Origin of the sequence: Novosphingobium resinovorum, from assembly GCF_027922145.1 — a bacterium.
GTDB classification, from domain to species: Bacteria; Pseudomonadota; Alphaproteobacteria; order Sphingomonadales; family Sphingomonadaceae; genus Novosphingobium; species Novosphingobium resinovorum.
Window position 1 is genome coordinate 1 of record NZ_BSFC01000002.1, and the last position, 55,317, is coordinate 55,317.

At 66.2% G+C, this 55,317-nt stretch carries 56 protein-coding genes (1 of these 56 only partly in view); 21 read left to right on the plus strand and 35 right to left on the minus strand.

The window, feature by feature from the left end; translation table 11 throughout:
• Window positions 1-1,059: fumarylacetoacetate hydrolase family protein (locus tag PKE80_RS00130; RefSeq protein WP_271180765.1), on the minus strand; the 1,059-nt coding region annotated here is incomplete at its 3' end.
• 156 nt (window positions 1,060-1,215) lie between these two features.
• Window positions 1,216-2,862 (minus strand): family 43 glycosylhydrolase, encoded by a 1,647-nt coding sequence (locus tag PKE80_RS00135; protein WP_271180766.1) that lies wholly within the window; start codon window positions 2,860-2,862, stop codon window positions 1,216-1,218.
• 103 nt (window positions 2,863-2,965) lie between these two features.
• On the opposite strand from PKE80_RS00135, the gene PKE80_RS00140 reads away from it, so the two are divergent.
• Window positions 2,966-4,000, plus strand: coding sequence for a LacI family DNA-binding transcriptional regulator (locus PKE80_RS00140; protein WP_271180767.1), 1,035 nt, complete (start codon window positions 2,966-2,968; stop codon window positions 3,998-4,000).
• 138 nt (window positions 4,001-4,138) lie between these two features.
• On the opposite strand, the gene PKE80_RS00145 is transcribed toward PKE80_RS00140, so the two are convergent.
• Both PKE80_RS00145 and uxaC read right to left on the minus strand, forming a co-directional pair.
• Window positions 4,139-5,569: a mannitol dehydrogenase family protein gene (locus PKE80_RS00145; RefSeq protein WP_271180768.1), complete on the minus strand. Its 1,431-nt coding sequence runs from the start codon at window positions 5,567-5,569 to the stop codon at window positions 4,139-4,141.
• Entirely contained in the window at window positions 5,566-7,008 is a 1,443-nt protein-coding gene (uxaC, locus tag PKE80_RS00150; RefSeq protein WP_271180769.1) for a glucuronate isomerase, read from the minus strand. Before uxaC ends, PKE80_RS00145 begins: the two co-directional genes overlap by 4 nt.
• Before the next feature lie 80 nt (window positions 7,009-7,088).
• Here uxaC and PKE80_RS00155 point away from each other — a divergent pair, with 80 nt between their 5' ends.
• Window positions 7,089-8,591: a UxaA family hydrolase gene (locus tag PKE80_RS00155; protein ID WP_370424842.1), complete on the plus strand. Its 1,503-nt coding sequence runs from the start codon at window positions 7,089-7,091 to the stop codon at window positions 8,589-8,591.
• A 113-nt stretch (window positions 8,592-8,704) separates the two neighbouring features.
• Here PKE80_RS00155 and PKE80_RS00160 read toward each other — a convergent pair whose 3' ends face one another.
• The 6 genes from PKE80_RS00160 to panC form a co-directional block, all read right to left on the minus strand.
• Window positions 8,705-10,060 (minus strand): sensor histidine kinase, encoded by a 1,356-nt coding sequence (locus PKE80_RS00160; protein ID WP_271180771.1) that lies wholly within the window; start codon window positions 10,058-10,060, stop codon window positions 8,705-8,707.
• 55 nt (window positions 10,061-10,115) lie between these two features.
• Window positions 10,116-10,802, minus strand: coding sequence for a response regulator transcription factor (locus PKE80_RS00165; protein ID WP_271180772.1), 687 nt, complete (start codon window positions 10,800-10,802; stop codon window positions 10,116-10,118).
• Window positions 10,802-10,981: a hypothetical protein gene (locus PKE80_RS00170; RefSeq protein WP_271180773.1), complete on the minus strand. Its 180-nt coding sequence runs from the start codon at window positions 10,979-10,981 to the stop codon at window positions 10,802-10,804. The genes PKE80_RS00165 and PKE80_RS00170 overlap by 1 nt, the downstream gene beginning before the upstream one ends.
• 10 nt (window positions 10,982-10,991) lie before the next feature.
• A complete protein-coding gene (locus tag PKE80_RS00175) occupies window positions 10,992-11,129 on the minus strand; it encodes a hypothetical protein (RefSeq protein WP_271180774.1) in 138 nt (45 codons plus the stop codon).
• A gap of 112 nt (window positions 11,130-11,241) precedes the next feature.
• Entirely contained in the window at window positions 11,242-12,006 is a 765-nt protein-coding gene (locus PKE80_RS00180; protein WP_271180775.1) for a CsgG/HfaB family protein, read from the minus strand.
• A 311-nt stretch (window positions 12,007-12,317) separates the two neighbouring features.
• Window positions 12,318-13,175, minus strand: a complete 858-nt coding sequence (gene panC / locus PKE80_RS00185; protein ID WP_271180776.1) for a pantoate--beta-alanine ligase — start codon at window positions 13,173-13,175, stop codon at window positions 12,318-12,320.
• 131 nt (window positions 13,176-13,306) lie between these two features.
• Here panC and PKE80_RS00190 point away from each other — a divergent pair, with 131 nt between their 5' ends.
• Together PKE80_RS00190 and PKE80_RS00195 are read left to right on the plus strand one after the other, a co-directional pair.
• A complete protein-coding gene (locus PKE80_RS00190; protein ID WP_271180777.1) occupies window positions 13,307-14,119 on the plus strand; it encodes a division plane positioning ATPase MipZ in 813 nt (270 codons plus the stop codon).
• A gap of 11 nt (window positions 14,120-14,130) precedes the next feature.
• Complete coding sequence (locus tag PKE80_RS00195) at window positions 14,131-14,415, plus strand: J domain-containing protein (RefSeq protein ID WP_271180778.1); 285 nt, start codon at window positions 14,131-14,133, stop codon at window positions 14,413-14,415.
• Window positions 14,416-14,559: 144 nt separating this feature from the next.
• Here the strand turns inward: PKE80_RS00195 and PKE80_RS00200 are convergent, their stop codons facing one another.
• The 9 genes from PKE80_RS00200 to PKE80_RS00240 form a co-directional block, all read right to left on the minus strand.
• Window positions 14,560-15,309, minus strand: a complete 750-nt coding sequence (locus PKE80_RS00200; protein ID WP_271180779.1) for an SDR family NAD(P)-dependent oxidoreductase — start codon at window positions 15,307-15,309, stop codon at window positions 14,560-14,562.
• 11 nt (window positions 15,310-15,320) lie between these two features.
• Complete coding sequence (locus tag PKE80_RS00205) at window positions 15,321-16,202, minus strand: aldose 1-epimerase family protein (protein WP_271180780.1); 882 nt, start codon at window positions 16,200-16,202, stop codon at window positions 15,321-15,323.
• Window positions 16,203-16,332: 130 nt separating this feature from the next.
• Window positions 16,333-18,723 (minus strand): phenylalanine--tRNA ligase subunit beta, encoded by a 2,391-nt coding sequence (gene pheT, locus PKE80_RS00210; RefSeq protein ID WP_271180781.1) that lies wholly within the window; start codon window positions 18,721-18,723, stop codon window positions 16,333-16,335.
• 19 nt (window positions 18,724-18,742) lie between these two features.
• Window positions 18,743-19,831 (minus strand): phenylalanine--tRNA ligase subunit alpha, encoded by a 1,089-nt coding sequence (gene pheS, locus PKE80_RS00215; RefSeq protein WP_271180782.1) that lies wholly within the window; start codon window positions 19,829-19,831, stop codon window positions 18,743-18,745.
• A 56-nt stretch (window positions 19,832-19,887) separates the two neighbouring features.
• Complete coding sequence (locus tag PKE80_RS00220) at window positions 19,888-20,220, minus strand: GIY-YIG nuclease family protein (RefSeq protein WP_036529909.1); 333 nt, start codon at window positions 20,218-20,220, stop codon at window positions 19,888-19,890.
• A 222-nt stretch (window positions 20,221-20,442) separates the two neighbouring features.
• Window positions 20,443-20,808 (minus strand): 50S ribosomal protein L20, encoded by a 366-nt coding sequence (rplT, locus tag PKE80_RS00225; protein WP_008829612.1) that lies wholly within the window; start codon window positions 20,806-20,808, stop codon window positions 20,443-20,445.
• Window positions 20,809-20,821: 13 nt separating this feature from the next.
• Entirely contained in the window at window positions 20,822-21,025 is a 204-nt protein-coding gene (gene rpmI / locus PKE80_RS00230; RefSeq protein WP_008829613.1) for a 50S ribosomal protein L35, read from the minus strand.
• Window positions 21,026-21,174: 149 nt separating this feature from the next.
• The gene (locus PKE80_RS00235; protein ID WP_271180783.1) at window positions 21,175-21,567 is read right to left on the minus strand and encodes a gamma-glutamylcyclotransferase family protein; all 393 of its coding nucleotides are present in this window, start codon (window positions 21,565-21,567) and stop codon (window positions 21,175-21,177) included.
• Window positions 21,568-21,570: 3 nt separating this feature from the next.
• Window positions 21,571-22,371, minus strand: a complete 801-nt coding sequence (locus PKE80_RS00240; RefSeq protein ID WP_271180784.1) for an inositol monophosphatase family protein — start codon at window positions 22,369-22,371, stop codon at window positions 21,571-21,573.
• A 179-nt stretch (window positions 22,372-22,550) separates the two neighbouring features.
• Between PKE80_RS00240 and PKE80_RS00245 the strand changes: the two genes are divergently transcribed.
• Window positions 22,551-23,495: a helix-turn-helix domain-containing protein gene (locus PKE80_RS00245; RefSeq protein ID WP_271180785.1), complete on the plus strand. Its 945-nt coding sequence runs from the start codon at window positions 22,551-22,553 to the stop codon at window positions 23,493-23,495.
• Window positions 23,496-23,649: 154 nt separating this feature from the next.
• Here PKE80_RS00245 and PKE80_RS00250 read toward each other — a convergent pair whose 3' ends face one another.
• Together PKE80_RS00250 and glpX are read right to left on the minus strand one after the other, a co-directional pair.
• Entirely contained in the window at window positions 23,650-24,585 is a 936-nt protein-coding gene (locus PKE80_RS00250; RefSeq protein WP_008829617.1) for a ribose-phosphate pyrophosphokinase, read from the minus strand.
• A 507-nt stretch (window positions 24,586-25,092) separates the two neighbouring features.
• Window positions 25,093-26,073 (minus strand): class II fructose-bisphosphatase, encoded by a 981-nt coding sequence (glpX, locus tag PKE80_RS00255; protein WP_271180786.1) that lies wholly within the window; start codon window positions 26,071-26,073, stop codon window positions 25,093-25,095.
• 231 nt (window positions 26,074-26,304) lie between these two features.
• On the opposite strand from glpX, the gene PKE80_RS00260 reads away from it, so the two are divergent.
• Window positions 26,305-26,592, plus strand: a complete 288-nt coding sequence (locus tag PKE80_RS00260; protein ID WP_271180787.1) for a hypothetical protein — start codon at window positions 26,305-26,307, stop codon at window positions 26,590-26,592.
• A 91-nt stretch (window positions 26,593-26,683) separates the two neighbouring features.
• Here the strand turns inward: PKE80_RS00260 and PKE80_RS00265 are convergent, their stop codons facing one another.
• The gene (locus PKE80_RS00265) at window positions 26,684-27,991 is read right to left on the minus strand and encodes a homoserine dehydrogenase (protein ID WP_008829620.1); all 1,308 of its coding nucleotides are present in this window, start codon (window positions 27,989-27,991) and stop codon (window positions 26,684-26,686) included.
• A gap of 73 nt (window positions 27,992-28,064) precedes the next feature.
• The gene (locus PKE80_RS00270; protein WP_271180788.1) at window positions 28,065-28,910 is read right to left on the minus strand and encodes a hypothetical protein; all 846 of its coding nucleotides are present in this window, start codon (window positions 28,908-28,910) and stop codon (window positions 28,065-28,067) included.
• 367 nt (window positions 28,911-29,277) lie between these two features.
• Between PKE80_RS00270 and PKE80_RS00275 the strand changes: the two genes are divergently transcribed.
• From PKE80_RS00275 to PKE80_RS00290, 4 genes are all read left to right on the plus strand, one after another.
• Complete coding sequence (locus tag PKE80_RS00275; RefSeq protein WP_008829622.1) at window positions 29,278-29,940, plus strand: TonB family protein; 663 nt, start codon at window positions 29,278-29,280, stop codon at window positions 29,938-29,940.
• An 80-nt stretch (window positions 29,941-30,020) separates the two neighbouring features.
• A complete protein-coding gene (locus PKE80_RS00280; protein WP_271180789.1) occupies window positions 30,021-30,785 on the plus strand; it encodes a MotA/TolQ/ExbB proton channel family protein in 765 nt (254 codons plus the stop codon).
• A gap of 132 nt (window positions 30,786-30,917) precedes the next feature.
• Window positions 30,918-31,448: an ExbD/TolR family protein gene (locus tag PKE80_RS00285; protein ID WP_008829624.1), complete on the plus strand. Its 531-nt coding sequence runs from the start codon at window positions 30,918-30,920 to the stop codon at window positions 31,446-31,448.
• Between the two features lie 25 nt (window positions 31,449-31,473).
• Window positions 31,474-31,908 (plus strand): ExbD/TolR family protein, encoded by a 435-nt coding sequence (locus tag PKE80_RS00290; RefSeq protein ID WP_271180790.1) that lies wholly within the window; start codon window positions 31,474-31,476, stop codon window positions 31,906-31,908.
• A gap of 73 nt (window positions 31,909-31,981) precedes the next feature.
• Here PKE80_RS00290 and PKE80_RS00295 read toward each other — a convergent pair whose 3' ends face one another.
• Both PKE80_RS00295 and pgmG read right to left on the minus strand, forming a co-directional pair.
• Window positions 31,982-34,459 (minus strand): ligase-associated DNA damage response DEXH box helicase, encoded by a 2,478-nt coding sequence (locus tag PKE80_RS00295; protein WP_271180791.1) that lies wholly within the window; start codon window positions 34,457-34,459, stop codon window positions 31,982-31,984.
• A gap of 57 nt (window positions 34,460-34,516) precedes the next feature.
• On the minus strand, window positions 34,517-35,935 hold the full coding sequence (pgmG, locus tag PKE80_RS00300; RefSeq protein WP_271180792.1) for a phosphoglucomutase/phosphomannomutase PgmG: 1,419 nt from the start codon (window positions 35,933-35,935) through the stop codon (window positions 34,517-34,519).
• 152 nt (window positions 35,936-36,087) lie between these two features.
• Between pgmG and PKE80_RS00305 the strand changes: the two genes are divergently transcribed.
• From PKE80_RS00305 to PKE80_RS00325, 5 genes are all read left to right on the plus strand, one after another.
• Window positions 36,088-37,623 (plus strand): peptide chain release factor 3, encoded by a 1,536-nt coding sequence (locus tag PKE80_RS00305; RefSeq protein WP_271180793.1) that lies wholly within the window; start codon window positions 36,088-36,090, stop codon window positions 37,621-37,623.
• A gap of 109 nt (window positions 37,624-37,732) precedes the next feature.
• Complete coding sequence (locus PKE80_RS00310) at window positions 37,733-38,437, plus strand: endonuclease/exonuclease/phosphatase family protein (protein ID WP_271180794.1); 705 nt, start codon at window positions 37,733-37,735, stop codon at window positions 38,435-38,437.
• A gap of 161 nt (window positions 38,438-38,598) precedes the next feature.
• The gene (locus tag PKE80_RS00315; RefSeq protein ID WP_008832047.1) at window positions 38,599-38,937 is read left to right on the plus strand and encodes a P-II family nitrogen regulator; all 339 of its coding nucleotides are present in this window, start codon (window positions 38,599-38,601) and stop codon (window positions 38,935-38,937) included.
• A 14-nt stretch (window positions 38,938-38,951) separates the two neighbouring features.
• Window positions 38,952-40,250: an ammonium transporter gene (locus tag PKE80_RS00320; protein ID WP_271180795.1), complete on the plus strand. Its 1,299-nt coding sequence runs from the start codon at window positions 38,952-38,954 to the stop codon at window positions 40,248-40,250.
• Between the two features lie 178 nt (window positions 40,251-40,428).
• Window positions 40,429-40,767 (plus strand): P-II family nitrogen regulator, encoded by a 339-nt coding sequence (locus tag PKE80_RS00325; protein ID WP_271180796.1) that lies wholly within the window; start codon window positions 40,429-40,431, stop codon window positions 40,765-40,767.
• A gap of 48 nt (window positions 40,768-40,815) precedes the next feature.
• Here PKE80_RS00325 and PKE80_RS00330 read toward each other — a convergent pair whose 3' ends face one another.
• Window positions 40,816-41,241, minus strand: a complete 426-nt coding sequence (locus PKE80_RS00330; protein ID WP_271180797.1) for a protein tyrosine phosphatase family protein — start codon at window positions 41,239-41,241, stop codon at window positions 40,816-40,818.
• Between the two features lie 285 nt (window positions 41,242-41,526).
• Here PKE80_RS00330 and PKE80_RS00335 point away from each other — a divergent pair, with 285 nt between their 5' ends.
• The 6 genes from PKE80_RS00335 to queC all read left to right on the plus strand — a co-directional run bounded on the left by PKE80_RS00335 (window position 41,527) and on the right by queC (window position 46,731).
• Window positions 41,527-42,246 (plus strand): cold-shock protein, encoded by a 720-nt coding sequence (locus PKE80_RS00335; protein WP_271180798.1) that lies wholly within the window; start codon window positions 41,527-41,529, stop codon window positions 42,244-42,246.
• 188 nt (window positions 42,247-42,434) lie between these two features.
• Window positions 42,435-43,625: an aspartate aminotransferase family protein gene (locus PKE80_RS00340; RefSeq protein ID WP_271180799.1), complete on the plus strand. Its 1,191-nt coding sequence runs from the start codon at window positions 42,435-42,437 to the stop codon at window positions 43,623-43,625.
• On the plus strand, window positions 43,625-44,548 hold the full coding sequence (gene argF / locus PKE80_RS00345; protein ID WP_370424831.1) for an ornithine carbamoyltransferase: 924 nt from the start codon (window positions 43,625-43,627) through the stop codon (window positions 44,546-44,548). The genes PKE80_RS00340 and argF overlap by 1 nt, the downstream gene beginning before the upstream one ends.
• Window positions 44,545-45,450, plus strand: a complete 906-nt coding sequence (hslO, locus tag PKE80_RS00350; protein WP_271180801.1) for an Hsp33 family molecular chaperone HslO — start codon at window positions 44,545-44,547, stop codon at window positions 45,448-45,450. Before argF ends, hslO begins: the two co-directional genes overlap by 4 nt.
• Window positions 45,451-45,556: 106 nt before the next feature.
• Window positions 45,557-45,958, plus strand: coding sequence for a DUF3617 domain-containing protein (locus PKE80_RS00355; protein WP_036529925.1), 402 nt, complete (start codon window positions 45,557-45,559; stop codon window positions 45,956-45,958).
• Between the two features lie 65 nt (window positions 45,959-46,023).
• Complete coding sequence (gene queC / locus PKE80_RS00360; protein WP_271180802.1) at window positions 46,024-46,731, plus strand: 7-cyano-7-deazaguanine synthase QueC; 708 nt, start codon at window positions 46,024-46,026, stop codon at window positions 46,729-46,731.
• A gap of 148 nt (window positions 46,732-46,879) precedes the next feature.
• On the opposite strand, the gene PKE80_RS00365 is transcribed toward queC, so the two are convergent.
• From PKE80_RS00365 to PKE80_RS00405, 9 genes are all read right to left on the minus strand, one after another.
• Complete coding sequence (locus PKE80_RS00365) at window positions 46,880-47,893, minus strand: OmpA family protein (RefSeq protein ID WP_271180803.1); 1,014 nt, start codon at window positions 47,891-47,893, stop codon at window positions 46,880-46,882.
• Window positions 47,894-48,082: 189 nt separating this feature from the next.
• The gene (locus PKE80_RS00370; RefSeq protein ID WP_271180804.1) at window positions 48,083-48,541 is read right to left on the minus strand and encodes a DUF2793 domain-containing protein; all 459 of its coding nucleotides are present in this window, start codon (window positions 48,539-48,541) and stop codon (window positions 48,083-48,085) included.
• Window positions 48,542-48,577: 36 nt separating this feature from the next.
• Entirely contained in the window at window positions 48,578-50,770 is a 2,193-nt protein-coding gene (locus PKE80_RS00375; RefSeq protein WP_271180805.1) for a GTA baseplate fiber-binding domain-containing protein, read from the minus strand.
• 1 nt (window position 50,771) lies between these two features.
• Entirely contained in the window at window positions 50,772-51,185 is a 414-nt protein-coding gene (locus PKE80_RS00380; RefSeq protein WP_271180806.1) for a hypothetical protein, read from the minus strand.
• Window positions 51,182-52,003 carry a phage/gene transfer agent baseplate hub protein gene (locus PKE80_RS00385; RefSeq protein WP_271180807.1) on the minus strand — a complete coding sequence of 274 codons (822 nt, stop codon included), beginning with the start codon at window positions 52,001-52,003 and terminating at the stop codon, window positions 51,182-51,184. Before PKE80_RS00385 ends, PKE80_RS00380 begins: the two co-directional genes overlap by 4 nt.
• Window positions 52,000-54,342: a DUF2460 domain-containing protein gene (locus PKE80_RS00390; protein ID WP_271180808.1), complete on the minus strand. Its 2,343-nt coding sequence runs from the start codon at window positions 54,340-54,342 to the stop codon at window positions 52,000-52,002. The genes PKE80_RS00385 and PKE80_RS00390 overlap by 4 nt, the downstream gene beginning before the upstream one ends.
• An 11-nt stretch (window positions 54,343-54,353) precedes the next feature.
• Entirely contained in the window at window positions 54,354-54,914 is a 561-nt protein-coding gene (locus tag PKE80_RS00395) for a tail tape measure protein (RefSeq protein WP_271180809.1), read from the minus strand.
• Window positions 54,904-55,095, minus strand: a complete 192-nt coding sequence (locus PKE80_RS00400; RefSeq protein ID WP_271180810.1) for a phage tail assembly chaperone — start codon at window positions 55,093-55,095, stop codon at window positions 54,904-54,906. Before PKE80_RS00400 ends, PKE80_RS00395 begins: the two co-directional genes overlap by 11 nt.
• A protein-coding gene (locus PKE80_RS00405; protein ID WP_271180811.1) for a gene transfer agent family protein crosses the window boundary here: on the minus strand, window positions 55,092-55,317 show its 3' portion. 83 nt of this gene lie beyond the right edge of the window; 226 of the gene's 309 nt are visible here — the last part of the coding sequence; the start codon falls outside the window, past its right edge — the gene reads right to left on this strand; its stop codon occupies window positions 55,092-55,094. Before PKE80_RS00405 ends, PKE80_RS00400 begins: the two co-directional genes overlap by 4 nt.

Below are 55,317 nucleotides of genomic sequence, written 5' to 3' on the forward strand. Positions count from 1 at the left end.
CCAGGCAGGCGCATCGCGCGAGGTGGCGACGGTGTTGACCAGCGTGCCGAGGCGATCGCTGGAGATCGTCACGACATCGCCGACCTTGTGGGTGAACCCGCGTCCCGGTGCATCGCGGTCCTGCGTCGGCGCGAACAGCGTGCCCAGGAACAGCACGACGCCGTCCGGGTATTGATGCTCGGAAAAGCACTGGCGCAGCAGGTCGAGCGGCGGGCGACTGATCTCCGACATGCGGCTTTCGCCTTCGAGCAGGAAACCTTCCGGCCCCTCGATGCGCAGCAGCACTCGTGCATTCTCGACGTCGGCCACGGTGTAGCCCGCGTCGAACAGGCGCACGAACGGGCCGATCGCGCAGCTGGCGTTGTTGTCCTTCGCCTTGCCCAGCAGCAGCGCCGAGCGGCCTTCGAAATCGCGCAAGTTGACGTCGTTGCCGAGCGTCGCGCCCACGGCCTTGCCGCGTGCGTCGGAAAGGATGACCACTTCCGGCTCGGGGTTGTTCCAGCCCGAATCCGAACGCACGCCGATCGCCGCGCCCGAACCCACGGTGGAAAGCACCGGCGACTTGGTGAAGACTTCCGCATCCGGCCCGATCGCGACCTCGAGGTACTGCGACCACATGCCGTCCTCAATCAGCGCGGCCTTGAGCGCCGCCGCCTCGGGGCTGCCGGGCACGACTGAACGGATCGAGCCGCCGATGCGCTCCTCGAGCCCGCTGCGCACCGCCTGCGCCTTGTCGGCATCGCCGCGCGCGCGTTCCTCGATCACGCGCTCCAGTGCGGAGACTGCGAACGTCACGCCCGCCGCTTTCACGCACTGCAGGTCGATCGGGCTGAGCAGGGTGGCACGGGCCAGAACGTCCTCGGCGGCGCCAAGGGCCTTGCCCTGCGCGGGATCGAAGGCGCCTGCATCGACGAGGTCGGCCACGGTCGGCGCGATGCGGCTCATATCATAGGTTACGCCGCCCTGCAGCAGCACGGGGGTCGGGCCTTCGCCAAGGTCGAGACGGCCGAGGAAAAGGCCGTCCTTCCAGTCGGCAGGGAGCATATCGAGCGAGGTCATGCCGTTCGTCCTTTTCGTCTTTGGGGCCGTCGTCGTCCCGGGCTCGACCCGGGACCGGTGGCTGTCTTTAGGCGGGCGCTGCCGTGCCGGGCGCCCTGAAGCTATGGGGGCTGGTCACGGCCAGCGGTCCCGGATCAAGTCCGGGACGACGATCACTTACAAAGCCTTGAACTTGAAGTTGCTAAAGCGTGCCTCGCCCTGTCCGGCCGAGTAGAGACCCGGCCGCAGCATCAGGAAGCCGCCGCGCACATTGTGGTGATAGCCGGAGACTTCCATGCCCCGGTCGAAGCGCTTCCACGTTTTCCCGCCGTCGCCGCTGGTGTGGAAGGCGACGATGTGGCGATCGTTCCGCACCCGCATCAGCATCTTGCGGCCGTGGTAGTTGGCCGGGCGGCCGCGCTCGATGCCGTATTGGTGCGTCATGAACTTGGCCGCGTCGAAGCCCAGCCCGCAGTAGAGTTGCTGGTCGTAGAACAGCAGCAGGCCCGCAGTGACGCCGGGGTCGATGTCGATCTCGCACTGGAATTCGTAGGCCTGGTCGCCCGCGATCAGCAGCAGCGGCGAGGAATCGACCGGGGCCTTGCCGGCGGCGGTCAGGTGCAGCGTGTTGTTCGCCACCCGCGCGCGGTCGCGCTCGGTCGGCGAGGGCTTGAAGAAGTTCCAGCGCCGCCCGATCTCCAGCGACGAGAAGTCGTCCGACAGCGGCATCCCGTGCGGACCCGCCTTGCGGCCGCCCTTGGGTGTGCGGATCGGCTTCGACAGGTCGCCGCCCTCCATGCGGAACCAGCCGTCGGCGGTCCAGCTGACGGGATCGAGCAGGGTCTGGCGGCCGAGCGTCCAGAAGTCCTTCTCGTAGCCGTGATAGACCGACCACCAGTCCCCGGCAGGCCCCTCGAACAGCGTGGCGTGTCCGCGCGACCACCAGGCTTCCGACAAGTCGGTGGTGCGCACGATCGGGTTGTGTGGGCAGTTCTCCCAAGGGCCGTGGATCGACTTGGAGCGCGCGGCGATCACCATGTGCCCGGTCGGCGGACCGGCCGTGCCGCCCACGGCGGTGACGAGGTAGAAGTATTCACCGCGCCGCACGATCTTGGGGCCTTCGGGGGAGAATCCCTCTACGTCCCAGTCCTCCGGGTAGTGCCAGGGGTCGTAGACGTGTTCCACCGCGCCGACGGTGGAGAGGCCGTCCTCGGCAAGCCGGATGCGGTCGCCGCCGGAAAGGAACAGCCAGCGCGAACCGTCCTCTCCGACCGCGTGGCCGGGGTCGATATGGTCGGGCAGGCCGAGGCTGACGGGCTCGCTCCACGGGCCTTCGGCCTTGTCGGCCCAGACCACGTACTGTGCGTTGGGCGTGGCCTTGACGGTGAAGTAAATGAAGAACCGGCCGCCGTGCTTGCTGATGTCCGGCGCCCAGACCGAGCCGAGGTTCTTCGTCAGCGCGGCGGTGAGGGGGCGCCAGTTGATCAGGTCGGCGGAGTGCCACACGACCAGCCCCGGATAAGAATCGAAGGTCGAGAAGGTCATGTAATAGTCCTTCCCGTCCCGCACGATCGTCGGGTCGGGATGGTCGCCCGCCATCAACGGGTTGAGGTACGTGCCGTTGCCCTGATCCGGGATACGCTGGTCGTCGAAGCCGCGCCGGTACTTCGAAGCGCCGACCGAAGCGGGCTTTGCAGGCGAGGCGGCGGCCGTCGCTGCGCTTGCGCTGCCTGCCAGCGCCGTCAGCGATGCCGCGCCGCCTGCTGCGCCCAGCGCTGCGGCCCTACCCGCTGTAAACAGGGCCTCTCGGCGGTCGAACTTCATGGCTCTCTCCGGTTCTGCTTTTGATTTATGCTAGCGCTATCATATATGGCATCGGTGTCAATGAAAATTGCAGGAACGCGCGATCGGCCATACAAGCCTGGCGATGCACGAAACCCCAGCAAGAGCGCGCGAAGGCGATCCCACCATCGAGGACGTGGCCGCCGCCGCCGGGGTCTCGATCCGCACGGTTTCGCGGGTGCTCAACAAGTCGCCCAAGGTGAATGCCGAGACCCGCCAGCGGATCGAAGCCGCGATCGCCGCGCTCAGGTTCCGGCCAAGCGCTCGGGCGCGGGCGCTGGCGATGCGGCGTTCGTTCCTGATCGGGCTGATCCACAACGACCGCAACGCGCTGGTGCTCGATTCCATCCAGCGCGGCGTCGTCGCCCTGACCGCGCCGCGCGGCTATGAGGTGATCGTCCACCCGACCCCGCTGGAAACCGAAGCGGCGATCCGCGACGTGCTGGGCTTCGTCGAGCGGTCGCGCGTGGACGGGCTGGTGATCCTGCCGCCGGTTTCGGGCGTGCCGGGTCTGGCCGAGGCTCTGGCCGAGGCGCAAGTGCCGGTCACGGCGCTGTCGTCGGTGCCGATCGCGGGCTTTGCCGACGTCATCGTCAGCGAGGAGCGCGCGGCGGGCGCGCAAGTCGCGCGGCATCTGCTCGATCTGGGGCACCGGCGGCTGGGCATCGTCAACGGTCCCGCCGATACGGCTTCGGCCATGGAGCGCCGGGCGGGCTTCATCGAGGAGGCGACGCGTGCCGGGGCAAGCGTGGCCGAAGCGCCGGGCGACTACGACTTCGCCTCGGGCGTGGCCGGGGCGGAACAGCTTCTGGCGCGGGCCGAGCGGCCGACGGGCATCTTCGCGGCGAACGACATCATGGCGGCGGGCGTGCTCAAGGTCGCGGCGGTGCGGGGGATCGCGGTGCCGGGGGGGCTGTCGGTGGTGGGCTTCGACGGCAGCCTGCTCACGCGGATGCTGAGCCCGGCACTGACCTCGGTGCTGCGCCCGTTCGGCGACATGGCGGCGGCGGCGGCAGAGCGGCTCATCGCGCGGATCGAGGGCGGCGAGGCGCCACCGCCGTTCGAGGTGGAACTGCGCGTGGTTCCGGCGGAATCGACGGGGCCTGCGCCTTCGGTCTGATTGCCGTTGAGACTTGGGTGATGATCCTCTCCTCATTCGTCATTGCGAGCGCAGCGAAGCAATCCAGGGCGGCTTAGAACTGCCCTGGATTGCTTCGCTGCGCTCGCAAAGACGAGGTGTGTGGGGTCGAGGAGGTGCTCAGGCCGCCATCGGCTCCAGCCGTCCGGCCTCCAGTGCCGCCAGCCCGGCTTCCACCGCGCCGACGAACCGTCCGTCCGAACCCAGATCGCCGAATACCTCGCGCATCGCCAGAACGCTGCGCCAGTCGCTCGCCCGCTCCAGCAGCGGGGCGGCGAGGGGGTCGGTGATCGTTTGGCCGTCCCGCGCCGCGCCTGCAAGGAAGCGCAGCCATGCCGCGATCGGGAGCGCCAGCCGCTCGACCGGCCGCCCGGCCGCGAGCGCCTCGCGCGTGGTGTCGAGCAGGCGGTAGGGCAGCTTCTGCGACCCGTCCCACGCGATCTGCGACAGCAGATGCCGGATCTCGGGATTGCGGAAGCGGGCGAGCACGTCGGAGATGTAGCCGGCGAGGTCGAGCCCGGGGGGCGGCGCGATCGACGGCGCGATGTCCTCGCGCATCAGCCGTTCGGCGAAAGCGGCGAGTTCGCTGTCGGCCATGGCCTCGCCGACCGTCTCCAACCCACGACCAAGACCGATGTAGGCGAGCGACGAATGCGCGCCGTTGAGCAGGCGCAGCTTGGCCTTCTCGAAAGGACGCACTTCGCTCGCGAACGTCACGCCTGCGAGATCAAGCGCCGGTCGCTCCCCGGCGAAGCGGTCCTCGATCACCCACTGGGTGAAACGCTCGCGCTGGATCGGCCAGACGTCTTCCAGCCCGGTGGCCACCGCGATGCGGGCACGCAGCGCGTCGTCGGTGGCGGGGGTGATCGAATCGACCATCGCGTTCGGGAAAGCGACGGTGTCGGCGATCCAGCGGGCGGTGTCGGGATCGATCGCCTCGGCCAGCGCGATCGTCGCGGCCTCCAGCTTGCGGCCGTTGTCGGTGAGATTGTCGCAGCACAGTACGGTCACGCCGGGGAGCCCCGTGAGACGGCGTGCCTGAAGCCCGCGCACCAGCCAGCCGGTGAACGAACCCGGCGTCCAGCCTTCCGAACGCGAGGCATCGAGGTCCGCCTTGATGGCCGGGTTCGCGAAATCCAGCGCTCCGTCCGCGCCGAGGCAGTAGCCCTTTTCGGTCACGGTGGAACTGACGATGCGGGTGTCCGCATGAGTCAGCTCGCCGAGGATCGCGGCCGGATCGTCCTTCGTGAGAATTCCGCCGATGGCGCCGATCACGCGGTACGCGACCTCGGTGTCCAGCAGGGCGAGGGTGTAGAGCCCGTCCTGTGGGTTCAGCGCATCGGCCACCCCGCGCGAATTGAGGCTCACGCCGGTCAGCCCCCAGCGGGGATCGCTACCCAGCAGGGTGTCGAAGGCGGCGGCCTGATGCGCGCGGTGGAACGCGCCCGGCCCGAAGTGGACGACGCCGCGCTTGACGGCAGAGCGGTCGTACTGCGGCCGGATCACGCCTGCGGGGAGCGCGGAAAGGGTGTTTTGCGATAGACGGGTCATGCCGGTTCCACCTCGCGCGCGGGCGCTTCGAGGCCGTAGGCCTTTCGCACCAGCCCGACGGTCAGTTCGTGGGCCAGTTCGGCAGCCTCCCAGTCCTCCATGCGATGCTCGGCGACGAGGCGGGCGAGGAAGCCGCAGTCGATCCGCCGCGCGACGTCGTGGCGCGCCGGGATCGAGAGGAAGGCGCGGGTGTCGTCGTTGAATCCCACGGTGTTGTAGAAGCCCGCCGTTTCGGTGGTCATCTCGCGGAACCGGCGCATACCTTCCGGGCTGTCGTGGAACCACCATGCCGGGCCGAGCTTGAGGCACGGATAGTGCCCCGCCAGCGGCGCGAGTTCGCGGGCATAGGTCGTCTCGTCCAGCGTGAAGAGGATGACCTTGAGGTCCGGCTCGTTGCCCAAGAGGTCGAGCATCGGGCGCAGCGCCTCGACATATTCGGTGGCGCGCGGAATGTCGGCGCCCTTGTCGCGGCCGTGGCTGGCGAAGAGGCGGGCGTTGTGGTTGCGGGTGGAGCCGGGGTGGATCTGCATGGTCATGCCGTCCTCCACGCTCATGCGCGCCATTTCGGTGAGCATCTGTGCGCGGAACAGCTCGGCCTCGTCGGCGTCGGCTTTCCCGCCCATGACCTTGGCGAACAGCGCCTCGCATTCCACCGTCGAGAGGTTGGCGGTGCGGGCGGTGACGAAGCCGTGGTCGGTCGCCGTCGCGCCCATCGCGCGGAAGTCGGCGCGGCGCTTGCGGTGCGCGGCGAGGTAGCCGGTCCAGCTCTCGACGTTCTCGCCGGACAGGTCGGCGAAGCGCACGATGTCGCGCGCGAAGCTGTCGTGCTCGGGGTCGATCACCGAGTCCGGGCGATAGGTGGTGACGACCTTGCCCTGCCAGCCCGATGCCTGAATCGCCTTGTGATGCTTCAGGTCGTCGCCCGCGCCCTCGGTGGTGGCGAGCAGTTCGATGTTGAATCGCTCGAACAGCGCGCGCGGGCGGAATGCGGGGGAGGCGAGGGCCTCGCCGATGGTGTCGTAGTAGAAGTCGGCAGTGCTCTCATCCAGCGCCACGTCGATGCCGAAGACTTCGCCGAAAACGTGGGGCAGCCACATGCTGGATGGCGTGCCGCGGAACAGCTTCCAGTTCGCCGCGAACAGGCGCCATGCCTCGCGGGGGTCGGTGGCGGGCATCACGCCGCCCTTGCGGGGGACGGCCAGCGCGTCGAGGTCGATGCCCTGCGAATAGAGCATGCGGAACAGGTAGTGGTCCGGGGCCAGCAGCAGCTCGGTCGCGTTGGTCCAGGCCGCGTCGGTGGCGAACCATTCCGGGTCGGTGTGGCCGTGCGGGCTGACGATCGGCAGGCCGGCGATTTCGGCATAGAGTTCGCGGGCGATGGCGCGCGTCGTCGGGTCGGCCGGCAGCAGGCGATCGGGGTGCAGCGAGAGCTTGGGCATCCTTGGGACTCCTCGGAAGAGTGCGTTTGCGGCTCGATTACCGAGTTGTGCCAGCGCTGGCAATGCTGTATCGGCGGGCCATGGTCGAAACGCTTTCCAAACCTGTCACCGTGATGCGGATTTCCGCCGAGGATCACGTCGCCGTCGCCCTGGAGCCGCTTGAGGCAGGCGCGGAAGTCGTTGTGGACGGTCAGACGATCTGCCTCAGTGATGCGATTCCGGCTGGCCACAAGTTCGCCGTCATGCCTGTTGCCGCGGGTTCGCCGGTTCGTCGCTATCGCGCGCCAATCGGCCTCGCCACGCGCAACATCGCGGTGGGCGAGCATGTCCATGTCCACAATGTCCACACCGCGCTTTCGGGCGAGAAGGCCTATGCCTTCTCCGGCGCGCGGGCCGAGGAGCACGCGGCGCAGTCCTCGCGCTCCTTTCGGGGCTACGTCCGGCCGGACGGCAGCGTGGGCACCCGCAACGAATTGTGGATCCTGCCCACGGTCGGCTGTGTCGGCCGCCTGGGCGAGCGGCTGGCGGCGAAGGGCAACCTGCGGTCGCCCGCGACCGTCGATGGCGTTCATGCGTTCAATCACCCGTTCGGCTGCTCGCAGCTGGGGGCGGACCTCGATGGCACGGCGGCGGTGATCGCCTCGCTGGCGCTCAACCCCAACGCGGGCGGCGTGCTGCTGCTGGGTCTCGGCTGCGAATCGAACCAGCTGGAAGAACTGCTCAAGCGCATTCCCGACGACCGCCGCGATCGCTTGCGTGTGCTGCGCGCGCAGTCGGAAAGCGACGAGTTCGCCGCCGGGGAAGCGCTGATCGACGAACTGCTGGGCCTGATGGCCGAGGACCGGCGCGAGGACGTGCCGCTCTCGAAGCTGCGGCTGGGCGTGAAATGCGGCGGCTCGGACGCGATGAGCGGACTGACCGCCAATCCGCTGATCGGTCTGATGGCCGATGCGGTGACCGACGCGGGCGGTGCCGCGATCCTGACGGAAATTCCCGAAATCTTCGGCGCCGAGAACCTGCTGCTCGAACGTGCCACCAGCGAAGAGGTGTTCGACAAGCTCTCGGGCCTCGTCAATTCCTTCAAGCGCTACTTCATCGAGAACGGCGAGCCGGTTTCGGAGAACCCCAGCCCCGGCAACATCGCGGGCGGCATCACCACGCTGGAGGAAAAGTCCCTGGGCGCCGTGCAGAAGGGCGGGCTTGCCCCGGTCTGCGACGTGATCGGCTATGGCGAGCGGATTTCGACGACGGGACTGACGGTGCTCGAAGCGCCCGGCAACGATGCCGTTTCCACCACCGCGCTGGCGGCAGCGGGGGCGACGATCACGCTGTTCTCCACAGGGCGCGGGACGCCGCTCGGCAGCCCGGTACCGACGATGAAGATCGCCTCGAACCATTCATTGGCCGAGCGCAAGCCGGGCTGGATCGACTTCGATGCCGGACTGGTGCTGGAAAAGGGCATGGCGGGCGCGGCGGCCCTGCTGCTCGACCGCATCATCGCCGTCGCGAGCGGGGAACCGGCGCGCAACGAGAGTAACGACGAACGCGCCATCGGTATCTGGAAGCGCGGCGTTACGCTGTAAGCGTGCTCACCGTGCCGACGGGACGCCGTATAAACGCCCGATGCCCTCATCATCGCGAGTGAAGAGAGGGGCTAGATGCCTGCCACACGACCTTGCGTCGCCGCCCGAAGCGATCATCGTCTGAATTCCGGTGCAATAGTGAAGCAGGCGCCTCTTTCGCTGGGGGCGAGCGAGATTTCGAGATGATGCCGTTCGGCTATCGCGCGGCATAGTGCGAGGCCGAGGCCTGCTCCTTCGGTGCCGAGCGAACTACCGCCGCGGGCGAATTTCTGGAAAATCCTGTCGCGCTGGTCTTCGGCAATGCCTGGCCCGTCGTCGCTGACGATCAGCAACGGCCCTCGTCGCAGCGTGAGGCGGACCGTACCGCCGGGAGGTACGAACTTGAAGGCGTTATCCAGCAAGTTGGTGATCAGCCGGGTAAGCGACATTTCCTCGCCCGCGATCGAGACTTCGGGCTCGATGTCGAGGATTAGCCGGTGGCCGGATTCCTCGGCGCTGTCGGCGTAGAGTTCGCCGAGGCGGGCGGACAGGGAACTCAGGTCCACGGGGATGAGGCCATGGCGATCGCCGCGCCGCGCCTCGCTGGCAGCGATGTCCAGCAGCGATTCGAGCATGCGGATGATACCCCGGATCTCGGTACGAGCATCGGCGATACGCGCGGCCGTCTCGGCATCGGGCGTGGCGGCGAGTGCTTTCACCAGCCGGTTGTCGAGATGCATCAGCGGCGTGCGCATCTCGTGCGCGACATGGTCGGTCGTTTCGCGGTGGGCTGCGGCGAGTCGTTTCAGGCGGCCAAGGGCGTTGCCCGAGTGGGCGGCCAGTTCGTCGATCTCGTCATGCCCGGCCGAGCCGCGTGCCAGTTCCTGCAGCGCTGCGTCGTCGGGCTGGCGGAAGGCGGCGTTGATCCGTTCCAGCCTTCCTGCCAGGCGATGCGCTGCAGTCCAGCCGCCAAGCGCCACCGCCAAGGTCGCCAGCACGCCGCCGGTGAGGAATACCAGTGCCACCTGCCGCAGCAGCATGGAAAGGTCGCGATACTCGTGCGCGACCAGCAGCTTGAGGTTGGGGCCGAGCTGGGTGGCGCGGGCGAAGGCGAGTTCGCCGCCCTCTATGCGGATGTCGGCGGCCTCGGAGATGCCGGCATGCAGCCCCGGCCATTGGGTCAGGTCTCCGGCGATAGGTTTCCCCTGCGCATCGGCGAGGAGGTAGTGCGCGGGATCGCCGTTGCGCGGTTGCAGTGCGAGGCGGTCCTTGATGCGCTTGCCGAGTTCGTCGCGATCGCCGCTGGCGTAGATGTCGACCATGCCAGCAAGATCGACGTCGACAGCCCGTTCCAGCGCTTGCCGGTTGGAGCGCTCGATCGTGGCGTTGGTCAACAGCCACAGCCCGAAGGTGATCACCGCTGCCGTGGCGATCGCCCAGACGACGATCTGAGCGAAAATCGAATTACGGATGAAAGCCAGCCGCTTCATGGGCATACGTAGCTTGGCAGCGGATCGCGGACCGATGACGCTATGAAGGGCCCGCTCACCGCCCGTCCAGCAACCTGTAGCCGGAGCCCCAGATGGTTTCGAGTGCGGGCTTGTCGAAACCTTCTTCGAGCTTGCGGCGCAGGCGGCCGATGTTGACGTCCACCACGTTGGTCTGCGGATCGAAGTTCATCTTCCACACGTCGCGTAGCAGCATCTCGCGCGTCAGGACTTCGCCTGCGTTCTCCATGAAGTGGCGGAAAAGCTCGAATTCCTTGGGGCTGAGTGCAAGGTGGCGATTGTCGCGAAAGGCGGTGCGGGCCTTCACGTGGCACTCGAAGGCGCCGTAGAGGATGACGGCGGAATGCTCGCGGCCGGAAGAGCGGCGGTGCAACGCGCGCAGGCGGGCGAGCAGTTCCTCACCTTCGAAGGGCTTGGCGAGGTAGTCGTCGGCCCCGGCGTCCAGCCCTTCGGCGCGGTCAGTCGAGCGGCCGAGCGCCGAGAGTAGCAGGACCGGCGTGCCGACCCCGCTCTCGCGCAAGCGAGACAGGATGGTGATGCCGTCCAAGTCAGGAAGCATGCGGTCGAGGATGATGACGTCGAACCGCTCTGCGCCGGCGCGTTTGAGGCCTTCGTTGCCGGTTGCGCACCATGTGAGTGCGTCCCCGGCCCCGACTGCAAGCTCCTTTACTTGGGACGCTGCGCGCATATCGTCCTCAATGTAGAGGATATTCATTCCAACCATCATGCCGCTTTCACAGCCAAGTGATTATCGTTATCTATTGCAGCTATTAATAAGCGCGTGGTGGCCCACCGTCGCCTGACAATGCTTGTTATTATTGGGTCGGTGGCTTGCGTCTCGTTTCCTGGTCCATCTTTTTCAGAAAGACGGGCACTTTTGGCCCGCTTTTCTTGTTTTTCCATCTGGTGCAATTCAACCGAAGAAGAAGCTCCAGAAGCTCCGCGCGGTACCGGTGTCCAGATTGCCGGGGACCGTTTCGATGGCCGCATTTGCTACCGTGGCCGAAAAAACCAGGGCAGCACTGACTGCTGCGATCGCGAACTTTTTCATCGATGAACTCCTGTGCCCCTGGCAATATCGGAATCAAGCAAAGGCGCTATTCCGAGGTCTGCAGGATATGTTGCGACAAGTGCGCGTCAACACTTCCACGAGTTAAATATAGTTATTGCGCCTTGGGCGCTGCCGCCGAGGCATCGACAGGCAGGCCGCCAAGCTCGGTGACCAGCTTGGTGTAGGCGTCAAGGTAGGCGAGCACGATGATCTGGCCGATCTGCGTGTTCTGGTAGCCGCCGCCGCCTGCTGCACCGAAAGTGCCGCCGAAGAAGCCGCCGCCGCCCGCGCCGAAGCTGACGTCGGATTTGCGGGCATAGCCCTCGGTCAGCGCCTCTTCCACGGTGGTGCGCGAATTCACGATCGAGAGGGTGACGTTCGCCTCGCCCTTCTTGACGTTGAGACCACCGGCGATCGCACCCACGCCGCGCCCGAACAGGCCGCCGACGCCGCCCAGCACGCCGCCGATGCCGCTACCGCCCGAATTGTTGTTGGTCGAGACGATGTCCGGCTGCAGGAAATAGTCCGCCGCCTTGATTTGGCCCTTGCCGATGTTGGAGCCCTTCTGCAGTTCACCCTGTTCGGCGAGCGCGCGCTCCATGGCGCTGTTCTGCAGCGAGCGGCCGCGGTTGACCATGGTGAAGCAGCCCGACTTCTGCACGAAGACGCGCAGAATCGCCTCGGGGCTGCCCAGGCTCAACTCGCGCCACCACTGGGTGTCGGGCTCGATGATGGCGACGGTGCCCAGGTTCTTGCGGCAGACGGGGATCGACTGCTGGCCCTTTTCCTGCAGTTTTCGACCCGAGGACTGGTCGGCGAGGGCGGGGGTGGCCGCAAGGGTGGTGAGCGCGGCCAGCGCGCAAACGAACGTCTTCATCAGTAGTGCTCCCTATTGTCTCGCGCGGACGCGAAGTGCCCAATCCCCAGGGCGACGAACTCCTTATGCGGTCACTCTTGCACGAACAAATGACGATGTCTGTGAGAATCTTTCGCAATTTAGTGTGCGTTTTCAGAATCAAGTGAGGTTCGTGCCATTTTCGCGATTGCGCAGGAACCAGGCGCGCACCGCCTTCCTGGATCGTCATTGCGAGCGCAGCGAAGCAATCCAGGGCGGTTTACGCGGCCTTGGATTGCTTCGCTGCGCTCGCAATGACGAGGAAGGTGTGACGGATGCTCTGGCGGGCCGGTTCAGGCCGGAGACACGGCCATGTTGTCGATCAGCCGCGCGGGGCCGATCCGTGCCGCCACGATGAGCCGCATCGGCCGGTCCGATCGGGTGGTCAGTGCCGTAAGATCATCCGCATCGCGCAGTTCGGCATAGTCAACCGAGCGGAAGCCACCCGCGACGATTTCGGCCTCCAGCTTGGCGAGGGTTTCCGACACATCCGCCCCGCCTTCGATGGCGGTGATGGCGGTGCACATCGCGGTCGGCAGTGCGACCGCCGCCTTGCGCTCCCCGGCCGAGAGGTAGGCATTGCGCGAGGACATCGCGAGCCCGTCCGCCTCGCGCACGGTCGGCACGCCGAGGATGGAGCCAGCGGCGGGGCGGGTGAGGTCAAGGTCGCGCGCCATCCGGCGGATGACGGCCAGTTGCTGCCAGTCCTTCTCGCCGAACAGGGCCATGTCTGGCATGACCTGGTTGAACAGCTTGCACACCACGGTGGCGACGCCGTCGAAGTGGCCGGGCCGCGACGCGCCGCACAGGCCCTCGCTGACCCCGGCGACAGAGATGTTGGAGGCGAAGCCGGCCGGGTACATCGCCTCGACCGTGGGTGCCCAGAGCAGGTCCACCCCTTCGGCTTCCAGCAGCGCCGAGTCGCGGGCAAGCTGGCGCGGATAGGCGTCGAGATCCTCGTTCGCACCGAACTGGAGCGGGTTGACGAAGATCGATACGACCACGGCCGCGCCCCGGCTTTTCGCCTCGCGCACGAGCGTCAGATGGCCGTCATGCAGTGCGCCCATCGTGGGCACGAGCGCGACCTGACCGGTCTTGCGAAGCTCGGCAACCGCATTGCGCAGTGGATCAAGAGCGTGGACGGTTTGCATTGGGCTTGGCTGCTCCGGTATGATGGGCGCGACCGAAAGGTGCGTTTGGGCCTTAGCCCCGGCGCACCTGCGGGGGCAATGATTTCAACGTCGGGCCGGGCGACCGGTCCCGCGAGCAGGATAACGGTCACGTGACAGCGCATCGCATCGTCTTCGCCAACGAGAAGGGCGGCACCGGCAAGTCCACCACCGCCGTCCATGTCGCCATCGCGCTCGCCTACCAGGGCGCGAATGTCGCCTGCATCGACCTCGACCACCGCCAGCGCACGCTCTACCGCTACCTCGAGAACCGGATCGAGACCGAGCGCAAGCGCGAGATCGCGCTGCCCGGCGCGCGCTTCGCGGTCTACGATGGCGACGACATCGGCGAACTCGACGATCTCGCCGAGCAGATCGCGGAGGGCTACGACTTCCTCGTCTTCGACACGCCCGGCCGCGACGATCCCTTCGCCCGCCACGTGGCGACCACGGCGGACACGCTGGTCACCCCGCTCAACGACAGCTTCGTCGACTTCGATCTTCTCGGTCAGGTCGAGAGCGAGACCTTCAAGGTCAAGCGCCTCTCGTTCTATGCCGAAGTCATGTGGGAGGCGCGCAAGAAGCGCGGGCTCAAGACCATCAACGAAGGCCGCCGCGAACTCGACTGGGTCGTCGTGCGCAACCGCGTCCAGCACGTCGAGGCGCGTAACATGCGGCGCATCGACGGGGCGCTTCAGGAACTGTCCAAGCGCGCGGGCTTCCGCGTCGCGGCGGGCCTGTCCGAGCGCGTCATCTTCCGCGAGCTGTTCCCCTCGGGCCTGACTCTGCTCGACAAGGGATTTCTGGGCGATCTGGGCACCAGCCACCTCGTCGCGCGGCAGGAACTGCGCGGGCTGGTCGCCGGGCTCAACCTGCCGGTGCCGGTACGGCGGGAGTCCGAAACGGCCTTCGCCGCCGCAGGCTGACGGGAAGGCCCATGATCAAGCTGCTCTGGCTGGTCGCGCTCGGCTGCATCGTCTGCCGGATGCTCATCGGCCGCTGGCCCTGGGAAAAGAAGCGCAAGGTCGCGGGGCCGTCCTTCGAGACGGCGCAGGCGCGGGCGCTGCTGGGCGTGGACGCGGGCGCCGACCGGCGCGAGATCGTCGAGGCGCACCGCCGCCGCATCGCGCTGGTGCACCCCGACAAGGGCGGCAGCTCCGAGCAGGTGCACGAGGCGAATGCCGCGCGCGACGTGCTGCTGGCGGTGCTGCCTGCGGATTAGAATGCCATCGTCTTTGGCTGAAACACCATTCGTCATCCCCGCGAAGGCGGGGACCCATCTGATGATGGTTCAATCTGCCACGTCAGGAGATGGGTTCCCGCCTTCGCGGGACTGACGGCGATAAAATTACGAGGCGAGCACGCTTTAATTTTCCCGCGCGATCTGGAAGCCCGCGAACGACTGGTTCACCGGCATCAGTTCCAGCGTGTTGATGTTGACGTGCGCGGGCAGGGTGGCGACCCAGAGCACGGTCTCGGCGATGTCCTCGCCGGTCATCGGGTTGACGCCTGCGTAGAACGTGTCGGACGCGGCCTGATCGCCGCCGTTGCGAACCACGGTGAACTCGGTTTCCACCATGCCGGGCTCGATCGAGGTCACGCGCACGCCGGTGCCGCTCAGATCCGAGCGCAGGCCGAGCGCGAACTGGCGCACGAAGGCTTTGGTGCCGCCGTACACGTTGCCGCCGGTGTAGGGATACGTCGCCGCGACCGAGGACAGCATCACGATCCCACCCTTGCGCGCGATCAGGCCCGGCAGCAGCTTGTGCGTCAGCGAGACCAGGCTGACGACGTTGGTGTCGATCATCGTCTTCCAGTTGGCGAGGTCGGCTGCCTGCGCGGGCGCCGCGCCCAGCGCGAGACCCGCGTTGTTCACGAGGCAGTCGATCGCGGCGAAATCGGCCGGAAGCGCATCGAGCGCGGCGTCGCGGGCGGCTTCGTCACGCACGTCGAAGACGGCGGCGTGGAAGCGGTCGGCACCCAGTTCGTCCGTCAGCGCCTGAAGCCGCTCGGCGCGGCGGCCGGTGCCGATCACGCGCCATCCGGCCTTCACGAAAGCGCGCGCGCAGGCTTCGCCGATACCGGAAGTGGCGCCGGTTACAAGTACGGTCTTCATGGGGGATTCCTTCAATCTGCGGAGAGGACGGTGACGTCCATGCGGAAGCTGCGCGCCTCTCCGGGCGCCAGCGTGATCACGCCCGGCTTTTCGCGGAAATCGCCGGCAAAGCCAAGGGGGTCGGCATGGCCCTGCCACGGTTCGATGCACAAGTAAGCCGCGCCGGGCTTCTGCCAGATGCCCAGCATCGGGGTGTCCGGAAAGGCGATGGCGAGCTGTGTCCCGCCCGGTGCGCCGTATGTGAGCGCGCGGCTGGAGAGGCGGTCCCAGATCACCGCGTCCTCCTCGAACAGCGCGGCGTCCAGCGGCAGGATATGGCCCTCGACCGGCGATGCCACAGGCTCGGGCAACAGGAGTCCGCTGGGACCGTCGATGCGGCGGATCGGCTGGGGTTCGGGCTGTTCGAAGGCGACCACGTGGTCGGCCTTGGTGGCGCCTCCCGGCAGCGGCCAGGCGAAGCCGGGGTGGAAGCCCAGGCTGAATGGCAACGGGGCATCGCCGGCGTTGAGCACCCGCGCCTCGGTGAACAGGGCTGTGCCTTCCAGTCGGAACGCCATCTCCAGCATGAAGGCGAACGGATAGACCGCGCGCGTTTCAGGACTGTCGGTCAGGCGGAAAAGCGCACGATCGGTGCCCGCTTCCAAGACCTCGAACACCGACTTGCGCGCGAAGCCGTGCCGGGGCAGGGCGTATTCCTCGCCGTCCAGCCGGTAGGTGTCGCCGTTCAAGGCCCCGACGATCGGGAACAGCAGCGGCGCGTGGCCGGTCCAGAACGCCGGGTCGGCATCGGTCATGTATTCGCGGCCGAAACTGTCGGTCAGCGACCAGAGTTCGGCGCCGAGCGGGTTGATCCGGGCGGTGAGATCGCCGGAGGAGATGGTCACGAAGTCCACGTCAGTCCCCTTGTCGTACTTCCCACCTGAGCCAGTTTATGCGGCCGGGGCTTCGACAAGCTCAGCCTGAGCGGGCTTGGGAGGTTTTACCCTGCCTCCGCTCACCCTGAGCTTGTCGAAGGGTCTTGCATCACCCCCGCAGCACCGCGCCCAGCTTGGCGGCGGCGGCGGTCACCTTTTCGCTGATCGCCTTGAGGTCGGCTTCCTTGTAACTGGCCTCGACCGGCTGGAGCGTGACTTCGAGCGCGAGCGACTTCTGCCCCTCGGGCACGCCGTTGCCACGGAAGTCGTCGAACAGGCGCACCGCGACGATGTTGGCCTTGTCCGCGCCCTGCACCAGCCGCACGAGATCGCCCGAGGGCAGCTCTGCGGGCACGAGGAACGCATAGTCGCGCGTCACCGCCTGCAGCGCCGGGGGCGCGTAGGAGACGCGGGCGAAGCCGGGCGTGCCCTTCTTGCCGGGAATGGCGTCGAGGAACAGTTCGGCGACCGCCACCGGGCCATCGACGTCGAACTGCTTCGCCGTCTTCGGGTGCAGCATGCCGAAGCGCGCCAGCACCGTCTTGGGGCCGAGGCGCAGCGTCGCCGACTGGCCGGGGTGGAACTGGGGACCAGCTTCGCCCATGACCTGCAGCTTGTCGACCGGGGCGCCAGCCTCGGCCAGCAGCGCCAGCACTTCGGCCTTGGCATCGTAGGCGTCGAACGCCGTCGCCTTGCCGGTCGCCCAGCCGCGCGTGGTCTTCTCGCCCGCGAGGACGACGCCCAGCGTCAGCCGTTCATCGCTCGCCCCGCCGGCACCGCGCAGATAGCGGCGGCCGATCTCGAACAGGCGCAGCGAGGCCGCGCCGCGATCGAGGTTGCGCTTCGCCGCCATCAGCAGGCCCGGCAGCAGCGAGGGGCGCATGGCCTTCATGTCCTCGCTGATCGGATTGGCGAGCACCCACAGCGGACCTTCGGCGAAAGCCTCGGCGGCGGGCTCGGGCAGGAACGACCAGGTGACGGCTTCCTGAAGCCCGCGCGCCGCAGCGGCGCGGCGCACGCGCCGTTCCAGTGCCTGCGCCGGGGTGGCGGTGGGCTTGGCGACGCCGTCGGCGCGCGGCAGCGGCACGCTCTCGACCTTGTCGAGGCCGTGGATGCGCACGACTTCCTCGACGATGTCAGGCGCGCCATCGACGTCAGGACGCCAGCCGGGGACGGTGACGGCCCAGTCGTCAGCCTCCACCACCGAGAAGCCGAGGCTTTCGAGGATGCGCTGTTGTTCGCCGGGGGTGACGGTGACGCCGCCCAGCTTCTCGACCAGCGAGGGCGCGAAGTGGACGATCTTGGGCGTGCCCGGAGCAGCGCCCGCGCGCACGATCTCGGACACTTCGCCGCCGCACAGCTCGACGATCAGGTTCGTCAGCAGCGCAAGGCCGGTGTCGAGGAACTGCGGGTCGATCCCGCGCTCGAACCGCCCGCGCGCGTCTGACGTGAGGTTGAGCTTGCGGCCCGTCTTGGCGATACGCTCGGGATCGAAGTAGGCGATTTCGAGCAGGACGTCGGTGGTGGCATCGCCACAGCCCGAGTGCTGGCCGCCCATGATGCCTGCGATGTCGTGGACGCCACTGCCGTCGGCGATCACGGTCATTTCGGCGTCGAGGGTGTAGGTCTTCTCGTTCAGCGCCTCGACCGTCTCGCCGTCCTTCGCGCGGCGGGCGACGACGGCGCCGGTCAGCTTGGCGAGGTCATAGGCGTGGGCCGGGCGGCCATACGTGAGCATCACGTAGTTGGTCGCATCGACCAGCGCCGAGATCGGGCGCTGACCCGCAGACTTGAGCGCATCCTGCAGCCACTGCGGCGAGGGGCCGTTCCGCACGCCCTTGATGACGCGGCCGTAGAAGGCCGGGCAGCCCTCGGCATCATCGGTGCGCACCTCGACCGGGCAGGGGAAGGTGCCTGCGGCCTCGGGCGCGACGATCGGCTTCAGCGTGCCGAGGCCCGCTGCCGCGAGATCGCGGGCGATGCCGTAGACGCCCATGCAGTCCGGGCGGTTCGGCGTGATCGACACGTCGATGACCGGATCGGCGCCGTGATACTGCGCGAAGGGCGTGCCGACGGGCGCATCCTCGGGCAGTTCGATGATGCCATCGTGGTCCTCGCCCAGCTCCAGCTCGCGGGTGGAGCACATCATGCCGTTCGATTCGACGCCGCGCACGGCGGCAACCTTGAGGGCCATGCCGTTCACCGGCACCACCGCGCCCGGCAGGCCGAGCACGCCGACCAGCCCTGCGCGCGCATTGGGCGCACCGCAGACCACGGTGAGCACCTTGTCGCCGGTGTCGACGGTCAGCACCTGCAGCTTGTCCGCCTGCGGGTGCTTTTCAGCCGTGAGCACCTTCGCCACGCGGAAGCCTTCCAGCTTCGCGGCAGGGTCTTCGATGCCTTCGACCTCAAGGCCGATGGCGTTGAGGGTGGCGGCGATCTGCTCGATCGACGCATCGGTTTCGAGGTACGTCTTGAGCCAGGAGAGCGAGAACTTCATTGTCTAAATCCTTCCCGCCTTATGCCGGCGTACCGACGCCGCCCGAAAGGGTCGGCACGTCGAGGGCGGAGAAACCGTAGTGGGAGAGCCAGCGCACATCGCCGTCGAAGAAGGCGCGCAGGTCGTCCATCCCGTACTTGAGCATGGCAAGGCGATCGACGCCGATGCCGAAGGCGAAGCCCTGCCATTCGTCGGGGTCGATGCCGCCCGCCGCGATGACGCGGCGGTTGACCATGCCTGACCCCAGCACTTCCATCCAGGCGTGCCCCGGCGCATCGCCCGAACCGCCGACCACGCGGCGTCCGCCCTGGCTGGAATAGCCCACGTCCACCTCGATCGAGGGTTCGGTGAAGGGGAAGTAGCTGGGGCGCAGGCGCAGGACGATGTCGTCCCGCTCGAAGAAGGCCTTGAGGAAGGCTTCCAGCGTCCACTTCAGGTGGCCGAGGTGGATGCCCTTGTCGATGACGAGGCCCTCGATCTGGTGGAACATCGGGGTGTGCGTGGCGTCGCTGTCCGAACGGTAGACGCGGCCCGGCGCGATGATGCGGATGGGCGCGCCCTGCTGGATCATCGAGCGGATCTGCACCGGCGAGGTATGCGTGCGCAGCAGCATCTCGCGGCCGTCGTCATTACGGTCCGGGAAATAGAAGGTGTCATGCATCGCGCGCGCCGGGTGGCTTTCGGGCATGTTGAGCGCGGTGAAGTTGTGCCAGTCGTCCTCGATCTCCGGCCCGGTGGCGACCGCGAAGCCGAGGTCGGCGAAGACTTCGGCCAGCTCGTCCATCACCTGCGAGACCGGGTGGACGGCGCCGCGCGGAGTGGCGGGCGCAGGGAGCGATAGGTCGATCGTCTCGGCCGCAAGGCGCGCGTCGAGCGCGGCGGTTTCGAGGGTTTCCTTGCGGGCGGTGATGGCGGCGTTGGCGTCGCGCTGGTAGCCGTTGAACAACGGCCCCATCTCGCGCCGCTCCTCGGGCGACATGCCGCCCAGACGCTTCATCAGCCCGGTGATCTCGCCCGCCTTGCCCAGATACTGAATGCGCAGCGCTTCGAGAGCCTCGAGCGTTTCGGCACCTTCGATCGCCGAGATCACCTGATCAAAATCGAGCACGATACTAAACCCCAAAAACTCGTCATTCCCGCGAAGGCGCGAACCCATCTGATGCCCTATCCCCTGACGATCCGGGGCGGTGGCAGCGGCACGAAGCCGAAATCCACCGCAAGGTCGCGCCAATCGGGATTGGCCTGTTCGATCAGGGCGAGTTTCCACGCCCTGTTCCACGTCTTGATCCGCTTCTCGCGCAGGATCGCGCTTTCAATCGTCGCGTGCCGCTCGAACCAGACCAGTCGATGCACGCCGTAGTCGCTCGTGAACCCTTCGATCAAGCCCTCGCGGTGCTGATGGAGGCGACGAAGCAGATTCGATGTGACTCCGACATAGAGCGTACCGTTGCGATGTGACGCGAGGAGGTACGTGCATGGATCGAAGGTTTCGCGCATCGGAGGGGCCACCAGCTGGGTTCCCGCCTTCGCGGGAATGACTGGGAAGAGTGATGCAGCGGAATCGCTTCAATCGGCAGTTAACACCCTGTCGTCATTCCCGCGCAGGCAGGAACCCAGCTGGTGCGCTATCCCAACACGCGAAAAGGGCGCGGACGGCACATGCCATCCACGCCCTTTGAAATCGCGCGATGAAGCTGAGGAGCTTTACGCGTCGGTGGCTTACGCCGCCGCGGGCAGAGCTGCCTTCGCCTGCGCGATGACGGTGCTGAACACGCCGCCTTCGTTCATGGCGAGGTCGGCCATCGTCTTGCGGTCCAGTTCGATCCCGGCGAGCTTCACGCCATGGATGAACTGCGAGTAGGTCAGGCCTTCAGCGCGGACGGCCGCGTTGATGCGCTGGATCCAGAGAGCGCGGAAGGTGCGCTTCTTGATCTTGCGGTCGCGGTACGCGTACTGGCCGGCCTTTTCGACGGCCTGGCGTGCGACGCGGATGGTGTTCTTGCGGCGACCACGATAGCCCTTGGCCTGGTCCAGAATCCGCTTGTGCTTTGCGCGGGTGGTGACACCCCTCTTGATACGGCTCATTCGTCAGTACTCCTCAGTTGAGCCCGTAGGGCGCCCACTTCTTGATGACCTTGGCATCGGCGTCGGAAATGACTTCGGTGCCGCGGTTCTGGCGGATGTACTTGCCGTTATGGCTCATGAGGCGGTGGCGCTTGCCGGCTACGCCGTGCTTCACCTTGCCGGTGGCGGTGAGCTTGAAGCGCTTCTTCACGCCGCTCTTGGTCTTCAGCTTGGGCATTTTCGTCTCCTTTGATCGGGACACGTCCCGCCGGCCTTGGCAGCCCTTTTCGCCAGGCCGACCCGCGAATCTCCCCAGGGGCAGACTCGACCGTGTCGATTGAAGGACGCGCCCTTAGTGGCTGGATGCAGGAAAGGCAAGCGCGCGGTTCACGAGTAAGCCATGCCGCGAACGCTGCGCAGCCATTCTGGGAAGTCCGGCCCGATCGCCCGGCCCTGCGGCAATCGCCCGCGCCATACATAGACCTGTGCGCTGACCCGCCCTGCGCCGGTACGAACCGGAAGCGCCACCCGCCGGTACTCCCGCCCTTCGTACCGGTCGAGCCGCGCCAGATCGCCGGGTCGCAGCTGCAGTTCGCAAAGCATGCCCCGCACCCGGCCTGTGCCCGGCATCAGCGCCGGATACCAGCCTTGCGCGTCCGGGACCGCGTAAAGCCGCCCCGGCACCTCGCCCGGCTCGGCCACGACCAGCCGCGCTGCGATCCACCGCGCCATCGGCGTATCCGCATCTGGGCGAAGGGTGCCGTAGAAGAACAGCCTCAAGGGTCAGTCGTGGTGATGGCCGTGATGATGGCAGGCCATCGCCTCGATCACGTCTTCCAGCCGCGCGGGGTCGCCGATCGCCAGCACCTCGCCGCCGGACTGAGCGTGAAGGGGCTCGCCGTTCCAGTCGCACATGATGCCGCCCGCGCCCTCGACGATGGGGACCAGCGCGGCCCAGTCGTGCAGCTTGAGCCCCGCCTCGCAGACGAGGTCGATGTGGCCGCTCGCCAGCAGGCCGTAGTTGTAGCAGTCACCGCCGAACATCATGCGCTTGTGGTCGGTCCTGGCCGCCAGCGCCATGAAGTGGGCGCCCTGATGGTCGTCGAAGTACTGCGGGCCGGTCGTCGCCAGCATCATGTCGGAGAGTTCGCGGCAGGGACGAGTGCGCACTTCGCTGCGATTGAAGGTGGTGGCGTGGCCGCTGGCGCCGACCCAGCGCTCGTTCAGGATGGGTTGGTCGATGATCCCCAGTACCGGCCAGCCGTCGACCAGCAGCGCGATCAGCGTGCCGAAGGTCGCGCGACCGCCCATGAACGAGATGGTGCCGTCGATCGGGTCGAGCACCCAGGTGCGGTTCGAGCCGCGTTCCTCGGTGCCGAATTCCTCGCCGATGATCGAATCGCGCGGCACTTCGGCCTTGAGGATGCGGCGCATGGCTTCTTCTGCCGCCCGGTCGGCCACGGTGACGGGCGAGGCGTCGGACTTGCGGTCGGCGGCGAGGCCGGTGCGGAAGTGGGGGCGAATAGCTTCGCCCGCCGCATCGGCAAGGCGGAGCGCGAGGGCGATGTCGTGGTCGAGTTTCATGCCGCCTGCTCTGCCTTCCGGATGGTGATCCGGTCAAGTTCCTTGGGTCAGGGGTATCCGGGGGGCATTACCTGCAAGAAAATACTAGGAATCTAACAGCCCTTGTAGATTTTCTCGCATTGCTCCCAAGCCATTGCGCAATTATCGCTTTTCAAGGGCATCTTTAAAACAGGGTAACCATGCAACGCAGGAACCGTCCTGCGGTCGATCCCTCGATTGCGCCGCAGCAAGGCATCACACGTGACGGGCAACCCCTGTCCTACAACCGCGCGCCTGCGCCCGATCTGGCACCCTGGCTGGGCCGCCTCTATGTCACGAAAGTCGATCTGCCCAAGGATTACACGGTGTCCTGCGGACTGTTCAACGACACCGCCTGCGTGCGCGTGCAAATGGCGGGGGACTGGGCGGCGCAGACCGCAGAAGGACCTGTTACCACCCGGCGCGGGGCATTCTATTTCGGTCCTCATTCGCGGCGCATGCCGATTTCGGTAACGGGCAGTTTCGTCAGCGTCGGGTATGTCATCCGTCCCGGGACGGGCACCTCGCTGAAATTGCCGCGCGTGGGAGAGTTTCTCGACAGGGTCGTTCCTACCGACGTGATGACCGCGCCTTCGGATGACTTCCTGCAGGTGCTGGACCCCGGTGCGACGCCGGAGGAATGGCTGCAGTCGATCGAGGGGCTGGTTCGCCGGCAGGTCGAAAGGCTGGGCGGGGCGGAGCCTGACCCCGTCACCGCGCAGTTCGAAGAGATCAGCCTGCGCGATCCGGGCATCTCGGTCAGCGATGCGGCGGCCGAATGTGGGGTCGATCGCCGCAAGCTTGAGCGCGTGGTCAGCCGCGATTTCGGCTTGCCGCCCAAGCAGGTGCTGCGCCGCGCCCGCGCGCTCGACATGGCGAGCCACCTGCGCGGCGTAGCCGATTCGCGCGAGGGAGATGAGATCGCTCTGCGCTATTACGACGAGAGTCATCTTATCCATGAGTTCACCGAACTGTTCGGTATGTCGCCGCGCCAGTTCGTCACGCGCCCGCAGCCGATCCTGACGCTGGCGCTCGAATCGCGTCAGGCGCGGCGTCTGGAAGCGCTGCGCCGGATCGAGCCGGGACAGGCGCGGCCCTGGGAGTAGAGATAATTGTCGCCCACCCCGTCCGGCTAAGCCCTCCGGGCCAAGCCTCCCGGACCTCCCCCTTCGACAGGCTCAGGATAAGCGGGAGGGCAAGCAAACGGTCTCATTCCCCTCCCGCTTGCGGGAGGGGGCAGGGGTGGTTCTTAGCGACAGCTCAGTCGAACAGGCTCGACACCGAGCTTTCGTCGGCGATGCGGCGGATCGCCTCGCCAAGCAGCGGGGCGATCGGCAGGATACGAATCTTGTCGGAGGCCTTGGCGGCTTCGGTCGGCATGATCGAATCGGTGATGACCAGTTCCTTGAGCGCGGAATTGGTCACGCGGCTCACCGCTGCGCCCGACAGGACGCCGTGGGTGATGTAGGCAGTGACGCTGGCGGCGCCTTCGTCCATCAGCGCCTGCGCGGCGTTGCACAGGGTGCCGCCCGAATCGATGATATCATCGATCAGGATGCAGGCGCGGCCCTTCACATCACCGATGATGTTCATGACTTCCGACTGGCCCGGCTTGTCGCGGCGCTTGTCGACGATCGAGAGCGGCGCGTTGTCGAGGCGCTTGGCCAGTGCGCGGGCACGGACCACGCCGCCGACGTCGGGCGAGACCACCATCAACGACTGATCGCCGTAGCGGGCCTGGATGTCGGCCGCCATGACGGGCGCGGCGAACAGGTTGTCGGTGGGGATGTCGAAGAAGCCTTGGATCTGCCCGGCGTGCAGATCGACCGAGAGCACGCGGTCGGCGCCGGCTTCGGTCAGCAGGTTAGCCACCAGCTTGGCCGAGATCGGGGTGCGCGGGCCGGGCTTGCGGTCCTGGCGGGCGTAGCCGAAGTAGGGGACGACCGCAGTGATGCGCTTGGCCGAGGCGCGGCGCAGCGCGTCGATGCAGATCAGCAGCTCCATCAGGTTGTCGTTGACGGGGTAGCTGGTCGGCTGGACCACGAAGACGTCCTCGCCGCGGACGTTCTCGTGGATTTCCACGAAGATTTCCTCATCCGCGAAGCGGCGGACGGCGGCGTCGGTGAGCGGCAGTTCGAGATACCCTGCGATCGCGCGTGCGAGCGGCAGGTTGCTGTTGCCGGACATGATCTTCATTTGCGAATCCCCGTGACGGTTCCTGGCGGTCGGTCGTTGGGACCGGCCCTGTACCCGGGTGTCGCGGGATTGCAATAGTCGGCGGCCGATTGTCACCGCATCGGCCCGATTTGAGGCATGGTTGCGGGGTGAGGGGGGCTGGGATGACGATGGTGTTTAAATGAAGACTTTAGGTAGGAAGTGGCCGTTTTATCCTCCCTGTTCCGCAGGAATGGGGAGGTGGCAGCCCGCAGGGCTGACGGAGGGGTTCCCCCCTCCACCACCGACTGCGTCGGCGGTCCCCCTCCCCATCGCTGCGCGACAGGGAGGATCAGGCAATGTCCGCAATGGGGCGCTTTTCGAAGGCCCGCTTTCCTACACGCGGCGCGCTCCGGTACATTGCGCTCATGCCCCGTCCGCCGCTCACCTTCCGTCACAAGGTTACACCACAAGGTGACACTTCACCCTCACAAGGTGACACCTTTCCCCTCTGGACCGTGTAAACCGTGTAAACCCTGTCACCTTACGTCAGATCCGATGCTCGCCCCTGATCCAGCGCACGGTGCCGGAACTGGCGCGCATGACCACACTTTCGGTGGTCATGATGCCGCCTTTGCGACGCTTCACCCCGTCGAGCAGCGAGCCGCTGGTAACGCCGGTCGCCGCGAAGATGCAGTCGCCCTTGGCCAGCTCTTCCAGCTTGTAGATCTTGTCGAGGTCCTTGATGCCCCATTTTCGGGCGCGCGAGCGCTCGTCGTCGTTGCGGAACAGCAGGCGGCCGTTGAACTGTCCGCCGACGCAGCGCAGCGCCGCAGCAGCCAGCACGCCCTCGGGCGCGCCGCCCGAGCCCATGTAGAGGTCGATGGTGGTGTCCTCGTCGGTCACCGCGATGACGCCCGCGACGTCGCCGTCGCCAATCAGCACGACACCGCAGCCGATCTCGCGCAGTTCGGCGATCAGCGCCTCGTGGCGGGGGCGGTCGAGCACGCAGACGATGATGTCCGAAGGCTTCACGCCCTTGGCCGCCGCCACCGCTTCGACGTTCTGGGTCGGGGTCTTCTTGAGGTCGATCACGCCGTCCGGATAGCCGGGGCCGACCGCGATCTTTTCCATGTAGACGTCGGGCGCGTTGAGCAGGCCGCCTTCCTCCGCCGCCGCCAGCACCGCCAGCGAGTTCGGTCCGGCCTTGGCGGTGATGGTGGTGCCTTCGAGTGGATCGAGCGCGATGTCGATCTTCGGACCCTTGCCCGGAGCGCCGCCGACCTTCTCGCCGATGAACAGCATGGGGGCCTCGTCGCGCTCTCCCTCGCCGATCACGACCGTCCCGTCGATGTACAGGCCGTCAAAGGCCTTGCGCATTGCCTCGACTGCGGCATGATCGGCCGCCTTCTCGTCTCCGCGCCCGATGAGGGTCGACGCGGCGATGGCGGCAGCCTCGGTGACGCGCACCATTTCGAGGACCAGAACGCGATCAAGCACATGACTAGCGGGGGTAGTGTTTTCGGACATGTTCACTCCGGATTAATCCAGGGAGGCAAGATTTTCATCGATTAGACAGAGGACTTTGAATTGTCGAGAAGCTGGATATACCCTTTCGCAATCGCAATAATCGCTCCCGTCCCGGCGATTGCTCAAACTGCTTCCGGCGCTTCTGCCGAAGACCGTGCGATCGCCGAAAAGATGCTTGGAACAGGCGGCCGGATCACGAAGGATACTTCGCGCAACGCCTGTCTGCGAACCATGAAACAGGGCGAGATCGTGGTCTGTGCGCCGACGCCGGACCAGTACCGCGTCCCTTCCACCGGAGACGACGACCCGACCGGCGTGGGCGCCAACGATGGGCGGCCGCGCACGCCGGACGTTTCGGGCAACGGCATCTTCAAGGGCAAGGCGACGATGAGCGGCTTATGCATGATCCCGCCGTGCCCGCCCGAGCAGCCCTATATCATCGACTTGTCGACGATACCGGAAGCTCCTGCGGGTTCGGACGCCGACAAGATCGCCAAGGGCGAACTGCGCGCGCCATGAAGGCGGCGTCCCGGAGTGGCGGCTCCGGGAGTGCTCAGGAATAGAACGTACAGGAAGAATGCCTCCGAAGAGGCATCCCCCCCGGGCCATCTCAGGCCCCGATGATCTGCATCACCAGCGGCTTCGCGGTCAGGCTGTCCGACCCGTCGAGAATGCGCATCGCCTCGGTGACGGCGCTCTCCGGCCCCGGATGCGTGACGACCGCCAGGATGACCTCGCCGTCCTGATCGGGATCGCCCTTCTGGATCAGGCTCTCGATCGAGACGCCCGCATCGCGCATGGCGGCGGTGATGTCGGCCAGCACGCCCGGGCGGTCCGGCACGGTGAAGCGGATGTAGGAACTGCCGACGCGGTGCCCGGATTCCGCCGGTTCCATCGCTTCCAGTTCGCCCGCGGGCATCGAGAATGCCGCGCCCTTTTCACCGCGCGCGATGTCGATGATGTCGGCAACGACCGCGCTAGCGGTTGGGCCGTCTCCGGCGCCTGCGCCCTGGAACAGCAGGCGGCCCATGAAGTTGCCTTCGGCCACGACCGCGTTGGTCGCCCCGTCGACATGGGCGAGCGGGTGGTCGATCGGCACCAGGTGCGGACGCACGCGCTGGAACAGCCGGGGAGTGCCGCTCGCAAGATCGACACCGGCCATGCCGAGCAGGCGGATGACGTAGCCGAGCGAGCGGGCCTGCTCGATGTCGGCGGCCTTGACGCGGCTGATGCCCATCGTCTCCACCGCGTCGAAGCGAAGCTGCGAACCGAAGGCGATGGCGGCGAGGATCGACAGCTTGTGCGCGGCGTCGATGCCCTCAATGTCGAAGGTCGGATCGGCCTCGGCATAGCCAAGCCGCTGCGCTTCGGCGAGAACGTCGCCGAAGTCCGCGCCGGTGTCCTCCATGGTCGAGAGGATGTAGTTGCAGGTGCCGTTGAGGATGCCGTAGACGCGCTCGATGGCGTTGGCGGCGGCGCCTTCGGACAGGCCCTTGATGACCGGGATGCCGCCCGCGACGGCCGCCTCGAACTTGAGCGCGACGCCCTTCGCCTCGGCGGCGGCGGCCAGTTCCAGCCCGTGATGCGCGATCATCGCCTTGTTGGCGGTGACGAGGCTCTTGCCCCCCGCAATCGAGTTGCGGGCGAGGGCGAGGGCCGGGCCGTCCGAGCCGCCGACCATCTCCACCACCACATCGACGTCGCCCCGCGCGGCGAGGGCGGCGGTATCGTCCACCCAGTCGTAGCGCGAAAGGTCGACGCCGCGATCCTTGGTGCGGTCGCGCGCGCTGACGGCGGCGATGCGGATCGGACGGCGAGCGCGGCGGGCGATCAGCTCCGCATTGGTCTCGATGAGACGGACGACGCCGGTGCCGACGGTTCCCAGTCCGGCAAGCGCGATATTCAGCGGTTCGGCCATGCTAGCTCCTTGTTCGGGAGCGCGCACTAAGGCAGGCGGGCGTCAAATTCCAGCACGAACGCCTATCGCGGTGTCACTTAAGTGTCCGCGTGCAGGGTCCGAGCTGGCTCAGGACCATGCGGTAGTCCGCAAGAGCCTGCTGCTGTTCGGCGAAGCTGCCCGAGACATTGGCGCCGGCAGGCGGTGTTCGGGGCAGGAAGCAGGCGAGACGATACCACTCGAGCGTGTCCGGCTCCGGCGGGTGCCCGAGGTCGGCGACAAGCTCGGAGAACGAAACACCCCAGGCCGGGGCCTGTCCTTGTTCGTGCTTCACCGTGATCGAGGCGGCCGAATTGTCGTGGGTGTTGAGGAAGATCTGGGTCTCCCCCTGTCCCGCGAGATTGCCGGGAACGAAAAGCATCTCGCGCACGCCGGTGATCTTCGCGGGGGCATCGGGCGCGACGAGGGCCTGGAGAATTGAACGGAGCCGTGCCTCGCGCGCAGGCGTGGAAATCTGCTGTGCGGTCGGCCAGACGAGTTGAAGTTCGCCGGGACGGCCCGGCACGGCGCGTGCGAACAGGAACACGACCTGCTTCTTCAGCTTGGGCGCCTTGCCTTTGCCGTCGAGCGGGAGGTCGACGAGGTAGGTGACCGATTCGCCGAGCGGCGCCTTGCCCACCAGCAGAGCTCTGGTGCGGGCCTCTATATAGAAGCGTCCATGTCCCGGAGTGAGACCGCGAGCCCGTTCATTATCGATGCGGGTCATTTTAACGATCTGGGCCTGGACCACCAGACCTGCCGAATCAGCTAGGTCGGCGATGTCGGCATAAGTGACTTCACCGGGCGTCTCGAGCGGCCCCTGAGCGCTCGCCGCAGGGGGCGCGAATGCGAGATAGGCACACGCCAGGGCCGCTGCAAGGGGGCGCGAAATCAGTGGCATGGACGATAATCTCCGTGGAAATGCGATGGCTTATAGTCAATGAGTGCGGACAACTCAAAATTGGACTGGATCAATTTGAGCTAACCGGGCATGAATCGTGCGTTAACCCCCGCTGGGCCGATAAGGCGTTGCGCGGGGTGGGCTTCAACGTTAAGAAGCCTGCAAAATGGGGCAAAAACAGCAAAAGCTCCTCGGTTCGCCTCCCGTTTCGTATTGTCGTCGGATGGGCAGACTGTTAGCCGTCAGGGTGGGTAATTTGGAGTTTCGTCATGGGTTCCCTCTTTCCGGGGGGGAGTCCATGGGCGCCCTTGGGCATGTTCTTCCGGGAATTTTTGTCCGGGGCTTGGTAATGGAGTGATGCGTCTGAATGGCTTACGCTGACCAGCAGATGAGCACCAACAAGGTTGTTGCTCTTGTCATTGTCGCCTTGATCCATGTCTTCGTCGGCTATGCGCTCGTCACCGGCTTGGCCTATGAGGCGGCGAAGAAGGTCATCAACAAGGTGACCACCGTGGATATCAAGGAGGAAAAGCCCAAGGAGGAAGAGCCACCGCCGCCTCCTCCGAAGGAAGATACGCCGCCGCCGCCTATCGTGGCGCCGCCGCCGCCGATCAACATCGCCCCGGCCCCGCCGCCGGTGCAGACTGTGATCACCCCACCCCCGGCTCCGCCGGTGGTGATCCAGACCGCAGCGCCGCCGCCGGCTCCGCCGCCGCCGCCGCCCGGTCCGTCGAAGGCTCGTGGCGTCAAGCCGAAGGGCCAGGGCAGCTGGGCCGCCCGCATTCAGTCGAACTACCCGACCCGCGCTGCTCGTGAAGAGCGCGAAGGCCGCGTCGGTGTTCGCGTGACTGTCGGTGGCGACGGTAAGGTTTCGGCCTGTTCCGTTTCCGCTTCGAGCGGCAGCCCGGATCTGGATGAGGCCGCTTGCGACGGTATGCAGCGCTATGCGCGCTTCGACCCGGCGCTCGATGCGGACGGCAACCCGATCTCGTCGTCGTACTCGACCGCGATCGTGTACAAGCTCAACTAATCTCCAAGGGATCGGTTCGGGTCATTGGGTAATTCGACCGCTCCGATCACATCCTGCATTCTTCTTGAGAGGTAACTCGCATGCTTATCGTTGACATCCTTGCCGCCGCGGGCGCGCCGCAGAACAAGTTCGGCTTCGCCGAAGCGCTTCAGCAGGGCGGTTTCATCGCTTACGCGACCGTGATCATCCTGGGCATCATGTCCTTCGGTTCGTTCTATATCCTGTTCACCAAGTGGTTCGAGCAGTCGAAGATCCTGCGCCAGTTCGGCACCATCCGCACGACCTTCTGGAAGGCTCCGACCCTGCGTGAAGGCGCTGCCAAGCTCGAGAAGAACAGCGCATGGCGCCAGCTCGTCGAAGACGGCATCGCCGCTGAAGACCAGCACTCGAAGATGACCGACTCGCTCGAAGCCCACGACTGGCTGCACGGCTCGCTGTCGCGTTCGGAAGCGACCATCAACGCTCGCCTCTCCGGCGGCCTGCCCTTCCTCGCCACTGTCGGTGCGACCTCGCCGTTCATCGGTCTGTTCGGTACCGTCGTCGGCATCTACCGCGCACTGATCGCGATCGGTCTCGCCGGTTCGGCCTCGATCGACAAGGTCGCGGGTCCGGTCGGTGAAGCGCTGATCATGACCGCGCTCGGTCTGCTCGTCGCCGTTCCCGCCGTGCTTGCCTACAACTACCTGCAGTCGCGCAACAAGCGCATTGCAGAACTGCTGACCGGCTTCTCGAACGACATTCTCGCGAACATCAACTCGAAGGGTGCCATCAAGCCGACCGTCGCTGTCGCGGCCAAGGCTGCTCCGGCTCCCGCCAAGCCGGCTGCCGCTCCCGCCAAGCCGTAAGAGCACGGGGAACGAAGCGGATCGGCTCATTGGCCCGGTCCGCCCCCGTCGGGGTCAAGAAGAAGGCGGCGGCTCGAAGCATGCGAGAAGTCGCTGCCGACCCCCAGGCAACGCAAGGATTAGGATAAGACTATGGCGATATCCACGGGCGGAGGCGGTGCAGAGACACCGATGTCCGACATCAACACGACGCCGCTCGTCGACGTCATGCTGGTGCTGCTCATCATCTTCCTGATCGCGGTTCCGGTCGCGATCCAGACGATCGAGAAGCTGCGCATTCCCGTCATCGTAGCGCAGGAGTCGAAGGACAAGGTGGAGAATCTCCTCCTTACCGTTTCGACCACCGATGCTTCGGGCAAGAGCGCGGGCGAACCCGGTTTCCAGGGTGCGAACCGCGGCGGTGAATGCCGCATCTACATCAACAACGTGACGCCGGTGACTTCCGAGGAACTGCGCGACCAGGCCTTCAAGCGTCTTGACGCGATCGTGAAGCGCGAAGGTGGTCCGCAGGCCCTCATGGCAAACCCGGATCTCATCCCGCAGGTCCACATTCGTGGTGACGTCGAATCGCCTTGGCGTTGCGTCGCCGGTGCGATCTACAACGTCCAGATTTCGGGTTATCCGACGGTTGGCTTCATCACCAACCCGATCGATCCTAACTGACGCGCGGGAACAGGAGTAACATCTCATGGCAATGTCAGCAGGCAAGTCTGATGGCGAGCCGATGATGGAGATGAACACGACGCCGTTGATCGACGTCATGCTCTGCCTCCTCATCATGTTCATCATGTCCATCCCGGTTGCGACGCACTCGATCGATATCGATCTGCCCGTCGCGACCCCTCCGACGGACACTCCGCCTCCGATCGACCCCGTCAAGAACAAGATCGTGCTGACTCAGGACAGCAAGGTCATGTGGAACGGGACCCAGATCGATCAGGGGCGTCTGGTCCAGACGCTCGAAGCCACGACCCGCATGACCCCCGAGCCGGAACTTCAGTTCCAGCCCGAGCCGCAAGCCAGCTACGAGCTGTCGGCACAGGTTCTTGAGGTCATCAAGGCTTCGCAGGTCACGAAGTTCGGCTTCGTCGGCAACGAACAGTTCGCGACTTTCGGCAAGTAAGCCGGTCGTTCAAAAACTGGTCCCGCAAGGGGCACCCAAAGGGGCGGAGCAATCCGCCCCTTTTTGTTTGCCCTCAATCCTCGTTGCCCGAATCAATCCGCATCGCAACCGAGGCCAGGCTTTCCGCCTCTAGTAGCAAGTCGTCGTCCGCTGCCCCCGAAGGCAGGCTTTCGCGACCGATCATTGAGAGCGCCGGCACTGACAACGGGCTGATCCGGTCAAGCACCACGTGATCGATTTCGCGTGCCGCACGGTCGAGTACGTCGGCAATGCGGGCCACGTCGGTCATCCGTGCGCGAGCGTCGGCCCACGCAGCCTCTATCAGCAGGTGATCGGGCTCGTATTTGCGGAGTACATCGTAGATCAGGTCGGTGGAGAAAGTGACCTGTCGGCCTGACTTGCGCTTGCCGGGCTGCTGGCGTTCGACGAGGCCCGAGATCAACGCCACTTCGCGAAATGCGCGCCGGAGCAGGTAGGATTGCTGCACCCAGTCGACGAACTCATGCGTCAGGATGTCGGGGGAAAGCAGCGAAGCAGGATCGTCCACCGCCTTCAGGCCCCAGACCACAAGAGTGTAGTCCGTAGCCACGAAACCCAGCGGGTTTAGCCTGCGATCTTCCATGCGCCTGGTGATCAGCATCCCGAGCGATTGGTTCGCGTTCCAGCCCTCGAATGTATAATAGCTCGTATACGCGAGATTGCGGTGGGGGAAGCTTTCGACCAGCAGCCGACCGGGGGCGGGCAAATGCGATCGCCAGTCCTGCACTTCCAGCCACTCGCGCACGTCGTCCGGAAATCGCGCCCATCCCGCCCGATCCGAAAGCATCGCGCGCACCCGATCGGCGAGGTGCGTCGAGATCGGCATGCGCTGGCCCATGTAGCTGGGAATCGTCGCCGAGCGCTTTGCTGCGCGGACTACCAGTTCCAGTTCCTTTAGCGATTCGACCTCAAGGTCCATCCCTGCAAAGCGAAAGGTGTCGCCGGGCTCAAGGCTGGCCCCGAAACCTTCCTCGACTTTGCCCAGCGATCGCCCGTTACGGAAGCGCACATCGAGCATCTCTGCATCGACGATGATTCCGGCATTGAGGCGGTGGCGGGCGGCGTGCTCGGGATGTGTGAGCCGCCATATCCCGTCCTTCTCGCGGACGATGCGGCGGAAGCGGTCGTACGAGCGCAGCGCGTAGCCGCCAGTCGCAACGAATTCCAGCACACGGTGGAAGATCGTCTCGTCCACCCAGGCATAGCTGAGCGAGGAGCGAACCTCGCGCAGCAGGGCTTCCTCTTGGAACGGTCCCGCGCAGGCCATTGCCATCACATGCTGGGCAAGCACGTCGAGCCCGCCCGGACGGAAGGCGTCGCCGTCGCGCTGTCCTTCGCGCACGGCCTGTTGTGCGGCAAAGGCCTCGAGGAATTCGAAGCGGTTGCCAGGCACCAGCACTGCCTCGCTGGGACTGTCGAGCCGGTGGTTGGCACGGCCAATTCGCTGCAGCAGACGCGAAGATCCCTTGGGCGCTCCCATTTGCACGACGAGATCGATGTCGCCCCAGTCTATGCCCAGATCGAGGCTGGCAGTGCAGACCAGTGCCCGCAGTTTCCCGTCAGTCATGGCCGCCTCGACCTTGCGGCGTGCCTCGCGTGAGAGCGAGCCGTGGTGGATGCCGATCGGCAGGTTGTCTTCGTTAGCGTCCCACAATTCCTGGAAGATGTACTCTGCTAGGAAGCGCGTGTTGGTGAAGACGAGAGTCGTGCGGTGCGCCTTGATCTGTTCGATCAGTTGCGGAATGGCCCAAGTCGCGGCATGGCCGCTCCACGGAATACGCTCTTCGCGGGGGAGCAGGATTTCGACCTGGGGTTCGGCGCCTGGCTCGCCCTCGACCAGTTCGACACTATCGATGTCGCCCCATGGAGCCAACCAGCCGCGATACTCGTCGGGATCGGCCAGAGTGGCGGATAGCGCCGCACGCCGGAGGCCCGGCGCTATCGCCTGCAGCCGCGTGAGGGCCAATGCGAGGAGGTCGCCGCGCTTGCCGGTCGCGAAGGCATGGACCTCGTCGACTACGATGCGTTGGAGCCTAGCGAAGAGGCTGGGCGCCTCCGGATAGCTAAGCAGTAGCGATAGCGATTCGGGTGTAGTCAGGAGGATATGTGGTGGCCGCGCGCGCTGCCGGGCCTTGCGGTCCGACGGCGTGTCGCCACTGCGCGTTTCGATGCGGATCGCCAGCCCCATCTCTTCGACCGGCGTGAGTAGATTGCGCTGGACGTCGGTGGCCAGTGCCTTGAGCGGGGACACGTACAGCGTGTGCAGGCCGTCAGCCGGTTTTTCTGAGCCGAGCCGCGAGGGACAGAATGCGGCCAGCGTAGGCAGGAACCCGGAGAGGGTCTTGCCTGCACCGGTATCCGCAACGAGCAGCGCATGCTTCCCTCGATCCGCGGCCGCAAGCATCGCCTGTTGGTGGCTGCGTACACACCATCCTCGCGAGTCGAACCATTCGGCGATCTCTGGAGGTATCTGCCCGGCGGGTGTTGCTATTGCGCGCATCTGGAAAAGCATATCTGCACTATGGGTTAAAAGCACCGCAGCGGATGCAGTTTCACGGTCTCCGTTGATCTATTCCACCATCATCCGGGAAAGCCCTGAGGCAGCAAGCTGATCGTCGATTTGCGCCAGCAGGCGCAGCAGGCCTTCAGGCGTATCGCTTTCGGCTCGCGCGGTCAGGGCTGCCTGAGTGTTCGATGCCCGCAGCAGCCACCAGCCATCCGGTGTATCGACACGCGCGCCATCGATCAGCTCGACTTGTACTCCCGCTTCCGTGAGCCTTCGTACGACGTCCTCGACGACCGCGAACTTGTGTGCCTCGTCCGCCGGGAAGCGCAGTTCCGGAGTACTGATCAGAGCGGGCGTCGCGTCGTGGAGCGCGGTTATGCTCGATCCGAGGCGGGCCGCAGCTGCGATGATACGGATTGCCGCGTAGAGCCCGTCGTCGAAGCCGAACCAATCGTCGGCGAAGAAGAAGTGGCCGCTGGTCTCGCCGCCCAGCAAGGCGCCGGTTCGCTTCATTCGAGCCTTGATGTGCGAGTGACCCGCCGGGGCCATCTCAACGCGGCCGCCCATGGCACGGACGCCATCGAAGACCGTGCGCGATGCCTTGACGTCTGCAATCACGCTTGTGCCGGGGTGGCGGAGCAACAGGTCACGCGCAAAGATGAGCAGCAGTCGATCCGCGTCCAGTACCCGGCCCAAGCTGTCCACGACACCGATTCGGTCAGCATCGCCATCGAAAGCTAGTCCGAAGTCGAGGTTCTTCGCCACGACCAGTTCCCGCAAGTCTGCGAGATTGGCGTCGATCGTTGGATCAGGGTGGTGATTGGGAAACCGCCCGTCCACCTCGGAGAAAAGCAGATGGTGTTCGCCCGGCAATTGCGACAGCAGACGTTCCAGCGCCGGTCCGGCCGCTCCGTTGCCTGCATCCCAACCGATCCGCAGCCGGTCAAGCGAGCATCTATCGCATCCGGCCAGTCCTTCGAGCAGTTGGCTGACGTAGGTTGGGAGGATATTACGGTTTTCGATGCGGCCTCGAATGTTTGCGCGCGGGCAGCCGCCCGTGGCGAGGATGCTTCCGATCCGGATAATATCCGCCCCGAAAAAAGGCGCTCCCGCAAGTACCAACTTGAAGCCGTTGTGATCGGCGGGATTGTGGCTGCCAGTTACTTGAATGCCGCCGTTCACCTCTGGAATTGAGGCTTCAGCGAAATAGAGCATCGGTGTCGGGCCAAGACCGACGCGAATGACATTCACTCCCGCGTCGGCGAGACCTTCTACCAGCGCGGTCTCGAGAACTGGCGAGCTTATGCGTCCGTCGCGTCCCACGGCAATCGCACCGGTGTTCCCAATGACTGACCCGAAGGCGCGGCCAAGTGCGTAGGCGTCCTCTTCGAAGAGTGTTTTGCCGAAGATACCGCGAATGTCGTATTCGCGGAGAATGCTGGAATCGAACCGATGATTGAGGGCTGGCGTCGGCTTGGTCATTCTCGCTCTTGTCCTTGTGCAGACCGCCACGCCGCAGTCATGTTTATCCTTAGCGGATAGAGGCGACAGGCCAACCGTCATTGAGATCGTCTGCCGTCGGTGCTTTGGCGCCGGGACTTTCCTTCTTGGCCCTACGCAATTAAAGCGCGCCGATGAGCACTTCGCCCCACCAGTCCCGCCGTACTTTCGCGATCATCTCGCATCCTGACGCGGGCAAGACCACGCTGACCGAGAAGTTGCTGCTGCAGGGGGGGGCGATTCACCTTGCGGGGCAAGTCAAGGCGCGCGGCGCGGCGCGGCGTGCACGCTCGGACTGGATGAAGATCGAGCAGCAGCGCGGCATTTCCGTGACCAGTTCGGTCATGACCTTCGAGCGCGACGGCATCACTTTCAACCTGCTCGACACGCCGGGTCACGAGGACTTCTCGGAAGACACCTACCGCACGCTCACCGCGGTCGATTCGGCGATCATGGTGATCGACGCGGCCAAGGGTATCGAGCCGCAGACCCGCAAGCTGTTCGAGGTCTGCCGCCTGCGTTCGGTGCCGATCATCACCTTCATCAACAAGGTGGACCGCGAAGGCCGCGCCTGCTTCGACCTGCTCGACGAAGTGGCGGACATGCTGGCGCTCGACGTGTGCCCGATGTCCTGGCCGGTCGGCATGGGCGGCGTGTTCGAGGGCATCCTCGACCTCGCCAGCGGCGGCATCAGCCGCCCCGAGGGCGCCTCCAAGGAATTTCTCGGCAAGATCGACAAGGGTGCGGCGCTGCCGGAGGCCGTCGCAGAGGAACTGGAACTGGCGCAGGCCGGCTATCCGGAATTCAACGTCGAAGCCTACCGCGCGGGCGACCTGACGCCGGTGTACTTCGGCTCGGCGCTCAAGAATTTCGGCGTCATGGAACTGATCGACGCGATCTCGCGCCATGCTCCTCCGCCGCGCCCGCAGCCCTCGGACCAGGGCACGATCGAGCCTGACAACAAGGAAGTGACCGGCTTCATCTTCAAGGTGCAGGCCAACATGGACCCCATGCACCGCGACCGCATCGCCTTCATGCGGCTCGTTTCGGGCACCTTCAAGCGCGGCATGAAGCTGACGCCCTCGGGCCTCGGCAAGCCGATCGCGGTGCACTCGCCGATCCTGTTCTTCGCACAGGACCGCGAGATTGCGGACAATGCGGAGCCCGGCGACATCATCGGCATCCCCAACCACGGCACCTTGCGCGTGGGCGATACGCTGTCCGAGAAGAACGACGTGCGCTTCGTCGGCCTGCCCAACTTCGCGCCGGAAATCCTGCGCCGCGTTGCGCTCAAGGACCCGACCAAGACCAAGCAGTTGCGCAAGGCGCTCGACGACTTGTCGGAAGAGGGCGTCATTCAGGTGTTCTACCCGGAGATCGGCTCGCAGTGGATCGTCGGCGTCGTCGGCCAGTTGCAGCTCGACGTGCTGATCAGCCGTCTGGAGGCCGAGTACAAGGTCGAGGCCGTTCTGGAAGGCTCGCCGTTCGACACCGCCCGCTGGCTCAAGGGCGACGACAAGGCGCTCAGGGATTTCGCTGATTTCAACAAGATGAACCTCGCCAAGGACCGGGACGGCGATCCTGTGTTCATGGCTCGCTCGGCCTGGGATGTCGGCTATCAGCAGGAGCGCAACCCCGAACTGACTTTCAGCGCTACCAAGGAACGCTGAGAGGCACACAATGGCACTCAACGGCACCTAACCGCACCACAATGGTGCGTGAAGGAACCTGACGGCGTTCCGGCGGATTGCTACACAGGCCACCCGCCGGAGCCGTTTCTTGCAGATCACTTTCGCCAGCTACAACATCCACAAGGCCGTCGGCCTCGACCGGCGGCGCGATCCCGAGCGCATCCTCACCGTGCTCAAGGAGATCGACGCCGACGTCGTCGCGCTGCAGGAAGTCGATCGCCGCTACGGCCGCCGCATGGCCGTGTTGCCGCTCGAGGCGATTCATGCCGCGACCGATTACGTCGCCGTCCCCATGTCGATGAAGCCCGACAGTCTGGGCTGGCATGGCAACGCGATCCTCGTGCGCAAGGGCATCGATCTCGTCGAGGCGGCGCCGGTGCCGCTGCCGGTGCTGGAGCCGCGCGGCGCGGTGCGGGCGGATCTCTTGGTGGAGGGCCGGCGCCTGCGGGTGGTGGGCATGCATCTCGACCTTTCCGGCATCCGGCGGCGGCATCAGGTCCGCTCGGTGCTGTCGCACTGCGCCGAATGCGCCGAGCGTGTGCCCACCGTGATGATGGGCGACCTCAATGAATGGGCGCAGCGGGGCGGCTGCCTTCGGGAGTTCGGTGCGGGCTGGCAGGTGCTGGCGCCGGGCCGCAGCTTTCCATCGCGGCGACCGATGGCGTTGCTCGACCGGATCATCGTGTCCACCGAGTGGGAAGTCCTGGGAACCCGTGTGCACCACAGTCCGTTGTCGGCGATAGGGTCTGACCATCTGCCCGTCTTTGCCTCGCTCGCGTTGCCTAAAATTTAGGCAACTGCCCATGAATCGAGCGGCGCGGCGTGCTCCTTGCGCGACCTGCGGTTTATCCGCCTGTTGAATCGGCACCGATTCTTGCCAGTTGGTAAATTGGCATGCCCCTTGCTTAGTCTCGGTTAACCGGCGCTGGGGCCGGTTGCTAACAGGGGATAGGCATGAAGTTCATCATAGCCATCATCAAGCCCTTCAAGCTGGACGAGGTTCGCGAGGCCCTTGGGGGTATCGGCGTCGCGGGCATGACCGTCTCGGAAGTGAAGGGCTTCGGCCGCCAGAAGGGTCAGACGGAGATCTACCGCGGCGCCGAATATTCGACCAACATGCTGCCCAAGGTGAAGATCGAGGTCGCCGCGCCTGACGATCTGGCGCCCAAGATCGTCGAGACGATCCAGCAGGTCGCAAGCACCGAGGCCATCGGTGATGGCAAGATCTTCGTCCTGGACCTCGCTTCGGCCGTGCGCATCCGCACCGGCGAGGCTGGCGACACCGCGCTCTGAGGGGAGCTTTCATGATGAACCGCAAGATTTTCGGTGGAATTGGTGCGACACTCACGTCGCTTGCCGTCTCCACCGCCGCCTTCGCACAGGACGCGACGCCGACTGTCGACAAGGGCGACACCGCCTGGATGATGACCTCGACCGTCCTCGTCTTCCTGATGATCCTCCCCGGCCTCGCGCTGTTCTACGGCGGCCTGACCCGCTCGAAGAACATGCTCTCGACGATGACGCAGATCGGCGCCGCGGCTTCGCTCGCCATGCTTATCTGGGTCATGTACGGCTATTCGATGGCCTTCGGTGAGGGCGGTAATGCCTTCGTCGCCGGCTTCGGCAAGGCGTTCCTCGCGGGCGTCACCCCCGATTCGGTTTCGGGCACCATCCCCGAATACGTCTTCGCCTGCTTCCAGATGACCTTCGCCGCGATCACCGTCGCGCTGGTCCTGGGTTCCACGGTCGAGCGTATCAAGTTCTCGGCGGTCATGGTCTTCGCGGCCGTGTGGCTGACGATCGTGTACTTCCCGATCGCGCACATGGTCTGGGCACCGACCGGTTACTTCTTCGGCCTCGGTGCGCTCGACTATGCGGGCGGCACCGTCGTCCACATCAACGCCGGTGTCTCGGCGCTGGTCGCCGCTATCATCCTCGGCAAGCGCAAGGGCTTCCCGGCCGAGCCGATGCCGCCGCACTCGCTGACGCTGACCATGGTCGGCACCGGCCTGCTGTGGGTGGGCTGGTTCGGTTTCAACGCCGGTTCGGCGCTCTCGGCCAACGGCGCGGCTTCGCTCGCCATGATCAACACTTTCGTCGCCACCGCTTCGGCCGGTCTGTTCTGGATGCTCGCGGAGCGTCTGGCGGGTCACAAGGGTTCGGCCCTGGGCTTCTGCTCGGGCGTCGTCGCCGGTCTCGTCGCGGTCACCCCGGCTGCCGGCAACTCGGGCCCGTTCGGCGCGATCGTGCTGGGCGCCGTGGCTTCGATCATCTGCTTCTTCGCGGTCAGCAAGCTCAAGCCGATGCTCGGCTATGACGACGCGCTCGACGCATTCGGCGTCCACGGCATCGGCGGCATCGTCGGCGCCATCGGCACCGGCATCGTCTATGCCCCGTCGCTCGGCGGCCCCGGCAAGGCGGACTTCGCCATCGGTACGCAACTGGTGATCCAGATCGAGGCGGTCCTCGCCACCGTGGTCCTCGCGACCGTCGGCACCGTGATCGCGATCTTCATCGCCAAGGCAGTCACCGGCCTGCGCGTCACTCCCGAAGTCGAAGCCGATGGCCTCGACATCGGCGAGCATGGCGAGCGCGCCTACAACTAAGAATCTCCAGTTTGGCGGCGGCGGGAACTTCCTCCTCTCCTCCCTCCCGTCGTCGCCAACCGATGTTCCTCCTGCGAACACAACCTTCAAAGGGCCGGAGCCAGCCGCTCCGGCCCCTTTTTTATGCATGCGACTTGTGGGATGCTGCGCCTGCGGGGTGACGAGTGGGGGAACGCGCATGAAGTACGTCACGGCCATCATCAAGCCGTTCAAGTTCACCGAAGTGAAGGAGGCGCTGGCTGCTTCCGGCGTGTCCGGCCTGACGGTTTCGGAAGTCAGCGGGCACGGTCGCCAGAAAGGGCAGACCGAAGTTTACCGCGGGGCCGAATATACCTCGAGCATGTTGCCCAAGCTACGGCTTGAGATCGCGGTGACCGACGAGATGGCGCCGCGCATCGTCGAGATCATCCGCGCGCACGCCAACAACGACGAGATCGGCGATGGCAAGATCTTCGTGTTTCCCCTCGACCGCGCCGTGCGAATCCGCACTGGCGAACAGGGTGACGACGCGCTCTAGTTGTTGGTAGCGCCCTGATCATGGCCCGTCCGTGCGGGCGTATTCGGCTTATCGTCCGGCGGACAGCATCTCGATCAACTGGCGCACCGGGCTGACGTCATAACCCGCACCGGCTGCCTTCGAGGCGATCACCGCCGGGCTGTCACCGGCCTTGGCGCGGGCCAGCGCCCACAGCAGTGTCGACCGCGTGCCCGAGCGGCAATAGGCGAGCACCGGCCCCTCGATGTCGAGCGCTTGTTCCATCGCATCGACCTGTGCCTGGCTGAACCCGGCATGAGTCACGGGAATCGCGACGTAGTCGATACCCGCTTCCCGGGCTGCGGCCTCGATGGCGTCGCCGGGGGTCTGGTCCTCGCTCTCGCCTTCGGGGCGGTTGTTGACGATGCGGACGATTCCGAGCGCCTTGGCCTCCGCAACCATGGCGGCGTCGATCTGCGGGCTGGCGAAGACGGTCTCGGTAATCTGACGGAACATCTGCGCATTCTCCCGTAGTGGAGCGGCCGGGCGGTGCCGGAAACCGGCCTTCAAGACGCTTCGGAGCGTTGAGGCAAGCCCATTCGTCGCTTAAAAACCGCTAATTCGTCGTGAAGCACTGCAAAGACCTCGCATTTCCGTTCGCCATCGCGTTTGGAGTCGTGTAAGAGTCATGTTCGCAGGAGAGGGTCGGGCCTTAGCCCGGCCGCTTGCCTGACGTTTGGCGTGGATCGTCCGCCCGCCTGACGAATACTTCTGGGGCGCAGCGAAGGTACGCTAGTAGACATGGGTTTTGATAGAGGTCGTCGCGGAAGGGGACGCGACAATAAGCGGGGCGGAGAAGACGAGTTCGATCCGTTCTACGCTGGTGGCGGAGATCGCTTCGGCGGCGGTGATCGCGGCGGCTTCGGCGGCGGCGGTGGCGGCTTCGGCGGTGGCAACCGTGGCGGCGGCTTCGGCGGCGGTGGTGGCGGCGGCTTCGGCGGCCGTGGCGGCGGCGGCGGTGGCGGCATGCCTGCACAGGTCGTCGGCCAGGGCAAGGGCGTCGTAAAGTTCTTCAACGCAGCCAAGGGCTTCGGCTTCATCCAGCGCGACGAAGGCGGCGACGATGTGTTCGTGCACATCAGCTCGGTCGAGCGCGCCGGCCTCGAAGGTCTGGCCGAAGGCCAGCAGCTCGAATTCCAGCTCGTCGATCGCGGTGGCAAGGTATCGGCAACCGACCTCGTGGTCGTTGGCGATGTGATCCCCGTCGCCAAGCGCGAGCCGGCGCCGCAGCGCCAGCTCACCGGGGAGAAGGCCACCGGCACTGTCAAGTTCTTCAACTCCATGAAGGGCTTCGGCTTCATCACCCGTGATGACGGCCAGCCGGACGCATTCGTGCACATCAGTGCGGTTGAGCGCTCGGGCATGTCCGGTCTCAACGAAGGCGATCAGGTTGAGTTCGACATCGAGGTCGATCGACGAGGCAAGTACTCGGCGGTCAACCTGCAGCCGCGTCAGGGTTGATCCTGCCTGCACTCCTCCGGGCCAGAACTCCTTAAGGACGTTTGACCCGGAGGCTGCAAACATCTAAACGCGCGCAAATGGCGGTCCGGTAGGGCCGCCATTTGTCGTTTGCGATCTTCAAAGCGAGATTTCTCTAAGGCCCGCCAAGACCCGCGTTCTGGGGGCTCGATTCTGCAAGGAATGCCGACATGTCCATTACCCCGCTGATGCCCGTATATCCCCGGTGCGGCGTGCGTCCCGTTCGCGGCGAACACTGCCATCTCATCAGCGAGGACGGTCGCCGTTTCCTCGATTTTGCCAGCGGCATCGCGGTCAACGCGCTCGGCCATTCGCATCCCGGCCTCGTCGGCGCGATCCAGAAGCAGGCCGAGACGCTGATGCACGTCTCCAACCTCTACGGCAGCCCGCAGGGTGAGGCCGTGGCGAAGCGCCTCGTCGACCTGACGTTCGCGGACACGGTGTTCTTCACCAATTCGGGCGCCGAGGCGGTGGAGTGCGCGATGAAGACCGCGCGCGCCTATCACCAGTCGGTCGGCAACGAACAGAAGTACGAGCTGATCACCTTCAACCAGGCTTTCCACGGCCGCACGATGGCCACGATCAGCGCTTCCAGCCAAGAGAAGATGCACAAGGGCTTCCTGCCCCTGCTGCCCGGCTTCAAGTACGTCGAATTCAACGATCTGGAGGCTGCGAAGGCCGCGATCGGTCCGAACACGGCGGGCTTCATGGTCGAGCCGATCCAGGGTGAAGGCGGCATCCGCATCGCCACCGACGAATTCCTGCAGGGCCTGCGCGCGCTGTGCGACGAGCATGACCTCATGCTGATCCTCGACGAAGTGCAGAGCGGCGTCGGGCGCGCCGGGACTTTCTTCGCCTATGAGCAGTACGGCATCGAGCCGGACATCATGGCGACCGCCAAGGGCATCGGTGGCGGCTTCCCGGTCGGCGCCTGCCTCGCCACCGAGAAGGCGGCGCGCGGCATGGTCGCGGGCACGCATGGCTCGACGTACGGCGGCAACCCCTTCGCCATGGCGGCGATCGGCGCGATCCTCGACGTGATCCCGGACGAGGCTTTCCTCGCGGACGTGCGCGCCAAGGGCGAGCGGATCAAGGCCCGCCTCGAACAGTTCATCGGCAACTATCCCGATCTCTTCGAACTGGTGCGCGGGCGCGGCCTGTTCATCGGCCTCAAGATGAAGGTCGAGCCGCGCGCTTTCGTAGCGCACATGCGCGACAACCACGGGCTGCTCACCGTCTCGGCGGGCGACAACGTGGTGCGCGTGCTGCCCCCGCTCGTCATCGACGACAGCCACATCGACGAGTTCATGGAAAAGCTCTCCGCCGCAGCGGCGGACTACAAGATCGAAGCGAGCGTGTGATGAAGGATTTCCTGAGTCTGTCCGATGCGGGCGGCGATACCCTCGCCGCCATGATCAACGACGCGATCGACCGGAAGGCAGCGCGTGCGGGCTGGGCCAAGGGCCGTGCCGACGCCGATGCGCCGCTTGCCGGGCACACGCTCGCGATGATCTTCGAGAAGAACTCCACCCGCACCCGCGTCTCGTTCGACATGGCGATGCGCCAGCTTGGCGGCTCGGCGCTGATCCTGGAGGCAGGTTCCACGCAGATCGGTCGCGGCGAATCGATCGCTGACACCGCCCGCGTTCTCAGCCGCATGGTCGACGCGATCATGATTCGCACCGACGACCACGCCAAGATCGAGGAACTGGCCCACTACGCCGACGTCCCCGTCATCAACGGCCTGACCGACCTGTCGCACCCGTGCCAGATCGTCGCCGACCTGCTGACGATCGTGGAGCACGGCCATGCGCTGCCTGGCCTCCAGCTCGCGTGGCTGGGCGACGGCAACAATGTCGCCAACTCGCTGATCGAGGCGGCGGGGCTGATGAAGTTCACCATCCGCATCGGCGGCCCGGCGGGCTACGAGCCGGACGCCGGTTTCATCGCGCGCTGCCGCGAGGCCGGGGGCGAAGTCATCCTCACCAACGACCCGCGTGAGGCTGTGGCCGGGGCGCAGGTCGTCGTCACCGACACCTGGGTTTCGATGGGCCAGCCGGGCGGCGAAGTGCACGTCGCCGCGATGCAGCCCTACCAGGTCAATGCCGCGTTGATGGCCGCCGCCCGCCCCGAGGCGACCTTCCTCCACTGCCTGCCCGCGCATCGCAATGAGGAAGTGACCGACGAGGTCATGGACGGTCCGCAGTCGGCGGTGTGGGACGAAGCCGAGAACCGCATCCACGGTCAGAAGTCGGTCCTGCTCTGGGCGCTGGGCAAGCTGTGATCGAAGACGACCTGCTGCGCGACGATACCGGCTTCGACCGGGTGCTCGCCTTCACCGTGCCCGCGCGCCACGTGCGCGGGCGCATGGTGCGGCTTGGCCCGGTGCTTGAGACGGTGCTTTCGGCGCACGACTATCCCAAGGTGGTCAAGCATGTGCTGGCCGAGGCGCTGGTGCTGACTGCGCTGATGGGTTCGCTGCTCAAGGACGAGAACGCCCAGCTGACGTTCCAGGCGCAGGCCGAGGGCGGCGCGGTGGACCTGCTGGTCTGTGACTATCGCAACGGGGAACTGCGCGGCTACTTGCGCCACGACCCCGCGATGGTCGGGGCGCTGGAGGAGGAATGCTCGCTCGAGACGATGTTCGGCAAGGGCTTCCTGGCGATCACTTTCGATCTCGCGACCAGCGGCGAGCGCTATCAGGGCATCGTACCGCTGGAGGGGGCGTCGCTGGCGCATGCCTGCGAGAGCTATTTCGCGCAGTCGGAGCAGCTGCCGACGCTGATCCGTATCGCGGTCCGCTCGAACGGGCCGCGCTGCGTGGCGGGCGGCATGCTCGTGCAGCATTTCCCGGACGGCGAGGAAGGGCGTGAGCGCCTGCACGTCCAGGAAGACCACCCGGACTGGGAGCACGTCGCGATCCTGTCGGGAACGGTGCAGGCCGCCGAACTGGTCGATCCGGTGCTGACGCTGGAGGAACTGGCGTGGCGCCTGTTCCACGAGGAAAGCGAAGTGCGCGTCGAGCCGCTGCTGCCGCTGAGCCGTGGCTGTCGCTGCACTGTCGAGCATTATCTCTCGATTCTGTCCAAGTTCCCCGAGGATCAGCTGGAGGACATGCGCGACGACGATGGGCACATCCCGGTCGATTGCGCGTTCTGTTCCAAGGTGCTGCGCGTCCCGGCCTGAGTAGCACAAGCGAGCGTCATACTCTCGCCACACCTATGGGTGACTTGAAATCCGGGGCGCCCCTGCCGATGTTGTAAGCGGCGGGACGTTTTCAGGGTGCGACGGAATGTTTTCGAAGTCTTCTCTTGCGGTGTTTGGACTGGCCGCCTGTGTAGCGGCAGCGCTGCCGGCTTACGCGCAGCAGCAGTCACTGGGCATGCTCGATGCATTGGCGCACGGTGGCTGGGAACTGCGCGAGCGCGGTGGTCCGGTGCGCAACATCTGCCTCGACAGTGGACGTCGGCTGATCCAGCTGCGCCATCCGGGTGCACCGTGCAGCACTGTCGTGGTCGAGGACAAGGCCGATCAGGTCACCGTGCAGTATACTTGTCGCGGACAGGGCTATGGCCGCACGCAGATCCGGCGCGAGACCGATGGCCTGGTGCAGATCGACAGCCAGGGCATCGTCAACGGCCTGCCTTTCGCGTTTTCCGCCGAAGGGCGGCGCACGGGCGATTGCCGCAGCTGAGTCTGCCGAAGACCTTGCGCATTTGATCGTTGTCGTCCCGGCGTCAGGGGCGTAGCGGGGCAGTCATGCATGAAGAGACAACTCCGCAGCCGGGCTCGGCTGCTCCGCAGGCCGTGGTGCTGCTTTCCGGCGGCCTCGATTCCATGGTCTGTGCCGGTATCGCGCGTGAACGCGGCTTCGCGGTCAATGCGCTGACCATCGACTACAACCAGCGGCACCGGCGCGAACTGGACGCGGCGGCCGAGATCGCCAGCTTCGTCGGGGCGCAGCGTCATGTGGTACTGCCGCTCGATCTGCGGCGCTTCGGCGGCTCGGCGCTGACCGACGACATCGCCGTGCCCAAGGACGGTGTCGGCGAGGACATTCCGGTCACTTACGTGCCCGCGCGCAACCTCGTGTTCCTGTCGCTGACGCTGGCCTGGGCGGAGGCGATCGGCGCCAACGACATCTTCATCGGCGTCAACGCGCTGGACTACTCGGGCTACCCCGATTGCCGCCCCGAATTCATCTCGGCATTCGAGAACATCGCCACGCTGGCGACCAAGGCCGGGGATGAGGGGCAGACGCTGCGCATCCATGCGCCGCTCCAGTTCATGAGCAAGGCTGACATCGCCCGGGAGACGGACCGTCTGGGCCTCAATCCCGGCATGAGCTGGTCGTGCTACGATCCCCAGCCGGACGGGCGTGCTTGTGGTCTGTGCGACAGTTGCCGCCTGCGCAAGGGTGGCTTCGAGGAAGCCGGGCTCACCGATCCGACGCCTTACGCGGCCTGATCTTCAAGCCCCGTACAAAAGAAAGCCCGGCGAGCGATCTTGCCGGGCTTTTTCGTGTCTGGAAGGGGAAGGCGGCTCGCGTAACGCGGGCAAAAGAAAAGGGGGCCGGATTGCTCCAACCCCCCGATCTTGTACCGTTGCCGGTCGCTTACATGCCCGAACCCGGACCGTAAGTGATCTCGACGCGACGGTTCTGAAGCTCGCGCACGCCGTCCGCAGTCGGAACGCGCGGGTTGGCTTCACCGAACGCCTGGCTCGAGATCGAGCCGTCGGGGATGCCGTGGCTGGTCAGGTACGAACGGACCGAAGCGTTACGACGCTCCGACAGGCCCATGTTGTACTTCGGCGTACCCGAACGGTCGGTGTAGCCGGCCAGCATGATCGGCACGCTGTCGCAGTTCGCGTAGGCGCTGACGGCGCTGTCGAGAATGGTCGACGCTTCCGGCGTGATGTCCGACTTATCCCAGTCGAAGAACACGATGTACGGACCCTTGTTGCAGACCGGAGCCGGCGGCGGGGGCGGAGGAGGCGGCGGCGGGGGCGGCGGGGGCGGCGGCGGGGGCGGCGGCGGAGCAGCCGGTTCGCCGAAGTTGTACGCCAGGGTGCCGAGCAGCGAGTGCGAACGCCAGCGGGTGCTGATGTTCTCGCCGGCCGGGCCGACCAGGTCGACGTTCGACACGTTCATGAAGCGATACTTCAGACCCACATCCCAGTGCGAGCTGATCGGAGCACGGATGCCCGCGATTGCCTGCCATGCGAAGCCGCTGTCCGAATCGTCGATCACGTCAGCGTGGACGCGAGCGACACCGGCACCGCCGCCGACGAAGCCCTGAAGGCCGTCGTCCGGACCGAAGTCCAGAAGGCCGTTGACCATGAACGACAGGTTGCTGACGTCAGCACCGCCGGAGTTCTTGATCGCAGCCTGGCGATAGCTGGCTTCGGTTTCGAGACGGAACGGACCGAAGTCGTAACCGAGCACGCCGCCGCCGTCGAAGCCCTTCTTGAAGTCGATCGTGGTGCTGGTACCGTCGACGACAGTGTCAGCGTCTTCGACGATCATGCCGCCGAAATCGAGTTCAAGATACCACGACTTGTCGCGCGCCAGCGCGGGAGTGGCGAAGGCGGTCGAAGCCAGCGCCAGTCCAAGGACGAGTTTCCTCATACGTTTCCCCTACAAAGAGATTTGGAGCCACCGAGTGCGAGAGTGTCTAACCCCTTGGCTTTACGTGTGCAAGCGCACATTAAACGCGACTGTTGCAAATTTGTCGCGTTTGCGGGGGCTTGGGAGGTGGTTGCGCCCTCACTATCCAGAATCTGCAACACCCCTGAAACCCCTGTTTCCTTGCACCCGTCAATCCGAAGGTAGAATACCCAAGGCTTGGAGAGCCGAGACCAGATCGCTGATCGCGGTCCGAGCCTCCCCATCAACACTCGTCCCTCCAAGTGGTTCCACGGGGAGCGAAGCTTTTCTCCAGAAACCGAAAAACAGCATCTCGGCGCCGCGTGATGCATCGAAAACGCGTAAGCCGTCGCGAGGTGTGACGAACGCCCAGCCTGCGCCGCGACGCAACGCAACGGAGTCTTCCTGGCCCGCCCACGCGCCGATTGCGTCCTGAGCAACTATCCAGGCGTCGTTTTCTACGGGGTTTTCCGGTGGAGCGTCTGCTTCGCCGAGCACCAGGCAGTGCATCAATGCATCACTCAGCATGAGAGCTTCGTTGACGAAGATCTCTTTCTGCGCCTGACCGGCATGAAGCAGGGGGAGGGCGAAACGCGGGCTGGAATCGGCGAAATTCAGCTGTTCGGGCATGGAGGTTCTCCGTGAGGTCGATCGGGGAGCAGCGGTTCAGGCCAGGGGGGCGAGCGAAAGGGGAAGCGAGAGCGCATGCGTACCCTGTTGACGAACTTGGAACATCGCGCCGGCTTTGGAGGAATAACGGGCGAGGACTGCCGCCTCGATGCGGATTTCCGGTGTTTCGGTCGTCCAAAAAGCTATGGGAGCATCGAGCGGCCCGAGGGTCACGAGGTAGCGTTCGGCCTCTTCGACGAGTGGCACGTCCACGCCATCCCGCCATGACCAGCCGCCGCGTGCCCGGCGCGCCCACGTGAACGTCCATGAACCGTCGGTCGAGATGATACGGCGGCCATGGGCGGGTGAAAGCGGGCGCAGGGTGATGCCTGCGAGATGGACCGGGGAAGCCACCGGTTCGGCATCCGCGCGCCCGAGCGCAAGGACCTGCCGGTTTGGAGCGGAGCCGAGCATTCCTGTATCGACAGCAGCCAGTTCGGAAGCCATCATTACGAATGCCTCTCCTTCAGCATGGGACGCGATGGCGTGTTCGGTGCCGCCACGGCCGCGCAGCAGGCCTTCGAGCCGCCAGCGTCCTTGGCCGAGCGGCGTCGCGAACAGGAACTGGACGATTTCCTCGCCGACGAGCGCCAGGTTCGCACCCTCGCCGAGAAGGGACGTATCGATGCTCGCCAGTTGCATAGCTGGATCGATGAGCTGGACTTCAAGCTGGCTGCCGCGATCGAGGAGCAGTGGATCGCAGGGGGGCAGGGTCGACAATGCCGCGCCCATGACTGCTCGCGTTCGGCCACTGGCGCCGAGTGGCAGCAGAGCGCCGTTGCCCCGGTCGGCATAAAGTGCGGCACCGTTCCATCCTGCGGCCGGCGAGGAGACGGCGGCGAGCGTGCGAACCGTGTCGGGCGAGCCCGCGGTCGGATCGAATGGCAGTTCGAATGCGGTGATGCGGGTTTCGCCGGAAGGGAAATCGGGCGCGGGATTGCCGCGTCCGGGGTCGGAAGCGAGCGCCGGAGGCGTCGCGGCTCCTGCCGGCAGGGCGCGTTCCAATGACAGTTCGACTCCGCAGTCGCGCCATTCCCATTCGCGGATGCGCCACTGTCCGGCGATGCCCGGCAGCATGACGAGCGCGCCGGGGGCCATTTGCGCGTCGAGTTCGCAGGTGCGCCACGATATACGGTCGCGGGTCCAGTCGATGCGGCGCGCGGTCCGCTCGATCAGGGCGCGGGCGGTGGCCGCGTCGAGGGCGGCGGGGAGATCGATGGCGCCGGGTTCGCCGGCAACGGGCCGTCCGGTGGAACGCTGGAGGCTGGCCTGGTAGTCGCGCTCCACATCGTAGTAGCGCAGGATCGAGGGCGGGTTCACGCCCGGCGCCGCGCGGTGGCGGGTGAAGCCGGTCCGGGCGCCGAAATCGTCGTCTCCGGTCGTTACGGCGGCCTCCGGCAGTGCGATGGCGGCGGACTGTCGCCGGTCGCGGGCGATAACGAGATCCTCGCCGGAAGCGTCCAGTTCGAGGGGCATGATCTGGGCAAAAGTCTGCAAGTCGGCGGCGGGGGTGCTTTCGCTGGTGTAACCGACGACGCCGGTGAGCGGGATGGTGCAATCGACCTCGTCGATAACCTCTCCGACGATGTCCTGCAGTGAGAAGTCGTCGTCGGCGATGATCTCGAAGGTCAACGAGGGGATGCGGTTGTAGAAGCCCGACAGATCCAGGTCTTCGAATACCACGTAAGCAACGCCCCGATAGGCAGGACAGCGATCCGCACCTTCGGCCGAGGCGATCAGCGGGTCCGCCGACTGGTCACCGGTGCCGGTGTGGATGCGCAAGATCCCGGTGGCCTTCAGCTCTCCGTCGATGCCGCGCAGCAGCTGCCCGTCCGCCCATATCCGGCCGAGCCCGCGGATAGGTCGACTGGCGAGGGCGACGGCGAAATTGGCGGAGTAGCTATAGGTCGTCACCGAGGGGCTGGCCTTGCCGGTGCCCTGAACTTCACTGCGCTCGACGAGATCGGTCGCCCAGATGACCGAGCCCGCCGTGCGCATGCGCCCGAAGTGGCGGGGAATGACTTGCCCATAGGTCGAGGTGGTCACCACGAGGTCCTTGAGGCGCGGTCCTTCGCGGCCGGTCGCGCCGAACAGGGCAGTGTCGAACTGGCGACCCACCAGCGAGCCGACGGCTCCGCCGAGGGGGCCGCCCAGCATGGTGCCGAGACTTCCGAAAACGAGCGTGGCCATGTCAGTTTCCCGGATTTGAGGTGAGGCGCCAGTGGTGCAGGCGCGGCCATTCGGAAGGCAGACCGCCGTGAACCACCCGTCGCAGCCCCGCATGAGCATGGACCACGCGCGCGGCGCAGGTCGCGATGGCGAGGTGTAGCTGGCAGGCGGAAGGGCGGATCATCAGCACGTCGCCGGGGACAAGTGCCCCGTCGACCGGCTCCAGCCCAAGGCTCGCGAGAGCCGTCCAGGCAGAAGGAGCCGTACGATTGCGCAGCGGATAGCCGTTGGCGAGGCGGACCCTACGACCGGCCCGTGCGAACGCGGCCTCGATGACGCCGACGCAATCGAGGCCGACGCCTGCCTCGCGCCCGTGCAGGCGAAAGGGCGTCCCGACTAGCGCCAGGGCGGCCGATGCGAGTTGCGCCCCCGTCATTGAACCGGTCCGGGATAGCGGGTGAGCATGTCGTTTCCGGGCAGGAACGGTTCGCCTCGAAAGTTCACGGCGTTGCCGAAGCGCTGGGAGCAGGTGTCGAGCGTGTGGTCGCAGCCTTCGCGCAGCACGGCGCGGGTGCCGGGCTCAAGCGTCTCGGCGAGGGGGACGTCCAGGATCAGGCCGCTCGCATCTCCTCCCATAACGTCCATCGCGATGCCCGCCTGGGGGCCGTCGAGCCAGCGCAGGCTTCCGCCTGCGTGATTGGCGGCTTCGGGCGTACCTTCGAACAGCGCGGCATTGGCGGCGGTATATATGCTGACGAGGCGTACTTCGCGTGTGAACTTCTGTGGGTTGAGGTTGCAGCCGGGGGCGCAGAAACCGGCGCGGCAGGCCGGGCTGGTGCGCGGTGTGGGATCGCGCCACAGTTCGGCCTTGCGCGAGACGAGTTCGGCGGAAAAGGCGCCGTCGTCCTCGCTGACCGTGCCGATGGTTCCGGCGTAGAGTACCTCGTGCTCCAGCGTCTCCCAGTCGATGAGGCCGATGCGCACTTGCGCGCCGTCGAAGCGTCCGGCGGCGAGGTCGGCGCTGTCGATCGCTTCATGGGTGAGCGAGCCGCGCACTTCGGCGCTGTCGGGCTCGAACTCGGCACTCTTGCGGATGGCGCTGGGCACCATGCCGGGCGAGGCGCGGTGGAGCACGCCGTCGAACCACAAGTCGCGGTCATGCGAAGTGAACCCCAGCGCCACCCCGTCGCCGCGCAGGATGCGCCAGAAGGTGGCGACGGTTTCGAGGTCGTCGGCGAACCAGCGGCGGGTCATGACGCCTCCCGGATTTCGACGACGGGCACGCTGGGCGCCTCGCCTGCGGCGAAGGCGGCGCCGGAGACTTCGAGGCTGTCTTCGGCGAAGCGGACGGGGACGTCGAACAGGAAGCCCGCGCGGATGTCCGCGCCGATGGATGGGGCGTCGTCGAAGGTGACGACGCCATGTTCGGCCAGAGTCCAGTTGCCGACCTGCAGCGCCCCGTCGATGGAGACGAGAACCGTTGCGAAATCGGGCCGGGTGATGCGGCGGACTTGCGCGTCCTCGCCCTCGCCGTAGCGCTTGATGAGCGGGAACCCGGCCTTGATGCCGTCGCCGGTGCCGAGCGGCTGGTCGAGCGGGCCGGGCGCGGCGACCATGCCGCTCGAACTGAAGTCGCTGGGATCGCGCAGCCGGAACCCGCGAGCGGGACCTCGGCGGGCGCGGAAGAAGGCGATGAGTGCGCCCAGTTCCGCCTCGGAGCGCACGCCCGGGCCGACGTCGAAGCGCAGCCGGGCGTTGGACCACAGCGAATTGCGCCGCTCGAAGCCGGAGGCGGTCACCGAGACGCTGGTGGAGAATTCGGGCACCACCGTCGCGTCGCGGCCGAGTGCGAGCGGGTAGAGCACGTCGTCGAAGGCCTGCATGGGGTCGGCTCCTGAGGTTGGCGGCGGGGGGAGGCGCACGTATCCGTCGCGCGCGACCTGGGGCAGCGCCCAGACTACGACTTCGTGGGGGGCGCGGGTCAGGGCTTCGTCGATCCCGGCGTCGATGCGGAGCCACTGGTCGCGCTGGTTTGGCCTGAGGACGAAACCGGCGAGGTAGTCCTGTTCCTGCGCCGGATAGCCGAGGCGGGCATCGACTTCGGCATGGGCTTTGCGGCGGTGGGCGTCGGCACCGGCGGTGAGCCAGTCGTAGTCTTCCACCTGCAGCCGGTCGAACGCGGGCGCGGCCCAGCCGGTCGGCAGGTTGGCGCGCTTCAGTTCGGGCATGTCGGGCGCGAGCAGGGTGGGGGTGAAGACCAGCGCCAGCGCCTCTACCGGCGCGGGTGCGATCGCCGTGCGTACCGCCGCGACGAGGTCGGCGGTCGATTGCGCCAGCAGCGCGCCTGCTTGATCGAGCATCGCCGTCTGCGCTGGGGAGAGCGGTGCGCGCATGTCGGGAATGGCGGCGGGCGACCCGCCGAATGCGGCCCTGGCTGCATCATCGTAGAGGCAGATGCGCCCGTCGCCGAAGGTCCACCACCATGGCTCACCGATCTGAAAGCGGACGGGTGCGCCCACCTCGGCGAGCGATCCGGCGAACGCCGCGCTGACCGTCTGCAGCCAGGCCATCGCCTGCGAATTCGCGGGCGAGAGCAGGGTGGAGGGCGGATCCCAGCCGGTCAGCGCCGGGTTGCCGCCCAAGTCGCGCTGCTTCCAGTCTTCCGGGCAGTGCTGGTCGAGCAGTTCGTAGGATAGTGAGGCCATCGGGCTGAGGCCCGCCGCGAGGCACTCGGCGAAGAAGGCGCGGTGCCAGCTACGGGTCGGGCCGTTGAGCGGATCGCCGCCCTGCCCGGCGAGGTATCGGCCGCCGTTCGCCGCGAGCCGGAAATAGTGGCTCATGCCGAGGTAATGCACCACCGATCCGCGATAGCCGAGCTGGCGCACGGCGCGGATCAGGCGGGCCGGGGTCTGAATGCCCTGATCGTCATAGCCGGTGGCGATGGCGAGGCCGTTCGCGGGCATGACGACGTCGCCGATCTCCAGCATGGCGCGGGCGCCGTCGGTGGCGATTTCGGTCATCTCGAACCAGCCTTCGGTCTCGGCGGGGAGCGGGTCGGGGCTGGCGTCGTCATAGCCGGGCGGGGCGAAGGAGATGAACATTCGTTCGATCGCGCCGGGCCAGACTCGGTCGGCGTCGGCGGGCAGGGCGTAGCCGCCGTCGAGCGCCGAGAAATCGAGCGTGACGACTGCGTCCTCGCCCGTCCCCTCGGCATAGTTCCAGAGGCGCACGTACCAGGTATGCGACGCGCCCGCTTCGTCGCGGCCCTCGATGGTGAGGGTTGGGCCGTTGATCGCGTCGAGCGGGATCAGCCCGCCCGACCGCCAGCGGAACCGCAGCGAGGTATGCGCATAATCGCGGTCGGTGCGGTAGGCGAGCAGGGGGTGGTCGAGCGCATCGACGCTGTCCCAGATCAGCCCGCCAAGGTCGGTCTTGCGCAGGAACGAGGCTTCCACGCGCAAGCCATCGGGGGCGGTGGACACCACCGTCGCCACCATCGGGCGCGGGAAGTTGAGGGTCCAGAAACGCGGGTCGAAGCGCATGAGCCAGTCGCTCGCCTGCCCCTCGCGCTTGCTGGCGAGCCAGAATGCCATGAGGTCTCTCCTCAGTTCGAGAGGGCGCGGCGCACGGCGCTCGCGACCTGGCGGCTGGAGCGCTGCAGCGACTGCGGCGCGCTGGAACCGCGCGGGGCCGAGAGGTTGATCGCCACGCGCACGTCGCGGCTGGTCGAACCGCCGGTCTCGATGCGGCCTGCGGACGTCGGCACGAACAGCTCCGGCCCGCGCTCGCCCACGACATAGCCGCGTCCGGGCGCGACGTTGCCACCGGTGGCGCGGCCCGGCAGGCCGAGCGCGCCGGTCAGCAGGCCGGAGAGGTCCAGCCCGCCGCCCGCGCCGCTGCCGCCGACCAGCGCCGAGGCCAAGGTCTGCGCGGCCTGTCCAGCGATGGCGTCGAGCGTCGAGGCGGCGGTGCGCTTGAGGTCGTCGAAGCCCAGGCTGCCTTTGCGGATCGCGCCGGACAGGCCCTTTTCCAGCGCGTCGCCTGCGCGGGTGAAGCCGGAGACGAGGTCGCCGTCCACGGCCCCGCGCATTTGCGCGATGTCGCGGGCGAAGCCGTCGGTGCTGGCGCGGACCTCGACGAGGAGGCTGTCGATTTCATCGTCCATGATCGGTTTCCATCAGCTTGACGAGGGTGTCCCGGTCGAAGCCCGCAGGCGCACCGGGGGAGAGCAGGCCGAGCGCGGCGGCCAGTTCGGCCGGGGTGGCCGCCCAGAACTCGGCAGGCCGCCACCCCAGCGTGCGCGCGGACAGGCCGCAAAGGGCCAGCGCGGCGGCCGCGAAAGTCACGCGCTGCCCTTGAGCACTTGCGCGAGCAGCACCCGCAGCGGCGCGGCGCAGGCGGCGAGGCCCTGGGCGACGATCGCCGCGCCCACCGTTTCGCGGCTTGGCCGGTCGGCTTCGGGCAGGCAGTGCCAGAACAGCGTGGCCATCTCGGCGAGGCGAAGTTCGCCCGCGCCCGCCCGCTCGACGAGGGCGAAGAGGGGACCGAGTTCCTCCTCGGCGGCGACG

Bases quoted from the DNA above. Each gene is read 5' to 3' on its own strand.
- PKE80_RS00135 (WP_271180766.1), bottom strand. From the start codon at position 2,862: ATGAAGTTCGACCGCCGAGAGGCCCTGTTTACAGCGGGTAGGGCCGCA.
- PKE80_RS00140 (WP_271180767.1), top strand. From the start codon at position 2,966: ATGCACGAAACCCCAGCAAGAGCGCGCGAAGGCGATCCCACCATCGAG.
- PKE80_RS00145 (WP_271180768.1), bottom strand. From the start codon at position 5,569: ATGACCCGTCTATCGCAAAACACCCTTTCCGCGCTCCCCGCAGGCGTG.
- uxaC (WP_271180769.1), bottom strand. From the start codon at position 7,008: ATGCCCAAGCTCTCGCTGCACCCCGATCGCCTGCTGCCGGCCGACCCG.
- PKE80_RS00155 (WP_370424842.1), top strand. From the start codon at position 7,089: ATGGTCGAAACGCTTTCCAAACCTGTCACCGTGATGCGGATTTCCGCC.
- PKE80_RS00160 (WP_271180771.1), bottom strand. From the start codon at position 10,060: ATGAAGCGGCTGGCTTTCATCCGTAATTCGATTTTCGCTCAGATCGTC.
- PKE80_RS00165 (WP_271180772.1), bottom strand. From the start codon at position 10,802: ATGGTTGGAATGAATATCCTCTACATTGAGGACGATATGCGCGCAGCG.
- PKE80_RS00170 (WP_271180773.1), bottom strand. From the start codon at position 10,981: ATGGAAAAACAAGAAAAGCGGGCCAAAAGTGCCCGTCTTTCTGAAAAA.
- PKE80_RS00175 (WP_271180774.1), bottom strand. From the start codon at position 11,129: ATGAAAAAGTTCGCGATCGCAGCAGTCAGTGCTGCCCTGGTTTTTTCG.
- PKE80_RS00180 (WP_271180775.1), bottom strand. From the start codon at position 12,006: ATGAAGACGTTCGTTTGCGCGCTGGCCGCGCTCACCACCCTTGCGGCC.
- panC (WP_271180776.1), bottom strand. From the start codon at position 13,175: ATGCAAACCGTCCACGCTCTTGATCCACTGCGCAATGCGGTTGCCGAG.
- PKE80_RS00195 (WP_271180778.1), top strand. From the start codon at position 14,131: ATGATCAAGCTGCTCTGGCTGGTCGCGCTCGGCTGCATCGTCTGCCGG.
- PKE80_RS00200 (WP_271180779.1), bottom strand. From the start codon at position 15,309: ATGAAGACCGTACTTGTAACCGGCGCCACTTCCGGTATCGGCGAAGCC.
- pheT (WP_271180781.1), bottom strand. From the start codon at position 18,723: ATGAAGTTCTCGCTCTCCTGGCTCAAGACGTACCTCGAAACCGATGCG.
- PKE80_RS00220 (WP_036529909.1), bottom strand. From the start codon at position 20,220: ATGCGCGAAACCTTCGATCCATGCACGTACCTCCTCGCGTCACATCGC.
- rplT (WP_008829612.1), bottom strand. From the start codon at position 20,808: ATGAGCCGTATCAAGAGGGGTGTCACCACCCGCGCAAAGCACAAGCGG.
- rpmI (WP_008829613.1), bottom strand. From the start codon at position 21,025: ATGCCCAAGCTGAAGACCAAGAGCGGCGTGAAGAAGCGCTTCAAGCTC.
- PKE80_RS00240 (WP_271180784.1), bottom strand. From the start codon at position 22,371: ATGAAACTCGACCACGACATCGCCCTCGCGCTCCGCCTTGCCGATGCG.
- PKE80_RS00245 (WP_271180785.1), top strand. From the start codon at position 22,551: ATGCAACGCAGGAACCGTCCTGCGGTCGATCCCTCGATTGCGCCGCAG.
- PKE80_RS00250 (WP_008829617.1), bottom strand. From the start codon at position 24,585: ATGAAGATCATGTCCGGCAACAGCAACCTGCCGCTCGCACGCGCGATC.
- glpX (WP_271180786.1), bottom strand. From the start codon at position 26,073: ATGTCCGAAAACACTACCCCCGCTAGTCATGTGCTTGATCGCGTTCTG.
- PKE80_RS00260 (WP_271180787.1), top strand. From the start codon at position 26,305: ATGAAACAGGGCGAGATCGTGGTCTGTGCGCCGACGCCGGACCAGTAC.
- PKE80_RS00265 (WP_008829620.1), bottom strand. From the start codon at position 27,991: ATGGCCGAACCGCTGAATATCGCGCTTGCCGGACTGGGAACCGTCGGC.
- PKE80_RS00270 (WP_271180788.1), bottom strand. From the start codon at position 28,910: ATGCCACTGATTTCGCGCCCCCTTGCAGCGGCCCTGGCGTGTGCCTAT.
- PKE80_RS00275 (WP_008829622.1), top strand. From the start codon at position 29,278: ATGGCTTACGCTGACCAGCAGATGAGCACCAACAAGGTTGTTGCTCTT.
- PKE80_RS00280 (WP_271180789.1), top strand. From the start codon at position 30,021: ATGCTTATCGTTGACATCCTTGCCGCCGCGGGCGCGCCGCAGAACAAG.
- PKE80_RS00285 (WP_008829624.1), top strand. From the start codon at position 30,918: ATGGCGATATCCACGGGCGGAGGCGGTGCAGAGACACCGATGTCCGAC.
- PKE80_RS00290 (WP_271180790.1), top strand. From the start codon at position 31,474: ATGGCAATGTCAGCAGGCAAGTCTGATGGCGAGCCGATGATGGAGATG.
- PKE80_RS00295 (WP_271180791.1), bottom strand. From the start codon at position 34,459: ATGCTTTTCCAGATGCGCGCAATAGCAACACCCGCCGGGCAGATACCT.
- pgmG (WP_271180792.1), bottom strand. From the start codon at position 35,935: ATGACCAAGCCGACGCCAGCCCTCAATCATCGGTTCGATTCCAGCATT.
- PKE80_RS00305 (WP_271180793.1), top strand. From the start codon at position 36,088: ATGAGCACTTCGCCCCACCAGTCCCGCCGTACTTTCGCGATCATCTCG.
- PKE80_RS00315 (WP_008832047.1), top strand. From the start codon at position 38,599: ATGAAGTTCATCATAGCCATCATCAAGCCCTTCAAGCTGGACGAGGTT.
- PKE80_RS00320 (WP_271180795.1), top strand. From the start codon at position 38,952: ATGAACCGCAAGATTTTCGGTGGAATTGGTGCGACACTCACGTCGCTT.
- PKE80_RS00325 (WP_271180796.1), top strand. From the start codon at position 40,429: ATGAAGTACGTCACGGCCATCATCAAGCCGTTCAAGTTCACCGAAGTG.
- PKE80_RS00330 (WP_271180797.1), bottom strand. From the start codon at position 41,241: ATGTTCCGTCAGATTACCGAGACCGTCTTCGCCAGCCCGCAGATCGAC.
- PKE80_RS00335 (WP_271180798.1), top strand. From the start codon at position 41,527: ATGGGTTTTGATAGAGGTCGTCGCGGAAGGGGACGCGACAATAAGCGG.
- PKE80_RS00340 (WP_271180799.1), top strand. From the start codon at position 42,435: ATGTCCATTACCCCGCTGATGCCCGTATATCCCCGGTGCGGCGTGCGT.
- argF (WP_370424831.1), top strand. From the start codon at position 43,625: ATGAAGGATTTCCTGAGTCTGTCCGATGCGGGCGGCGATACCCTCGCC.
- PKE80_RS00355 (WP_036529925.1), top strand. From the start codon at position 45,557: ATGTTTTCGAAGTCTTCTCTTGCGGTGTTTGGACTGGCCGCCTGTGTA.
- queC (WP_271180802.1), top strand. From the start codon at position 46,024: ATGCATGAAGAGACAACTCCGCAGCCGGGCTCGGCTGCTCCGCAGGCC.
- PKE80_RS00365 (WP_271180803.1), bottom strand. From the start codon at position 47,893: ATGAGGAAACTCGTCCTTGGACTGGCGCTGGCTTCGACCGCCTTCGCC.
- PKE80_RS00370 (WP_271180804.1), bottom strand. From the start codon at position 48,541: ATGCCCGAACAGCTGAATTTCGCCGATTCCAGCCCGCGTTTCGCCCTC.
- PKE80_RS00375 (WP_271180805.1), bottom strand. From the start codon at position 50,770: ATGGCCACGCTCGTTTTCGGAAGTCTCGGCACCATGCTGGGCGGCCCC.
- PKE80_RS00380 (WP_271180806.1), bottom strand. From the start codon at position 51,185: ATGACGGGGGCGCAACTCGCATCGGCCGCCCTGGCGCTAGTCGGGACG.
- PKE80_RS00385 (WP_271180807.1), bottom strand. From the start codon at position 52,003: ATGACCCGCCGCTGGTTCGCCGACGACCTCGAAACCGTCGCCACCTTC.
- PKE80_RS00390 (WP_271180808.1), bottom strand. From the start codon at position 54,342: ATGGCATTCTGGCTCGCCAGCAAGCGCGAGGGGCAGGCGAGCGACTGG.
- PKE80_RS00395 (WP_271180809.1), bottom strand. From the start codon at position 54,914: ATGGACGATGAAATCGACAGCCTCCTCGTCGAGGTCCGCGCCAGCACC.